Source organism: Bifidobacterium sp. ESL0790 (genome assembly GCF_029395435.1).
In the GTDB taxonomy this organism is placed as follows: domain Bacteria; phylum Actinomycetota; class Actinomycetes; order Actinomycetales; family Bifidobacteriaceae; genus Bifidobacterium.
The window spans coordinates 1897501-1955171 of record NZ_CP113915.1 but is presented as its reverse complement, the minus strand read 5'-3'; the positions used below and the strand labels follow the sequence as shown (position 1 = coordinate 1955171).

The window sequence follows — 57671 nt, the reverse complement described above, 5'->3', positions numbered from 1 at the left end:
GGCTGAGCACGGATTATATTGTCCGGGATCTGCCGTTTTCCTCGACAGTAGGAGACGGATGAATTTCGTCGGATTACTGTTCGACTTCTACCGTAGGAACTGAATCGCGGCATGGATATAGCCGACGGCAAGCGACGAGTGTGGACGTGGCGGCTGGCGAGCGGCGTTCGTTCGATACCATGGAGGCATGAGTCTGACTATGAAGCAAGGGGCCTCGCGCAAGGCCGCGCTGGAGGGATTGTTCGGGGGGTTGATGGAGGTGCGTTCCGTCAGCGACGAGGAGACGGCGCTCGCCGACCAGGTCGAGGCGTTCCTGCGTGGTTTCGCACACCTCACCGTCCATCGGCTGGGCGATACCATCGTCGCCTCCACGAACCTCGGCCGTTCCAAGCGCGTCGTGCTCGCCGGCCATCTCGACACCGTGCCGATCATCGACAACTTCCCGCCGGTCTGGCTCGAGCCTGGCGATCCGCGTATTCGAGAGGACGTGGCCAGCAAACACCCTGGCGAACGCGTGATGTTCGGCCGCGGAGCCACCGATATGAAGGCCAGCGACGCGGTGATGCTCTATCTCGCCGCCACGCTCACGGATCCGCAATACGACCTCACCTACGTTTTCTACGATCATGAGGAGGTCGTCGCCGAGAAGAACGGCCTGGGCAAGGTCGCCGCCGCGCACCCCGAGTGGATCCAGGGCGATTTCGCCATCATCGGCGAGCCCACGGATTGCGGCATTGAGGGTGGCTGCAACGGCACCATGCGCTTCGACGTCATCACCCACGGCGTCGCCGCGCACTCGGCCCGCGCCTGGATGGGCGTCAATGCCATCCACAAGGCCGCCGGCATCCTCGACCGCCTGGCCGCCTACGAGCCCAAGGACGTCACCGTTGATGGCCTGGTCTACCGCGAAGGCGTCAACGCCACCTTGATTTCCGGAGGCAAGGGCACCAACGTCATCCCCGACGAGTGCCGCGTGCACGTCAACTACCGCTTCGCCCCCGACAAGAACCTGCCCGAAGCCAAGGCGCTCATGATTGGCGCGGACGCTGGAGCCGAGCTTGGAAACGGCGAGCACAAGGCGACTGGCGGCATGTTCGAGGGCTTCGACATCGAGATGAAGGACGAATCGCCCTCTGCGAGGCCCGGCATGGATGCGCCGCTCGCGGTGTCGTTGGCTCGGCTTGTGGAGCGCAAGACCGGACGCAAGCCGCTGGCGAAGCTCGGATGGACCGACGTGGCGCGCTTCTCCGCGATCGGTGTTCCGGCCGTCAACCTCGGCGCCGGCTCGCCGCTGCTGGCGCACAAAGCCGACGAGCAGCTGCCGGAAAGCGACCTGACGCTGATGGCCGGCATCCTCGAGGAGTGGCTGCGCGCCTAAGTGATGGGAGTGGTGAGAACGACGAGCCGGTTGCGCAGCGTCATTATCGCTCATCGCTTCAATCGTGCGTCGTTTGCATTTGTTAGATGCGTTGGTATTTTTTTCGATACTTGAATGTTTCGGTTTCCGGTGCGTTCGGATATGGAATGATTCGGTCCTTAAATATTAGGCATCCGTCCGGCTTCCGTCGCCTAGAAGGTGGCCACCCACCCTCGCTCATCATTCATCGGTGATGATTTTGCGCCGATGCCGTCCGTTTTCCGCGCCCCAGATTCGCTGGGTTGTTGGTGGGGTATAATGAATTCAGGTAATTCTGCAAGTTACTGAGATCTGATGGCGTTGATCCCCTCACACGTCGATTCGTGAGCGCCGGTGTCCGCCGTCAGCAAGAATGACTTTTAGGATGCTGTCTACGGGCGCAATTGTTGCGTGGCTGCGGTGAGAGCGCGGCGTGAGCCACCGTGGGCGGCCGGAAACGACGACGCGATTGCAGCGTGTCGCAAGGAGCATCGTGCCCAGAGCAAAGCATGATGGGGTCGAGGACATCGATTCCATGGCATCAGCCAACGATAATAACAATTCATCATCCGAATCATCCGCAGAGGGCTCAACCACCCGCCGCCGTCGTGGTGGCAGGCGCGTGGTCCGTGGCGCAGGTGCCGCCGGCGCGGCCCTCGCGTTGAAGGTGGAGGAGCGCGAGGCCAAGGCCAGCGCCGCTTCCCAGCGGGCTTTGGATTCCGAAGACGACAAAGCCACAACGCGAAGCGCGGGAAGCCGCAAGACCGGTTCCGCCGCTTCGTCTCGCAGCCGCAAATCCACTGGTGCCGGCGCCGGCACCAGTTCCTCCCGTACCCGCGCGCGTTCGCGTTCGTATGAGGGTGACGATGAGGAACGTGACGAAGAACGCAACGAGGATGAGGAGCGTTCCGGTTCCTCGGCATCCTCCAGCCGTACCCGTCGCAGCACGGGCTCGCGTGGCGGCACCGCCACGCGTGGCACTCGGTCCCGTTCCGTCGCAAGCCGCGACGATGCTGAAGACGATTCGCCCCGCAGGCGTACTCATGCCGCGGCCGATGAATCGAGCGAAAACGGCCATTCAAGGGGCCATGGCGCGCGTCCGATGACGTCGCTGCTGTTCCAGGAGCCGGTGCTGCCGGCCTCAGGTTCGGGCGACGGTGACGACGGCGATGATGAGGACGACGAGCGTTCGTCCCGTCGCGGCTCGGCTCATTCGTCCCGCAGGGCCCGTTCGCGTCGTGGCCGTTCCGGTGAGGAACGTGAGGGCCGTGAGGAACGCGATAATCGCGACAGCCGTGATGATCGTTACGACGACGATGAGCGTGAGACCCGTTCGCGCCGTCGTGGCCGTGGCCATCGCCGCGATGATGAGCGTTCCGACGACTATGAGTTCGAGGATATCGAAGACTTCGAGCAGGAACCGCACCGCCGCCGTTCCCGCCGGCTCAACGCCGAGGAGCGCCACGCCGCCGACGAGGTGGAGCAGATCGAGGAGGACCTCGAGGATGACGACATCACCTATCGTCCGATAACCGATTTCGAGGATGACGAGCAGTCGTCCACCCGTTCGCGCCGTCGCCGCAGGGGCGGGGAGAAGGACTCTCGTCGCGAGCGTGGGCGTGAGGGCCGCGAAAGCCGTGACGAGCGCAACGATCGTGATGACGATGAGCGTGAGGGCAAGTCGTCGAAGCGTCGTCGTTCGCGCCAGGACCGCGAGGATCGCCAGGAGCGCGACGAACGCGATAGCCAGGAAAAGGATTCACGCTCCGAAACCCGTCGCCGTCGTCGCCGCGACCGCGAGGACGAGAGCGAAGAGCAGCCGATGACCCGTCGCCGCCACCGTCGCCGCGGAGGTAAGGACGACGAGGGCGAATCGCGTGAATCCCGCTCGCAGGGCCGTTCGCGCAAGCAGCAGTACATCGACGAGATCACCGATATCGCCGGCTCCACACGTCTTGAGGCCAAGAAGCAGCGCCGCCGCGACAATCGCCGTGAGCGCGGGCGTCAGAACCAGCTCATGGAGCAGAGTTTCCTCGCCCGTCGCGAGAACGTCGAGCGTCTGATGGTCGTGCGCGAGCGTGGCCAGCACACCCAGATCTCCGTGATTGAGGACAACGTGCTCGTGGAGCATTACGTCTCCGACATCCAGGAGGTCGCCACCGTCGGCAACATCTATCTGGGCCGCGTGCAAAATGTGCTGCCCAGCATGGAGGCCGCGTTCGTCGACATCGGCCAGCCCCGCAACGGCGTGCTCTACGCCGGCGAGGTCAACTGGGACGCCACCCGTCTCGAAGGCCGTCCGCGCCGCATCGAGCTGGCGTTCAAGTCTGGCGACCCGGTTCTGGTGCAGGTCACCAAGGACCCGATTGGCCACAAGGGCGCGCGCCTTACCTCGCAGGTCACCTTGGCCGGCCGCTTCCTCGTGTTGGTGCCTTCGGGCGGCATGACCGGCGTGAGCCGCAAGCTGCCGGAGCGCGAGCGTGGGCGTCTGAAGTCCATCGTCTCCAAGATCGCGCCGAAGGATATGGGCGTCATCATCCGCACCGCCGCCGAGGGCGCGAGCGAGGAGGCCCTGAAGAAGGACCTCGAGAACCTCAAGGGCCAGTGGGCCAAGATCGAGGACAAGCGCAAGCTTTACCGCAACGGCAAGCGCGCCAAGCTGCTGCAGGGCGAGCCGGACGTCGCCATCCGCGTGGTGCGCGACATCTTCAACGATGACTTCTCCAAGCTGATCGTCGAGGGCGACAAGGTCTACGAGCGCATCGAGGAATACCTCGACACCATGGCCCCCGACTTGAAGGACCGCCTTGAAAAGTGGGACCCCGAGGAGCACCAGGGCAAGGACGTGTTCGACAAGTGGCAGATCGACTCCCAGCTGCGCAAGGGCATGGAGCGTCAGGTCTACCTCCCGAGCGGCGGCTCGATCGTCATCGACCGCACGGAGGCCATGACCACCATCGACGTCAACACCGGCCGGTTCATCGGCAAGGGCAAGTCTCTTGAGGAGACGGTCACCCGTTGCAATCTCGAGGCGTCGGAAGAGATCGCCCGCCAGCTGCGTCTGCGCGACATCGGCGGCATGATCATGATCGATTACGTCGACATGGTGATGCCCGCCAACCGCGACCTCGTGCTGCGCCGCTTGGTCGAGTGCCTCGCGCGCGACCGCACCAAGCACCAGGTGGCCGAGGTCACCTCGCTCGGCCTCGTGCAGATGACCCGCAAGCGTATCGGCCAGGGCCTGGTCGAGGCGTTCTCCGAGGAGTGCCCGACCTGCAAGGGTCGCGGTTTCATCCTCCACGACGAGCCCACGATCTCGTCCGATTACTCCGATCCCTACGCCATGAAGGGCGGCGATCCGTTCGTGCACACCAACAAGCACGGCCACGGCACCGCTCCCGAGGTGCAGGCGCCCAAGGGCTCGAGCCCGGCGGTGAAGGCCAAGCTCGCGCAGATCGCGGCGGCGGCCGTCGCGGCCAACGACGAGGAGAACGCGGAGAATCAGGACGAGGAGTCGTCCGCGGGCAAGTCCGATAAGGGCGATACCCAATCCAGCGCGACCAACGAATCCAATGATTCGAAGGACGCGAAGGACTGAGGCGGCACACTTCAGCGACGTTCGGCGGCGTCATCGCGGACCTGACGGTTTGCGATGACGCCGTTTCGGTTTTGTTGCGGTTTTGCGGGGTATGGCTCGATATTATTCCGAGTGTGTCGCGTTGCTCCGAGCGCCATTCGCGCCGTCTGCAAGGCCGGTTGCGGCATGTGGATATCGTAATTGCATAAGTACGAGGGTCGGTGTACTCTAAAAAACTGGTGTCTGGCCATGAGACTCGCTGTGAGACTCGCAAACGTGCTGGGCAGGTTAGCTTTCAAACAGCAAGGAACGGAATATGTACGCGATTGTGAAGGCCAGTGGCCATCAGGAAAAGGTCGAGGTCGGTGACGTCATCCTGGTCAACCGGCTCAATGCGAAGAAGGGCGATACCGTGGAGTTCCCGGTCGCGCTCGTGGTCGACGGCGCCAAGGTGACGCTCGCCGCCAAGGATCTTGCCAAGCACTCCGTCAAGGCCGAGGTCGTTGACGATGAGGCCAAGGGCCCGAAGATCAACATTCAGAAGTTCAAGAACAAGACCGGTGTCGCCCGTCGCAAGGGCCATCGTCAGCCGCTCTCCGTCATCAAGATCACGGACATCGCCTGATTTCGGCAACGGCAATCAAGGACTGAAAGGAAAAGACAATGGCACATAAGAAGGGCGCATCCGCTTCCCGCAACGGTCGCGATTCGAGCGCGCAATACCTCGGCGTCAAGAAGTTCGGTGGCGAGCCTGTCGTCGCCGGCAACATCATCGTGCGTCAGCGTGGCACCAAGTTCCACGCCGGCGAGAATGTCGGCACCGGCAAGGATCACACCCTGTTCGCGCTGTCCGACGGCAACGTGAAGTTCGGCGTCCGCCGCGATCGCAAGGTCGTCGACGTCGTCTCCGAGTGAGACAGCCGAGCCAGTAGCTTTTAAGAAAAGGTCGTGCCCTTTGGGGTGCGGCCTTTTTGCGTTTTGTTTTGCCACGTAGGTAGTGGGTTATAGGGAATGTTGACCAGGGTTTTATAAGCCAAAGTATTCGGTCTATGACCCTAAATGGTTGATTTCTGATGGCATGTTTGTGGATGGCTTCTCATCTGTCTGTCTGATTTGTGGATAACTTCTTTCCTGTCTGTATGATTTGTGGATAACCTGTTCGGCGCACCGTTATTTCCGGTGGATAACTTTTCGCCTGACCCCGCGACACGCCTCAAATGTGGATAACCCCAACCGTTCGACCACATAACCCGATTTTCCTTCGGTTTTCGTCCGATTTCCTTTTCAATGGAATCATGAACGAAGAGCCGATCATCCACCCGCGCATCCACCAGCGCCACCCTGACATCACCGATGCCGACGTGCGTGCCGCGTGGCATCGGATGATTCATATGAGTCAAAGGGATGGGAATTCCAACCGTTGGGTTGCTATAGGAGTTGACCGATATGGGCGATCGTTGGAATTAGTTGCAACTTTTGATGATTATGGCAAGTGGCTTATTTTCCATGCTTATACGCCCCCGACAAAAGGTATACTAAAAGAACTTGGAATGTTATAGAGAGGTAATAATGAACGAAAAAGAAATATGCAGGCGGTTCCACATTACGGAAGAGGAAATGGATAAGTTGGCTGAAGAAGTTGAAAACGATACTTTTCCAGTGGACCATGATTCGCTCATTAAGCTGAGGCCGATTACTCCTGAAGTACGGGCGTCGATTAATAGGGCGGTGGCGTACTGGGACGCTAAGGATGCTGAGAAGGCGAAGAAACAGGTTGCTGCTGCGACTGCTTAGACGTTAGAACGTATGGAAAGGCACAATGTGGTGACGTTAAGCGAAGCAGAGATTTACGAGCAATTTGACATCACGGAACAGGAAATTGAAGAGTCTGTTGAGGCGCTAAAAAATGGGACTTTCCACGTGGATCTGGATTCTGTTGCCCATGTAAGGCCAATGACGCCTGAGATGCAGGAATCCATTAATCGGGCGTGGGATTACTGGGACGCTCAAGACGCCAAGAATGCGAAGAAACAAGTCGCTGCTGCAACTGCTTAGATAGAGCGTACGGAAAGGCACAATGAGGTGACGTTAAACGAAGAAGAGATTTGCGAAATGCTCGGTATGACGCGAGAAGAAATGGATGAGTGCATTGAGGCGGCGGAAAATGGGACTTTTCATGTAGACCCCGATTCCATTGTCCAAGTAAGGCCAATGACGTCCGAGATGCAGGAATCCATCAATCGAGCGTGGGATTACTGGGACGCTAAGGATGCCGAGGAAGCTAAGAAGCGGGTTGCTACTGCAACTGCTTAGGTAGAGCGTATGGAAAGGCACAATGAGGTGATGTTAACCGAAGAAGAGATTTACGAGAGATTCCATATTACTGAGCAGGAAATGGATAAGTTGGCTGAGGAAGCCGAAAACGATGCTTTTCCGCTTGCGCCAGGTGCTGCTATCCAGTTAAGACCTCTTACTGCGAAGGAGCGGGATAGTCTTAACCGCTTGTGCGATATGTATAGGTGCGAAGAAACGGTGAAGGCGTTATAGCCCGTTCATGGTTCCTCACCAGACTTGTTTGCGAATCGTCGTTCGGCCTACTGTGCCATTTTGCCCAAAACGATAATTTGTGGGTTCGTCGGCGGGGATGTGGCAAGATGAACACCCACCGGTATGGTAAGGAATCATGACAGACTTTGTAGATAGAGTGACCGTCCACGTCAAGGGCGGAGACGGCGGCAACGGGTCCGCGGGCATCAAGCGCGAGAAGTACAAGCCCCTCGCCGGGCCGAACGGCGGCAATGGCGGAGACGGCGGTTCGGTCATCTTCATGGCCGACAGCAACGCCAACAGCCTGCTGGATTACCGCTTCGTGCCCCACCGCAGCGCGGCGAGCGGCACCATGGGTCTCGGCGACACCAAGGACGGCTCCAAGGGCGCCGACGTGGTGCTGCCGGTGCCGCCGGGAACGGTGATTTTCGAGGCGAAAGGCCCACAGGGGCAGTCGAAGCACCCCGGCCGTGAGCTGGCCGACCTGCGCCATGCGGGCGACCGTTTCGTCGCCGCGGCGGGTGGCATGGGTGGCCTAGGCAACGCGGCGCTGGCCAACAAGACCCGCCGCGCGCCAGGCTTCGCGCTGCTGGGTGAGCCGGGTGAGGAACGCGACGTGATCCTCGAGCTCAAGTCCATCGCCGACGTGGCGCTGGTCGGCTTCCCATCGGCCGGCAAGTCCAGCCTGATCGCCGCGATGAGTTCCGCCAAGCCGAAGATCGCGGACTATCCCTTCACCACCCTGGTGCCGAACCTCGGCGTGGTGAAGATGGACGAATATCGCTACACCATCGCCGACGTGCCGGGGCTGATTCCGGGCGCCTCGGAGGGCAAGGGCCTCGGCCTCGAGTTCCTGCGCCACATCGAGCGCACCGAGATCATCGCCCACGTCATCGATTGCGCCACCTTGGAGCCGGGCCGTGACCCGATCTCCGACTACAACGCGCTGGAGAACGAGCTTGCCCAATACGCTAGCAAGCTGAAGCTTCCGATTGGCGTCATCCCGATTCCCGAGCGCCCGCGTGTGGTCATCCTCAACAAGGCCGACGTGCCTGAGGCCAAGGAATTGGCGGAATTTGTGCGCCCTGAGTTCGAGAAGATGGGGCTCAAGACCTTCATCGTCTCCACCGCCTCGCACGAGGGCCTGAAGGAGCTTGGCTTCGCTTTGGGCAAGATGGTCGTCGAGCTGCGCGCGAAATTAGCCGAGGAGGAGCAGGAGCGCGACGAGGCCCGCGTGGTCATCAAGCCGTTGGAGCAGAACGCCCACAGGCGTCGCCGCCGTGCGGACGACGAGCGTGGCACCTCCCAGGACTTCCATGTCGAGCGCGAAAGCGACAAGAACGGCAACGTGTGGTTCACCGTCACCGGCGCGAAGCCGGAGCGTTGGGTGCGCCAGACGAACTTCGACAACGACGAGGCCGTGGGCTATCTCGCCGACCGCCTGGCCAAGCTGGGCGTCGAGGACGACCTGCGTCGCCATGGCGCCAAGCCGGGCAACGAGGTGCGCATCGGCACGGGCCGCAACGAGGTCGCCTTCGACTGGGATCCGACCATCGCCGCCGGAGCCGAGATGCTTGACGGCGCTCAGTTGGGCGCCCGTGGCAAAGATCTGCGTCTTGACGACGGTGCTGATGGCGACAGAGTTCGCCGCCGCACCAACGTCGAGCGCCGCCGCGAATACCACGCGATGATGGACGCCAAAACCGCCGTGCGCGAGGCCATGCGCGAGGAGCGCTCCATCGGTCACTGGGCCGATCCGAGCGTCGACGACGATCGACATGACGAGCAGGGGATTCTCGCCGGCCACTCCGATGATGACGCCAATGCCGTGGTCAGGCAGCGCGACGACGAGGAATCGGCGCAGGCGGGTTCCAAGAGCGTCAAAAGCGCAAAGGCCGGCAAGCGTTCCAAAGCCAATAAAGCCAACAAAAGCAAGGGCAAGGCGTAAGTTCACGATATGAAGCAGCAGAAGACCGAGCAGGGCGAGCAGGAGGTCCGCGATGCGGTGCGCCAGGCGCGCACGGTGGTGGTGAAGGTCGGTTCCAGCTCGTTGACCAAGCCGTCCGGCCATTTGGATGTCGAACGCCTCAACTCGCTGGTTGAGGTTTTGGCGAAAGCCAAGCAACGTGGCACGTCTGTGGTTTTGGTCTCCTCGGGCGCCATCGCGGCGGGTTTCGGCCCGCTGGGTTTTGATTCCCGACCGCAGGATGTCTCCACCCAGCAGGCCGCCGCCTCCGTGGGCCAAGGCCTGCTGATGCAGCATTACGAGACCTCGTTCGCCCGTTTCGGCGTGCGTGTCGGCCAGATTCTCCTGACCGCCGACGATACGATGCACGCTTCGCGCTATCGCAACGCCCAACGCACCTTGCAGCGCCTCGTGAACCTTGGTGTGGTGCCAATCGTCAACGAAAACGACGCGCTGGCCACCAACGAGATTCGTTTTGGCGATAACGACAGGCTTTCTACCTTGGTCGCCAACCTCGTGCGTGCTGACGCGCTGGTTCTGCTCACCGACGTCGACGGTCTCTATACTGCGCCTCCCAGCCAGCCGGACGCGCGCCACATCGATTTCGTCCCTGACGTGGATCAGGCGCTCGCCGAGGTGTCGGTGGGTGGCAGCACCTCGGGTGTCGGTTCGGGCGGCATGGTCACCAAACTTGAGGCCGCGCGCGTGGCCGTGTCGTCGGGCATCCCCGTGGTACTCACCAGCGCCACGCATGCCGGTGACACGTTGGAGGGCAACCAGACAGGCACCGCTTTCGCGCCTGCGGCCCACCGTGATTCCTCGCGCCGCCTGTGGATCGGGTTCGCCGCGAATCCCCGTGGTTCGCTGGTCGCCGATCAGGGTGCGGTGGAAGCCGTGCTCGGCGGCAAAGCAAGCCTCTTGTCCGCTGGTGTCGTGGAGGTGCATGGCGAGTTCTCCGCCGGCGATCCGGTGTGGATCGATGACGAGAGCGGCAACCATATCGCCAAAGGGCTTTCGGGATTCGATTCCGAGGAGATACCGCGCACCTTGGGCCGCGATACCAGCCAGCTCAAACGCCTGCTCGGCGAGGAATACGCCCATCCGCTTGTCCATCGCGACGATCTGGTCCTCCTGTAAATTTATAGAAAATTGCGCCATATTTAGGCCGCTGAGGCGATGTCAGTGGCCTAAATATGGCGCAATTGTAGGGTTGCGCCAGAAATGAGCCACTGGGAGTGCGTCAGTGGCCTGAATATGGCACAAACGTATGAGTGCACTTTGGTCGGGGATGGGATTTGCCGGCGATACCCTGTATCCCGATATGTGCACGTTCGTCTGGCCAATTCGCTACGGCGGTCTAGTCTTGAGGTGGTAATTACCACCGAAACGCGGGAGATGCGAAATGGCAGACTGGCAAACGTTGAGTGACCGTGTCGATAACGTGGCACCGAGCGCCACACTGGCCGTGGACGCGAAGGCCAAGGCGATGAAGGCCGCCGGCGTCGACGTCATCGGCTTCGGCGCGGGCGAGCCGAACTTCCCTACTCCCGACTACATCGTCGAGGCCGCCGCCAACGCCTGCCGCGACCCGAAGAACCACCGCTATACGCCGACGCCGGGCCTGCCCCCGCTGCGCAAGGCCGTCGCCGCCAAAACCCTGCGCGATTCCGGCTACGAGGTATCGCCCGACCAGGTCGTCATCACCAACGGTGGCAAGCAGGCCGTCTACGAGGCCTTGCAGGTCATCGTCAACCCCGGCGACGAGGTCATCATCCCCACACCATATTGGACCACATATCCCGAGGCCGTGAAACTGGCCGGCGGCAAGCCCGTCGAGGTCTTCAGCGACGCCGAGCACGGATTCGAGCCGAGCGTCGAGGCGCTTGAGGCCGCGCGAACTCCGCGCACCAAGGCGATCATGGTCAACTCCCCGTCGAACCCCACGGGTGCGGTGTGGAGCGAGGAGACCATGCGCGCGGTGGGCGAGTGGGCCGTCGAGCACCACGTCTGGGTGCTGAGCGACGAGATTTACGAACACTTGACCTATGACGGCGTGAAAACCGCGTATATCGGCGCGGTGGTGCCCGAGGTGCGCGACCAGCTCATCGTGCTCAACGGCGTGGCCAAGACCTACGCCATGACCGGCTGGCGCGTCGGCTGGCTCATCGGCCCCGAGCCGGTCGCCAAGGCCGCCGCCAAACTGCAGGGCCATATGACCTCCAACGTCGCCGACGTCTCGCAGCAGGCCGCGTTGACCGCGGTGGCCGGTCCGCTCGACGCCGTCTCACAGATGCGCGCCGCGTTCGACAAGCGCCGCAAGACTATCGTCGCCGCGTTGAACGATATCCCCGGCGTTACCTGCCGCACGCCCAAGGGCGCGTTCTACGCTTTCGCCGACGTGCGTGAGCTGCTCGGCCGTCCGGTCGGTCCCAAGGGCTCCGTCGCCAAGACGTCCGCCGATCTCGCGGCCCTGCTGCTCGACGAAGGCCACGTCGCCGCCGTGCCGGGCGAGGCGTTCGGAGCCCCCGGCTTCCTGCGCTTCTCGTACGCGCTCGCCGACGACGATCTGGCGGAGGGCATGCGCCGGTTCAAGGTGTGGGTCGGCTGAACAGGTTCCGTATCCTGCTGGCTGGGGCGGTGATTCGAATCGAGTGAATCGCGCTGCGTGAATCGCATTGAACAGATCGCGCTGCGTGAATCGCGCCAACCCGATTCGGTATCGTCGCCCGAATCACCGCTTCGATGACACGACGCACGGAGTGGACGAAACGACGAAAACTCGCTAAGCTATTACCTCGGCGGTTTATGTCGCATGGTCTCGTGCTTCGAGTATCGTGGACAGAGTTCACCTAGGGAAGTGGCGCAATTGGTAGCGCAACGGTCTCCAAAACCGTAGGTTGTGGGTTCGAGTCCCGCCTTCCCTGCCAAGTATTGAAAAGCCAAACGAAGGACGGATATGGCGAAGGCACACGATTCTGAAGAGAGCGTCAAACCGAACGTATTCATGCGTATCGGCTTGTTCATCAAGCAGATTATCGATGAGCTGCGCAAGGTCGTCACGCCGACCACCAAAGAGCTGGCCGGTTGGTCCGTCGCCGTGTTCATTTTCGTGGTGCTGCTCATGGCCGCCGTCACGGGCATGGATTTGGGTCTTGGCAAGCTGACCCTTTGGATCTTCGGCTGATATAGAAAACTTTAAGGTGACAAACAGTATGGATAATGAAGTGAATCTCGAAAACCTCGACGCGCTGCCCGACCAGCCGCAGGATGACGCCGCGACGGCCGAGGCCGCGCAGCCCGCAGCCGCCTCCGAGGACACCACGACCGCCGAGAACCAGCCGGCCGAGTCCGTTGACGAGGGCGCGAACGCTGATGCCGACAGCGCCGAGGCGGCCGAAGCCAAGCCCGCTGAGGGTGCTGAGGGTGATACCGATGCCGCCGCTGCTGGCACCGACGCTGACGCTGACGCCGATACCGAAAACGTTGAGGACGCCGGTACCAAGGCCGTCGAGGAATTCTCCAAGAGCCTGCGTGGCCTGGACGGCAAGTGGTATGTGCTCCACACCTATTCCGGCTATGAGAAGCGCGTGAAGGCCAACGTCGAGTCGCGTATCCAGAGCTACGGCCTCGAAGACCAGATTTTCCAGATTGAGGTGCCGCTCGAAGAGGTCGAGAAGCACACCGACAAGGGCAAGAAGGTCGTCACCCGCGTGCGCGTCCCCGGCTATGTGCTCATCCGCATGTGGCCCGACGAGAATGCCCGCCGTATCGTGCGCGAGACCGAAGGCGTCACCGGTTTTGTCGGCCCCACCAAGGAGCCGGCGCCGCTGAGCCGCAAGGAGGTCGTCAAGATGATGGCCCCGATGATCTCGTCCCAGGCGCTCAAGGAGGCTGGCGACAAGCCCGCCGCCGCCAAGAAGCGCACCGTCGAGGTCTCCTACAAGGCCGGCGACCAGGTCACCGTCATCGACGGGCCTTTCGCCACCATGGCTGGCGCGGTCTCCGACGTGGAGCCCGCCACCCAGAAGCTCACCGTCCTGGTCTCCATCTTCGGGCGCGACACCCCTGTCGAGCTCGGTTTCAGCCAGGTCGAGAAGATCGTCTGAGTTCCGTTTCGTTTAGGTTTTAGTGAGGTGCCGCAGGTCGCAAGGTCTGCGGCATTGTTCGTTTCAGGTGCGTTGTTGTCGATTTGATCAATAATTATTGCTGAATCAACATTGTCGTTGTCGCGATGGACTGGAATAATAGAAAGGCTTGTGTCTGGAGGGGAGACCCGCTAGCACAGCACAGCAATATCAGTTGCGGGAGGAGACCCGTGACGCTTGATATACCAAGGTTTTTACTCGATATATCGCAAGGCGTTACAGGCGACCGATTGCACCGCACGGACAAGAAAAGGAGCCATTTCCATGGCTAAAAAGAAGGTCACTGCGCTGATCAAGCTGCAGATCGAGGCCGGCAAGGCCAACCCGGCCCCGCCGCTCGGCCCGGCGCTCGGCTCGCACGGCGTCAACATCATGGACTTCTGCAAGTCCTACAACGAGGCGACGAAAGACAAGATGGGGCAGGTCGTTCCTGTCGAGATCACCGTCTACGAGGATCGCTCGTTCGATTACGTTCTTAAGACCCCGCCGGCCGCAGCCCTGCTGCTCAAGGCCGCCGGCATCAAGAAGGGCACCGACAACCCGCTGACCCACAAGGTCGGTTCCGTCACCTCGGCTCAGGTCCGTGAGATCGCCGAGACCAAGATGGCCGATCTTTCCGCTCGCGACGTCGAGGCCGGAATGAAGATCATCGCGGGCACCGCCCGTTCGATGGGCATCACGGTCGAAGGCTGAGAGGGGACACAGAGATGACTAAGCATTCCAAGAAGTATCGCGAAGCGGCCGAGAAGGTCGACAACAGCAACCTCTACACCGCCGCCGAGGCCATCGCTCTGCTGAAGAGCATGCCGGAGCGCGGTTTCGACGAGACTATCGAGGCCACCTACAGCCTCGGCGTCGACCCCCGCAAGGCCGACCAGCTCGTCCGTGGCGTGGTCAACCTGCCCAACGGCACCGGCAAGACCGCGACCGTCCTCGTCTTCGCGCGTGGCCCCAAGGCCACCGAGGCCACCGAGGCCGGCGCCGACCTGGTCGGTGACGACGACATGGTCGCCAAGGTTCAGGGCGGTTTCCTCGACTTCGACGCCGTTGTGGCGACGCCCGACATGATGGGCAAGGTCGGCCGTCTGGGCCGCGTGCTCGGCCCCCGTGGCCTCATGCCGAACCCGAAGACCGGCACCGTGACCATGGATGTGGCCAAGGCCGTCAAGGACATCAAGGGTGGCAAGATCGAGTTCCGCGTCGACAAGGACGGCAACCTCTCCTTCATCATCGGCAAGAAGTCGTTCGATGACAAGGCTCTGGTCGAGAACTTCCAGGCCGTGGCCGACGAGATCAAGCGTCTGCGCCCCGCGACCGTGAAGGGCCGTTACATCTCCAAGGCGACGCTCACCTCCACGATGGGCCCCGGTGTCCCGCTCGACATCGCGACTCTCGCCTGAGCTGTGGCTTAGATAGGGCTGATTCGCCGGTTCGTTGACTCACTGAGAACGGCGGATAGGCGAATAGCTAAAAGGGCTCCGAATCTCCTGATGAGGTTCGGAGCCCTTTGCTATGCCCAGGATTCGCCGGGGCAGTTCCGGGATAGTATGAGAATGATTTCCCCTGTGTAGGTCCACTCGTTGCAAATGTGACGCAAACAGGCGGTTTTGCGTCACAATCGCAAGGTTGGGAGTGGGTCCAGTTGCAAATGTGATGCTGATGGTCAGGTTTGCGTCGTGATCGTAAGGTTGGGAGTGAGTCTGGTTGCAAATGTGACGGGGATGGGTGGTTTTGCGTCGCATTTGCAAGGTGGGGTTGGATGGTTTTAGTCGTGATGTCGGTGGACAGTTGCGGATGTGACGCGGACAGGCAGTTTTGCGTCGCAATCGCAAGGTTGGGAGTGGGTCCGGTTGCAAATGTGACGGGGATGGGTGGTTTTGCGTCGCATTTGCAAGGTGGGGTTGGATGGTTTTGGCGCGATGTCGATGGACAGTTGCGGATGTGACGCTGATGGTCAGGTTTGCGTCGCGATCGCAAGGTTGGGAGTGGGTCCGGTTGCAAATGTGACGCGGATGGGCAGATAAGCGTCACGATTGCAAGGTGGGCGACCTGCCTGTTGCGGATGTGACGCTAATAGGCGGTTTTGCGTCACAATTGCAATAGTCGGCTAAAGATTTTGTTGTAAATGTGACGCTAATAGGCGGATAAGCGTCACGATTGCAACGGGTTGGCGTGTGGCGGCGATTGATGACTGGGGCCGGTTGATTAGTGATGAACGGATGCGCGATGATGGTCGCGGATGCGGCCGATGACGATGGCGGCGCGCAGCACGAAGGCGTCTCGTGGGTCGCTGGCGTCCCAGCCGGTGGATTCGGCCGCGCGTTTGATGCGGTATCGCACGGTGTTCGGATGCACGTTGAGTTCCTTGGCGGTGACATCCAACGAGCCGCCGTTGTCGAGGAAGGTGGAGACGGTCTGCAACGTCGGGTCGTTGTCATTGTCGGTCAACAGGCTGCGATAGACGTGCTCGTAAAGCTCGTCGGCCGCGTCCTCGTCGCCGATCAGCGCGCGCTCGGGGAGCATGTCGTCCGCTCGCATCGGCCTTGAAAGCGCGCCGATCGCGGGCAGCGCCTCAAACGAGGCCAGCGTGGCCGCCAACGAATGCGCCGCTCCGGCGAGATTGCGCCGGGTGGGGCCGAGGCACACCGGCTGGTCGTCGGCGAACGCCTCCATCACGGCGGTGCAGGTCACCTCGGGGGTCACGGCCCCTTGGGTGACGATCAGCGCGAGCGTTAGCTCGTTGGCGCGTCCGACCAGGCAGTATTGCCCGCCTAGGTCGTGCACCTTACGCTCGATGAGCGTTCGCGAAGTGGCGAAATCTATGGCCTGCGTGCCGCCGATGGCGAAGCAGGAGAATTCGTCTGGCCAGTCCAACACATGCAGCAGCGAGTACACTCGGCCGTCGCACAGGCCGTCGGCGAGACATTCGAAGGCGATGGATTCCAAGGTCGCCTTGTCGGTGATATCGAGATGCGGGGCGTGCGAGGGATTGTCCTGGATGTCCGCGAGGACCTTGATGCGAGTGTCGGCGCCGGTGCCATTATTATTGGCGTGTTCGCCAGTGTGGGTGGCGGTCTGATGGGGATCAGTGGCGGTTATATTGTCGTTTTGGCCACCGTTGTTATCGTCATTGCCGCAGCTGCCGCCTCCGGCATTGGAGCCGTCCGGGCCGCTCATGCCAACGACCAGGTCTAGGAAATCGGGGACGTTGCGCATGCTCATGCCTTCATTCTAGCTTGTTGCGCCCCGGTATGAAGAGAATCGCCTGATTCGGCCTGATTGGAGGGTGCTTCGACGAGGACCGTCTGGTCTCGATGCGTCGCCTTGCCCTTATGCGCCGCAATCTCCTGCGCCTTGGCCTGCCGCGTCGCGTAGCTATCCTGCCAGAAGGTAATCAATATGAACCCGAAGAGGAAGACCAACGGCAGCATGTGGCGCTCGAAATTGTTGGCCGGCGAGGTGATCATGACCCCCATGAGCAGCAGCAGCGGGATATGCGTGGCGAGCGTGCGCCAACGGCGTTGGATGACCTCGGCCGCGCCGATGAGCAGCGTGGCGATGACGTAGAAGTTGCCGTGGATGATCCACCCGAGCACCGGCAGCCCGCTCCACTGCTTGGCCACCTGTGTGACCCATTGCCGCCAGCCGGAGCACCAGGTGCCGATCCATGAGGTCGAGTTGCGCACGTAGTCGTTGGAGACGTAATAGGTCATGTCGATGTAGGGCTTGTCGGCGATGTCGAAATAACCGTAGCTCTTGGCCATCAGGGCGTCGAGCGAGACGCGCGGGTTGGCCTTCACGATCTCAAGCCAGGCCTTGTCGAGGTTGGCCATGTCGGCCTTGGTCACCGTGCGCCAGCGGTAGCTCACCTTCTTCGACTGGATGCCGGAGGATTTCACGGGGTCGGCGTCCTGCTGCTTGTAGGCCTCGGCCATCTGGTCCAGGTTGAAGATCGGGGCGAGCTCGTCGCGTGCGGACTGCGGGATGCTCTTCGGGTTGAGTTTGGCCACGCGGGCGATCTGCTGGAGCTGCACGCCGTGGCTTTCGATGGGGTCTCCGCCGATCACGTGGCCGCTGGCGACCACCATCGCCAGGCCTCCGTGCACGATGATGAGCGGTGCCAGCATGCCGACAACGAAGACCTTCCAGCGCTTGCGGTCGGCGAGCAGCAGAATCACGATTTCGATGATGAGGATGTACCAGGCGTATTTGGCGGAGATCAGCATCACACAGGTCGAGACGATGAGCGCGACGAGGCTGTGGCCGCGTATCTGGCGGCGTAGCGAGGTGGCGGATTTGCCGTCTTTGTTGTTATTGTCCTTGCCGTTGCGCGTCATGAGCAGCTCATAGCCGACGGCGAACCACCAGATGAACGCGAAGGCGTAGAGCGGCGATTTGGTCAGGCTGATGGTCGAGAAGAGAACCAGAGGACAGACGATGAAGAAGGCCAGAATGATAAAACGGGGGAGCGGACCTATCTTGGGCAGAGGGTCGATGGCGGTTTGGTCCGTGGCGCTGGTTGCCGATGCGGGTGAGCCCGTGTCTTCCCCGGATTGCTTGGTCGCGTAATCCAGCCAAGGCCTGTTAAAGAACCGGTCGGCCGTCACCGCCACGCAGAAGACCGCGAAGAGGAACTGCCCGGAGGAGAGCGCCACGATGCCCCAGTCGTTCGAGCCGGTGAAGAAGCGTGAGAGCGCCGCCACCGCGCCGTAGACCATGGTCAGCACGATGTTGTGCTGGTCGGTCAGGTAGGTGGGGTCGGAGGGCCACAGGTAATGCGCGGTGGGGTAGATGTCCATCGGGACGAACGAGAAGAAGCCGATATAGGGCTCCTTCATGCCGGTCCATTGGTTCCAGGCCCAGCTGAACTCGCGGAATTGGCTGCGCAGGTCGGCGCCGAACGCAGTGACGAGCGTGGTGGGCACCCACAGCCAGAAGACCAGCAGGATCAGCGCGATCTTCCACCAGCGGTCGGTGCCGCGCATGAGAACGTGCTTGAACCACACCAGGGCCTTGCGCGCGAACTTGCGCAGGCGGTGGCGTTTGGAATTTTTGGAGCCAGTGGATTTGTCTGTTTCGTTTTCGGAATCGGACGAAGTGGCGTCTTTAGCGGCAGTAGCGTCGATTGGTACGGCGTTTTTGGAATTATCCGCATTCCTATGTATTGCAGTGTCTATCGCGTCGCCGTCGGTTATCGAAGTATCGGCCGTGGCCGTTGCCGTCGTTCCAGCTATTACCGTTTTGTTGACCTTCTCGACTTCGCTGGCCGACGTTACGGAAGAAGTATCGACGACGATGGCGGCTGGCTGCGCTGGGCCGTTGTTATGATGCAGCCTGATGACCGTGCGTCGGAACCACCAGCTGACGCGCCGTGGCACGAGCCGCAATCCGCGCGCGAACCGCACCAGCTCGACCACGACAATAAGGTAGGCGCAAAACGTGAGCACAAAGATCAGGCCGTTGACCCACGAGAAGGCGTTGAGCGTGGCCGCGCCCGGGTTCAGGTCGAACTGTCGGTAAAGCGGACCGATGGCGGTGCACCATGCCAGCCACAGGCATGCCAAAACCGTCAATCCCCAGCGAGCCGTCGCGCTGACTTTGCCGGGCCGTTTCGTTGCCGTCGCGTTCGTGCCGGAGTTACTGGGGCCATTGGAATCTGTGGCTTCGCTTGCCGTTTCCTTTTCCGCTTGCGTGTCGCGCGACATTGATGGGGAATCGTTTTCGGGCGATGCCTCGGGTTGCGTGACGCCTGACATGTGGCCGTTCTCGCCCTCGGCGTCCGGCCGCAGTCCTGCGGAATCGTTGGCATTGCTCATGCCTTGGATTCTACCGTGCCTCGCCAACCATGCGCCCGGCGGCAAAGTCGTGGTCTCCCCATTCTGTTCATGACCTTATATGTATGTCCACAATATAGAGGTGTGAAACCACATCCTCGTCATCCGGTTCGATTGGTTACCATCGTAGGGTCTTGGCGAAGGCACGAATACGGAATTATGGTCGGCCGGTTGGGGAATTCCGCGTAGAGTGGTTGCTATGACTCAGAATCCAGACATCAACGCTCTCGACCGCCGCATCGATGCGGTTCGGCGGGAATACGGCACATTCGCCGAACAAGCCAAGGCCATGATTCCTGAAATGCCTCGCACCGAGCGGGCGGCGGACGAGGTCATCGCGCTCGCGGGCGTGGATTCCACGAATATCCTGGGCCGGGAGTTGCTGGCCAATGGTTCGCTGAAGGTCGTAGCAGAAGGCAAGCCCCGCATGGCCGCGATATGCGCCGACGCGCAGACGGCGGGCCACGGCCGGTTGGGCCGCAAGTGGAGCGACAAGGCGGGCTCGTCGTTCTTGGTTACGTATATCACGGCCCTGCCCAAGTGCCTGGTCGCCGACCCTGAACTCAACGGATGGTTCACCATGGCGGCGGGCCTCGCCGCGCTCGACGCCCTGAACGGTGCGCTCGCGGAATGTGGAGCCGAACCTATTGATCCGGCTCAAAGCCTGATGCTCAAGTGGCCGAACGACATCTTCCACGACGGCCACAAGCTGGGCGGCATCCTCGCCGAGCTGGTGGAATTGCCGGAGGGCATGAATCGTTTGGTCAAACCAAAGGACGCCGCAACGACAGCTGAAGCTTCCAACGCCGAGCAGGCAGGAGCCACAAACGGTATCGCCGAATCTGCCCAGCCCTCAAAATCCTCAGACGCGACTACCGAGCCAGCCGTAGGCGTCATGTTCGGCATCGGCATCAACCTCGACCTGCCAGCCGACGCGCTGCCCACCCCAATCTCGACCTCGCTCCAGCTGCTCTACCGCAACCTCCCTGACTCCCGGACCATGCGCGATACGGTCGCCGCCCGCTTGGCCACCTCGTTGCGTCGCCGCTTGGCCGCGTTGTCCGTCGATCCGCAAACCGAACTGCCGAACCTGCTCGAGGAGACCCGCGCCAACTGCTGGACGCTTGGCCGCGAGGTCGAGGCGAAATTCACTGACGGCACGCGCCTCAAGGGTCGGGCGGTCTCGCTCAACCCCGACGCCTCGCTGACCATCGAAGACGAATCCGGCACCCTCCAAGTGGTGAAAACCGCCGACGTCGGCGTCCTCGCCTGAAGCAAAGGGTTTCCGGCTTCTCGGCGTGGTGCTGTAAGCCGGTTTTGGGGCTTTTCTATGTTTTTCTAAGTTTGTTTATTCTTTTCTATCTTTGTATATCTTTTCGCTGTGAGACGAATATTGGTGGCAAAGCTAGACAGAATGACGGTTTGATACTGATGACAGGGCAAATATCAATACTTTGTATGGATAATTCCGGCGAGTGAACGCATTTGTGCGAACCTACAAAAGCGGCTCGGCGATTTTGTGGATTTAATGCTCGACCGGGGTTCGGCCCAAGGGATACGTTTAATACCATGGTCAAAAATGTCAACAAACTGCTGGTGGCGAACCGTGGCGAGATCGCGTTGCGCGTGATCCGCACGGCCCATGAGATGGGGATTCCGACGGTCGCCATCTACGCCGAGCAAGACAGAGATGCGCAATATGTAGAGATGGCCGACGAAGCCTATCTGCTGCATGGGGATTCCTACCGTTCCTATATGGACGAGGATTTGATTATCGACGTGCTGCACCGCAGCGGCGCCGACGCCGTCCACCCCGGCTACGGCTATCTTTCCGAGATCGCCTCGTTCGCCGACAAGGTCATCAAGGCCGGCGCGACGTGGATCGGCCCGAGCCCGACGGCCCTGACCGACCTCGGCGACAAGATCACCGCCCGCCGTGTGGCCAAGCGCGCCCACGTGCCTCCGGTGCCCGGACTTTCCGAGCCGGTCAGCAACATGCGTGAGCTCCTGACGTTCGCTCAGATCAACGGCTACCCGGTGATGATGAAGCGCACCGACGGTGGCGGCGGTAAGGGCATCACCCTCGTGCACAACGACGATGAGCTGCGCAGCTTCTATATGAACCACGACGCGCTCGAAGGCGGCGACCTGGATGAGTACTTCGTCGAGCTCTTCATCGACAAGGCCCGCCACGTCGAGACCCAGTCCGGCCGCGACAGCCACGGCAACTTCACCGTCTACTCGACCCGCGACTGCACCGTGCAGCGCCGCAACCAGAAGCTCATCGAGGAGGCCCCGGCCCCCTTCCTCACCGACGGCGAGAAGGAGCAGCTCGAGCGCTACTCCCGCAGCCTGTTCAGCGCCGTCGATTATGTCGGCCTTGGCACTTGCGAATTCATGGTCACCGAGCAGCACAAGGTCTACTTCCTCGAGGTCAACCCGAGGCTTCAGGTGGAGCACACCGTCTCCGAGCAGGTCTCCGGGCTCGACCTGGTGCGCGAGCAGATCAACATCGCCAATGGCGAGGAGCTCACGCAGGCCCCCGAAAGTCACGGCCACGCCTTCGAGCTGCGCATCACCAGCGAGAATCCCGACAAGAACCTCACTCCGAGCGGCGGTACCCTGACCCGCCTGGATTGGCCCAGCGGCCCCGGCATCCGCATCGATTCCGGCGTGAAGGTGGGCGACGTGGTCTCCCCGAAGTTCGATTCGATGATGGGCAAGCTCGTCGTCACCGCGCAGGACCGGCCCACCGCCGTCGCCCGCGTGCGTCGCGCGTTGAAGGAGTTCAACCTCGAGGGCGTGCCCACGCCGAAGTCTCTTTTCGAGACAGTCTTCAACGACCCTGAATTCACCGCCGAGGACCATCCGTTCTCTGTGTATACCAAGTGGCTCGAGCGCAAGTACCTCAACCGCAAGCCCAAGAGCGCCGGAAGCGGCCAGCCCGCTTCGATGAGCGGCGGCGAGGAGCAGCAGCCCAAGAAGCAGGAGACCGACTCCTTCGTCATCGAGGTGGACAACAAGCGCGTCAAGCTCACCGTGCCGCGCGACATCGTCGACAACCTCATGGGTTCCGCCCGCGCCCGCGGTTCCAAGCGTCCGACCCAGCCGCTGCGTGGCTCCTCCCAAGGTGCCGTGGAGCAGAAGGTCAAGGCCAATGACGGCAAGTCAGGCGTCATCGATTCCCCGATGCAGGCCATCGTCACGCGCGTCAACGTGGCGGAGGGCCAGACGGTCAACAAGGGCGACCTGCTGGCCGTGCTCGAGAGCATGAAGATGGAGAACTACGTCTACGCGCCCGTCAACGGTACTGTGCAGAAGATTTTCGTCGGTCCGTCCGATTCCGTGGACGCCGGCACCACGCTGATGAAGCTCGACGTGGACGGCGCGGAACATCGCGAGAAGTCCGGGGCTGTTGAGGATAAGGCGGATAAGGATAAGGCCGAAGCCTCGGATGCCCCGAACACTCCGCAAACCCCGGAAGCCGAGCCGAAGGAGGGTGATCGCTGATGACGGACATCCTCACCACCTCGTCGGTCGAGAAGGCCATGGCCAGCAGCCAGCCGCTGAACCAGCAGCCGATTCGCGCCGCCGTGGCCCGCGCCGCCGAGCTCGCCCAGGCCGCCGAAAGCCATGCGCACGAGCGTCAGAGCGCCAAGGGCAAGTTCACCGCGCGTGAGCGCCTCGACCTGCTCTTTGACACCGGCACTTTCCAGGAGATCGGCCGCTTCTCCGGCGGCAACATCAACAAGGGCGTCGCGGGCTCCGCGGTCATCACCGGTTTCGGCGACGTCTATGGCCGTAAGGTCGCCGTCTACGCGCAGGACTTCTCCGTGCGTGGCGGCACGCTCGGCCATGCCGAAGGCGAGAAGATCTGCCATCTGATGGACATGGCCCTCGACCTGAAGATTCCGGTCGTCGCGCTGATCGACTCCGGCGGCGCCCGCATACAGGAGGGTGTGGAGGCGCTGACGCAATATGGCCACATCTTCCAGAAGACCTGCGAGGCCAGTGGCTTCATCCCGCAGCTTTCTCTGATTCTCGGCCCCTGCGCGGGTGGCGCGGTCTATTGCCCGGCGCTCACCGACTTCATCATCATGACCCGTCAGAACTCCAACATGTTCGTCACCGGCCCCGATGTGGTCAAGTCGGTCACCGGCGAGACGATTTCGATGGAGGATCTCGGCGGCGGCAAGGTGCACAACACCGTCTCCGGTGTGGCCCACTATCTCGGCGAGGACGAGGCCGACGCGATCGATTACGCGCGCACGGTGCTCGCCTATCTGCCCTCAAGCTCGGACGCCAAGCCTCCGGTCTACGCCTACGCGGACACCCGCGCCGACCGTGAGACCGCCGAGCGCCTGGCCACCATCGTCCCCGACAACGATCGCCAGCCCTACGACATCAACGAGGTCATCCGTTGCATCGTCGACTACGGCGAGTTCGTGCCGGTGCAGGCACTTTACGCCAAGTGCGCGGTGGTCGGCTTCGCCTGCATCGAGGGCCATCCGGTCGGTGTCGTCGCGAACCAGCCCAACGAGCAGGCCGGCATTCTGGACGTCGATTCAAGCGAGAAGATCGCCCGTTTCGTCCGCCTGTGCGATGCGTTCAACCTTCCGGTGGTCACGTTGGTGGATACCCCCGGCTACAAGCCCGGCAGCGACCAGGAGCATGCAGGCATCATCCGCCGTGGCGCCAAGGTCATCTACGCCTATGCCAACGCGCAGGTGCCGATGGTCTCGGTCGTGCTGCGCAAGGCCTTCGGCGGCGCCTATATCGTCATGGGGTCCAAGGCAATCGGCGCGGATGTCAACTATGCCTGGCCTTCCAGCCAGATTGCCGTTCTGGGCGCGGCTGGCGCGGTCAATATCATCCACCGCAAGGACCTGCACAAGGCCAAGGAGCGCAAGCAGGACGTCGAGGCGCTTCGCCAGAAATACATCTCCGAATACGAAAGCGAGACGTTGAACGCCAACCTTTCGCTGGAGACCGGCCAGATCGACGCGATGATCGACCCCGAGCAGACGCGCGAGGCCATCGCCGAATCCCTGCGGCTGCTACGCGGCAAGAAGCGCACGCGCCGCACCACCAAGCATCACGGCAACCAGCCCATGTGACGTTTGACTTGTGGGCACGGCCCGAGGCGCGGAAGGCGAAGACGATACAGTTGAAACCAGTCGCGCGTTGGGTGCGTCCCGCCCCGGCGGTCATATGGTCAGGCAGCCGCACAGTAATACTGATGTCTAGTTTTTGTTTTAGATAACCGCACACGAGAATTTCAACCAAATATAAGGAAGATAATGACTGAAAACACCTTCTTCTTGAATCGCCTGAGCATCGAGCCGCACGCGCTCGTCTTCGGCGGTCAGTCCACGCCTTGGGTCAGCTCCCTGGCCGACGAATGCACCGACCCCACCCTCGAGGAAAAGCTCAAGGCCCACGCCGACGCCTCCTCGCGCCTGCTTTCGGCCGTGACCCCCGACCTGCTGGCCACGATGGGCGGCATGGTCGACCTCTTCGGCTTCAAGGCCAATCCGGCCAAGCTCGGCCACGCCGCCGACGCCGCCGCCAGCGTGCCGGGCATCGCCCTGGCCCAGCTGGGTGCGCTGATTGACGCGGAAGGCCTCGGCTATAGCGTCGCGCAGGCCAAGCCGCTCGCCGCCCTCGGCCATTCCCAGGGCATCATCGCCGAGCACATGGTCGACGCCATCAAGGAGGCCGGCTCCATCGACGCGGCCAGCGACGCCATCGACGAGATCCTCGCCATCGCCCGCCTGATCGGTGCCGCAGGCACCCGCCAGTCCCGTCTGCTGCCCGTCTCCACCAAGTTCGGTGAGGCCACCCCGATGCTCTCCGTGCGCGGCGCGACCAAGCGCCAGATCGAGGTGCTGGTCGACCGCGTGGTCAAGCCTCGCGGCCCCATCGCCTTCGCCGTGACCAACGCCACCGATAATTACGTGCTTTCCGGCCATCCTGAGGACCTCGCGTCCTTCGCCGTCGAGGTCGGCAAGGAGCACCGTCGCCAGGACAAGCTGCGCGCCGACAAGGTGCGTGGCGGCGAGGTCTTCGACCCGATTCTCGAATACCTCGAGGTCACCGTTCCCTTCCACTCCCCGTTGATGGCCGAGGCCGTCGAGTCCACCGTCAAGTGGGCCGAGGCTTGCGGCCTGGACGCCGAACGCGCCCGTACGCTGGCCAGCGAGGTGCTGGTCAACCATGTTGATTGGGCCGAGCGCACCGACGCCCTGCTCAAGAGCACCGATCCCACCAAGCTGTGGATCGTCGATATGGGCCCGGGCAACACCGTCGGCAAGCTCGTGGGCGCATTGGTGCAGGGCACCGGCGTCGGCGTGGTCGAGGCCGACAGCGAAGAGGCCCGCGCCGCGCTCTCCACCATGGAGGACGAGCCCGTCCGCACGCAGGATTGGCGCAAGTTCGCCCCTAAGGTCATCTCCACGCCGGCGGGCGACAAGATCCGCACCAAGTTCAGCGACCTGACCGGCAAGCCGCCGGTGCTCCTGGCCGGCATGACCCCGACCACCGTCAATGCGGACATCGTCGCCGCTGCGGCCAACGCCGGCTACTGGACCGAGATGGCCGGTGGCGGCCAGGTGACCCCCGCCGTTTTCGACCGCAACGTCGCCGCACTTGACAAGCAGCTCGAAGAAGGCCGCACCATCGAGTTCAACGCCATGTTCATGGACCGCTACCTGTGGAACATGCAGTTCGGCCCCGCCGGCATCGTCGCCAAGAAGCGCGCTTCCGGCACCCCGATCGACGGCGTCGTGATCTCCGCGGGTATCCCCGAACTCGACGAAGCCAAGCAGCTGGTCGCCTCGCTCAACGAGCAGGGCTTCCCGTACGTCGCCTTCAAGCCCGGCACCGTCGACCAGATCCGCCAGGTCGTGCGCATCGCCAAGGCCGTCGCCCCCGTCTCCGTGATCATGGAGGTCGAAGGCGGAGCCGCCGGTGGTCACCATTCCTGGGAATCCCTCGATGTGCTCCTGATGGACACCTACGCCGACGTGCGCGCCTGCAGCAACCTGGTGCTCGTCGCCGGTGGCGGCATCGGCACCCCCGACCGCGCCGCCGACTATATCTCCGGCCAGTGGTCCCGCGCTTATGGCAAGCCCGACATGCCCGTCGACGGTGTGCTTATCGGCACCGCCGCGATGACGGCCAAGGAGGCCCACACCAACCCCGACGTCAAGCGTATGCTCGTCGAGACCCCCGGCATCTCTCCGAAGCCCGACGATTCCGATCCGTTCGCCCCGCTCGGTGAGAACTGGGTTCCGGCCGGCCAGGTCACCAAGGGCGGCGTCGCCAGCGGCCTGAGCCACCTGCACGCCGACATCTATGAGCTCGAGAACGCCTCCGCCCGCTGCGGCCGTCTGCTCGTGCGCGTCATGAAGCACCCGGAGGAGCTCGAGAGCCGCCGTGACGAGATCATCGAGGCCCTCAACAAGACCTCTCGCCCCTACTTCGGCGACCTCGACAAGATGACCTACGTGCAGTGGGCCCAGCGCTTCGCCGAACTCTCTTACCCTTGGGCCGACCCGACCTACGCCGACCGATTCCTGCACCTCCTGCAGCGCGCCGAAGCCCGTGTGTGCGACCAGGAGTCCGGTGAGTTCGCCTCGCTCTTCACCTCCCGCGCCGACGTCGAGAACGACCCGCAGGGCGCCATCGACAGGCTGCAGCGCGCCTATCCGCGTGCCGCCGAGGTCACCGTGACCCCGACCGACGTGGCTTGGTTCCCCACGCTCATCCACGAGTACCACAAGCCGATGCCCTTCGTGCCGCAGATCGACAACGACCTGCTGCGTTGGTGGGGCCAGGACCAGCTTTGGCAGTCCGAGGATCCGCGCTATTCCGCCGATTCCGTGCGTGCCATCCCCGGACCGATTTCCGTGGCCGGCATCACCACCATCGACGAGCCAGTAGGTTCCATCCTCGGTCGCTTCGAGGCCGCCGCGCTCGAGCGTACCCGTGAGATCAATGGGGGAGAGGAGCCTCAGCAGGCCTTCGCCGAGCTCGACGCCGCGCAAAGCGCAGAGGACTTCATCCGCAAGTCCCCGAACATCTCCTGGGTCGGCCACCTCATGGCCAACCCCGCCTTCGGCACCCCCAACGGCGACAAATACTATGAGATTCGCCCGGTGGGCGACGAGGACGGCACCCAGATGTACGACCTCGACATCCACCTCGACACCTTCTGGGACAACGATCCCGACGGCGGCCTCTCGAAGCACGCCGTGCGCGACATCGTCATCCCGCTGAACGTCAAGCCCAGCGAATCCGGACTCTTCCCGGTCGTCGACCGCGAGCGCCTGCCGCAGCACGTCTACGCGATGCTCGCCGACACCGCCGGCATCGGCAACACCGCCATCACCGGCGACAAGCTCACCGAGATGCCGCAGATCGAGGAGATGAGCGACAAGGAGGCCTTCCCTTACGGCCAGGCCCACACCAGCTACACCCTCTCCGCCAACCTCGGCTACGACCACGAGGCCGCCACCGCCGGCAACATGCCCGGTTCCCTGAACGCCTCGCGCATCGCCCCCGACGCCTTGGTGGGCCCGGCCTGGCCCGCGATCTACACGGCGCTCGGCTCGGTCTACGTCCACGGCTATCCGGTTATCGAAGGTCTGTTGAACGCGGTGCACCTCGACCACCAGATGGAGCTCGAGGTCACCGAGGATGAGCTGCTGGCCCACACCGGCGAGAAGATCGAGCTGACCAGCTGGGCCGATGCCTACGCCGAGTCCGCCTCCGGCCGTATCGTCACCATCCACGTCACCCACACCGCCCTCGACGGCACCGTCTTGGCCCACGAGGTCGAGCGCTTCGCGGTTCGTGGCCGTTCCTATTCCGACAATCTGCCGGTGGATGTGCCCGATTACGGCGATTACCTGACCTATCGCAAGAGCCATACCGGCGCCGGCACCCCGTTCGACGAGAACGAGGAGCGTGAGCTCGACCAGGTCGTGGCCACCCCGCGCCGTATGCTTCGTCGCGTCACGCTGACCGCCCCGAGCGAGATGACCGCCTTCGCGCGCACCTCCGGCGACTTCAACCCGATTCACACCTCGCATCGTGGCGCCGCGGTCTCCGGTCTGAAGGCCCCGCTGGTGCATGGCATGTGGCTCTCTGCCGCCGCCCAGCACGTGGTGCAGGCGCGCGACGACAAGGGCGCGCACTACGAGATCGTCGGCTGGACCTACAACATGTACGGCATGGTGCAGCTCAACGACAAGGTCGAGATTTCGGTCGAGCGCATCGGCAAGCTGCGTCACGGCGGCATGACCCTCGAGGTCACCTGCCGCATCGATGGCAACATCGTCTCCCGTGGCACCGCGGCCGTCCGCGCCCCGCGTTCCGCCTACGTCTATCCGGGCCAGGGCATCCAGCAGCAGGGCATGGTCCTTGACGAGCGCGCCAAGTCGGCCGCCGCCCGTGAGACCTGGGAGCGCGCCGACAAGGTGACCCGTGAAAAGCTCGGCTTCTCAATCCTCGCCATCGTGCGTGACAACCCGAAGACACTGACCGCCAACGGCGTGACCTACCATCACCCCGACGGCCTGCTCGACCTCACCCAGTTCACTCAGGTCGCGCTCGCCACCGTCGCCTACGCCCAGACCGCCCGCTTGCGCGAGACCGGCAGCGACATCTGGCCCGCCTACTTCGCCGGTCACTCGCTGGGCGAGTACAACGCGCTGAGCTCCTTCGCCGGCATCATCCCCTTCGAGACGGTGCTTGAGCTGGTCTTCCAGCGTGGAAGCGCGATGAACAGCCTCATCGAGCGTGACGAGCAGGGCCGTTCCAACTACCGCATGGCCGCTTTGCGTCCGAACCAGTTCGGCGTGGGCGACGACGGTGTGGATGACTACGTGAAATCCGTGAGCGAGGCGAGTGGCGAGTTCCTGCAGATCGTCAACTACAACCTTTCGGGTGCTCAGTATGTCATCGCCGGAACGATCAAGGGCCTCGAGGCCCTGAAGGCGGATTCCGCACGCCGCGTCAAGGAATATGGCGGCAAGCCCGCGCTCATGTATGTGCCCGGCATCGACGTGCCGTTCCACTCCATGCTGCTGCGCAAGGGCGTGCCCGACTTCCGCAACAAGCTCGACACCCTACTTCCGGCGCATATCGACTACTCGCGCCTGGTCGGCCGTTACATCCCGAACCTGGTGGCGACGCCGTTCGAGATGACCCGCGAATTCGCGCAGAAGATCGTCGACGTCGTGCCGTCCACCCGCATTCAGGAAGCGCTCGACAACCCCGAGGTCTGGGATTCCTATGCCGCCGACGAGCAGAAGCTCGGCCGTCTGCTCTTCACCGAGCTCCTGGCCTGGCAGTTCGCCTCCCCGGTGCGCTGGATCGAGACGCAGGCCATCATGTTCGGCGATCCGGCCCAGGGCGGCCTCGGCGTTGAGAATTACGTCGAAGTCGGCCTTGGCAATCAGCCGACGCTGGCGAACCTCGCCACCAAGACCCTGCGTCTGCCTGATTTCTCGGGCAGCGAGGTCGCGGTCTACAACCTGGGTCGTGATGAGCAGCGTGTCTATATGACCGATTCGGATTCGCTCGTCCCCGAAGCGGACGATGACGTTGAGGATACTTCGGCATCGGCCCAGCCCGCCGCCTCGGCTCCGGCTCCGGTAGCGCAGGCCGCAGCTTCGGCTCCGGTGGCTCAGGCCGCCGCTCCCGCCGCAACTTCGGCACCTGCAGCAGCAGCGCCCGCAGCCCCTGCAACTCCGGCTGCTCCTGCCGCTGCTTCCGGCGAACGTCCCGCGGACCTGCCCTTCAAGGCATCCGACGGCATCGAGATGCTTCTGGCCTATGCGGCCAAGGTGCGCCCCGACCAGATCGGCGAAAGCGACACCACCGACACCCTGACCAACGGCGTCTCCTCGCGTCGTAACCAGCTGTTGATGGACATCAGCTCCGAGCTGGGCGTGGCATCGGTCGACGGTGCCGCCGAGGCGTCAATCACCGACCTCTACGCGCTGGTCAACAAGGTGGCTCCGAACTACAAGCCCTTCGGCCCGGTGCTCTCCGACATCGTGCGCGACCGCATCCGTGGCCTCTTCGGCGCCGCCGGCGTCAAGCAGGCGCAGGTCGTCAAGCGTGTCACCGACACCTGGCAGCTTGGCCAGGGCTGGGCCGACTATGTGCTCGGCACGCTGGTCCTCGAAACCCGCGAAGGCAGCTCCTCCCGTGGTGAGGACCTCGCCAGCCTGAGCACCGCTCAGGTCTCCAACGCCAACGACGCCAACGCGTTGATTGACGCGGCTGTGCAGAAGGTCGCCGCCGATCACGGTGTCTCTGTGGCGCTTCCGAGCGCGGGTGGCGCCGGCGGCTCGGTGGTCGATTCCGCCGCGCTCGACGCCTTCGCCGAGAAGGTCACCGGTGCTGACGGTGTGCTGGCGAAGACCGCTCGCTTCGTGCTCGATGAGCTCGACGTCAAGGCGCCGACGCCCGAAGACGACGAGGATGATGACGCCGCCGTGGTCGAGGCCGTCGAGGCCGAGCTCGGCAGCGACTGGGTCGACCAGGTTGCCCCGCGCTTCGACGAGCGCAAGGCCCTGCTGCTCGATGACCGTTGGGCCACCGCGCGTGAGGATCTCGCCCGTCTCTACTACAACCACGACCGGAAGGTCGCCTCGCTGAGCTTCATCGGCGCGGGCCCCGAGGTCGCCGAGCAGGCCCAGTGGTTCGGCGCGAAGGCCGAGGCCGATGGCAACACCGCCCTCGCCGCCACCTACAACCGCATCGCGGTCGAGGCCAAGGCCAGCGCCAAGAACGACCCGAAGGCGTCCCGCTTCGCCGGCGACGTCGCCGTGGTCACCGGCGTGGCCCCGAACTCCATCGCGGGCCAGGTGGTCGAAGGCCTGCTGGCCGGGGGAGCGACGGTTATCGCCACCTCCCACAGCTTCAAGCAGTCGGTGAAGGCATGGGCCGAGCAGGTCTACCGCGAGCATGCGGTCGGTGACGCCAAGCTCTGGTTGGTTCCCGCCAATCTCTCTAGCTATCGCGATGTTGACGCGCTGGTCAAGTGGGTCGGCGGCGTGAGCAAGAAGACCACCGGCGCGACCACCACGATCCTGAAACCGGCCTATGAGCCGAGCCTCTTCTTCCCGTTCGCGGCGCCTCCGGTGCACGGCACCATGGCCGACTCCGGTCAGCTCTTCGAGTCGCAGGCACGTCTGATGCTCTGGGGTGTTGAGCGCGCCATCACCGGCTTCGCGGCCATCGGCGGCGACACCGACGTGCAGCACAAGCTCCACGTCATCCTGCCTGGTTCCCCGAACCGCGGCGTCTTCGGCGGCGACGGCGCGTACGGCGAGGTCAAGTCCTCGTTCGACGCCATCGTCACCCGCGCCCACGCGGAGAAGGATTGGTCCGGCAGGGTCACCTTCGCCCACCCGTTGATCGGTTGGGTGCGTGGCACCGGCCTCATGGGCGGCAACGACCCGCTGGTCGATGTGGTCGAACGCCATGGCATCCGCACCTACTCCACCGAGGAGATCTCCAAGCAGCTGCTTGACCTCGCCGACGCGAACGCTCGCAAACAGGCCGAGCAGGCCCCGTTGCACGCCGACCTGACCGGCGGTCTGGGCAACGAGCCCATCGACATCTCCGCGTTGCGCGCCGAGGCCGAGGCCGACAAGGCCAACTCCGCGCTGGCCAGTGCCGACGAGAACGCCGATACTGCCGGCTCCAAGAACAAGGACGGCAAGGCGACGCTCATCAAGGCGCTGCCCACCCCGAATCCTCCGCGCCAGGCCGCGGTCAACCTTGCCGATTGGCGCAATGTGACCGCCAAGCCCGAGGATCAGATCGTCATCGTCTCCATCGGCGAGCTGGGCCCGTGGGGCTCCGGCCGCACCCGTGCCGAGGCCGAGCTGGGCATCCATTCGGATGGCCACGTCGACCTCTCCGCGGGAGCCGTGCTCGAGTTGGCCTGGAACATGGGTCTGTTGACCTGGCAAGACAGCCCGAAGGCCGGCTGGTACGACGCCGACGGCAACCTGGTGCCCGAAGCGGACATCGCCGAGCGCTACCACGACGAGGTCGTGGCCCGCTCCGGTCTGCGTCCCTTCGACAACGGCATGGGCAGTGGCGACTACAAGGACGACACCGCCAGTGGTGAGGTGGAGATCTACCTCGATCACGAGGTCACTTTCAACGTCCCGAGCGAGGAAGTCGCCCAGCAGTATGTGGTGATGGACGCCGAGCACACGCAGATCGCGCAGGACGCCGAGTCCGGCGAGTGGAGCGTCACCCGCGAGCCCGGCTCGATGATCCGCGTGCCCAAGCGCTTCGCCATGAGCCGCACGGTCGGTGGCCAGTTCCCGAAGGGCTTCGACCCGGTCAAGTGGGGCATTCCCGCCTCCATGATCGGCGAGGTCGACGAGATCGCGCTGTGGAACATCGTCACCACCGTCGACGCCTACCTCTCCGCCGGCTTCACCCCGGCCGAGGTGCTGCAGACGATTCATCCTTCGATGGTCGCCTCCACGCAGGGCACCGGTTTCGGCGGCATGGCCAGCATGCGCAAGCTCTATCTCGACCGCTTCCTCGGCCATGAGATTCCGACCGACATCCTGCAAGAGGCCCTGCCGAACGTCGTCGCCGCGCACGTCATGCAGTCCTATATCGGCGGCTACGGCAATATGGTCCAGCCGGTTTCGGCCTGCGCCACCGCCGCGGTCTCGCTGGAAGAGGGCGTCGACAAGATCGCCCTCGGCAAGGCAGACTTCGTGGTCACCGGCGCAATCGATGACATCGGCGTGGATTCGGTGATCGGCTTCGGCAACATGGGTGCCACCGCCGACGCGAACGTGATGTACGGCAAGGGCATCTCCGACCGCTTCTTCTCTCGTTCCAACGACCGTCGCCGCGACGGCTTCGTCGAGAGCGAGGGCGGCGGCACGATGCTCGTCACCCGTGGTGACATCGCGCTGAAGATGGGCCTGCCGGTCGCGGCCGTGGTCGGTTACGTCCATAGCTTCGCCGACGGTGCGCACACCTCGATCCCGGCTCCGGGCCTTGGCGCTCTGGCCGCCGCCCAGGGTGGCGCGAACTCCCAGCTGGTCCGCCAGCTTGCGAAGCTTGGCGTCGCCCCGGACGATATCGCCGTGGTTTCCAAGCATGACACGTCCACCAACGCCAACGATTCCAACGAGTCCGAGCTGCACAACTCCATCCAGCATGCCATCGGCCGTAACGATGGAAACCCGCTGTTCGTCATTTCGCAGAAGTCGCTGACCGGTCACGCGATGGGCGGCGCCGCGATCTTCCAGATCGACGGCTTGACGCAGCTCTTCAAGTCTGGCGTCATCCCGGCTAACGCGGCCCTTGACTGCGTCGACCCGAAGATGCGCAAGGACGACCACATGGTCTGGCTGCGCCAGCCGCTGCAGATCGGCTCCATCAAGGCCGGCCTGGTCACCTCGCTCGGTTTCGGCCACGTCTCCGGCTTCGTCGCCCTCGTGCACCCCGGTGCCTTCGAGGCCGCCGTCGCCAACGAGTACGGCCAGGATGCGCTCGACAAGTGGCGTGAGCGCGCCAACGAGCGTCTGGCCCGTGGTGAGCGCCGCCGCCTGATGGGCATGATGGGCGTCGCCCCGCTCTACGAGGAGATCGACAACCGTCGCTTCCATGAGGACACGAAGACCTACGACTCCCACGAGGCCGAGAAGTCCATGCTTCTCAACCCGGACGCCCGCCTGGGTTCCGACGGCTACTTCGAGTAAAAGCCGGCCGGCAAAGGGTAATCGCTGATTGCCCCAAATAAAGCAGGGAATCCACCACCGCCACCCGACGGTTGGTGGATTCCCTGTTTTTGGTCTAGAACCCTAAGGGTTGCGTTTGTGACGCTGATCTGGCCGTTTGCGTCGCATTTGCAACGATGGTGTTGTGTTTGTGACGCTAATCCGGTTGTTTGCGTCACGTTCGCGACGGTGGGGTGGTGGACGGTCGCGTTTGTGACGCTAAACCAGCCGTTTGCGTCGCGTTTGCAACGGGGCTTGGTTGCGTTTGTGACGCAGATTCGGCTGTTTGCGTCGCGTTTGCAGAGGGTTGCGTTTGTGACGCTGGACTGGTTGTTGGCGTCACGTTTGCAACGATGGTGTTGCGTTTGCGATGCTAAACCGGCCGTTTGCGTCACGTTTGCAATAAGTGGGTGGTGGTGGAGTGTTGCGTTTGTGACGCTGAACCGGTTGTTTGCGTCGCGTTTGCGATGTTGGGGTGGTGGAGGGTTGCGTTTGTGACGCTAAATCGGTTGTTTGCGTCACATCTGCAAAGGGTGGGTGCCTGAGTTTTCGTGGGTTACATGCGGTGTCGTTCCTCCAGGAAATTGCAGAATTTGGTGATTCTTCCTTCAGATTTTTTTGCATAAATTTGCGTTTCTTCGTTCAGGTTTTTGCATAATTTTGGATTTCGTCGTTCAGAAAAGTGTACATGGTGGGGAAGCGGCACTGATTAGAACCGCGATTTGAGGCATCGTTATTTGATTCAATTATCTCCTCAAGCCTTCATTGGTGGAGGGTGGTTGAGTGGGATTCGGTGCTAGCAAGAAACCCGCCACCAGGAAGAGAAATCCCGGTGGCGGGTTTTTGGTGTGGGTGGGCAGTGGGGGAGCGGTCACTGGTGACTGCGGTGTCGAAACGGATGTTTTTGAAGACTTGAATACGTGTTGACGTTTCGATTGAATATGTTGGACGTATTGCATTTTTGACTTTATTTGATTATCGCTTTGTAGCATCAGTGAATTACTAATATATCAATGTTTCTTTTGTGATAAGTCAGGTGGGTTTGGTTCCAGTTGGGGTATTGTCAAACGATTTGCGAAAAGAAAAATTACATAAAACCGTCTCCCGTTTGCAAAATAGCGGTTTTTGACGGCTGCGTCATAGGTTATTTTTTAAAAGTGTCTAATTTCGTACGCTGATTTCTACCGCTTACGTGGCAATTCGAACCGTTGAGAAATATATCACGAATGGATTATCGGATTTTGTTTAAACTGATAGACAAGTACTGAAAGTTATAAGAAATAGTTCTTGGTAAAAATGTTGATTTGACATCGCGTCAAGCGTGTGTGGGGAGTTGTGCGACGCGGTGTAAAAAGAGAAAGGGAATGGTCATGAAATCGTGGAGTAAACCGGCCATCGGCTTGTTGATCGCGTCGGCGATGGTGATAGGGACCGGTGTGGTGGCGAACGCCGCTGGTTCTGCCGACGACTCGGCCCAGTCGCAGACAAGCAGCTCGCAGACTGCCGCCGATCCGGCGGCTCACGCGGTCTCGAGCGATCAGGATAAGGCGAAGCAGAAGGATCCAAACCTGCCGCAGCTCCCGAAGCCCGAGGAGGATGAGACGAAGGGGGCCCAACCCGCCCCGAGCGCTCAGTCTGAATCGCAGCAGCCCCAGACGCAGGATGATGCCGCGGTCTCGGACTGCCGTGGCTCCGACACCTGGAAAAACGGCACCGCCACGTACTCGTTGGAGCAGACCAGTGAGGGTTGCGTGTTTCATTTGCATGCAGGCACCATCAAAAACGGGTTTCGAACCGATTACATGGGGAACTACCGCGCTGATGCCCCTTGGTATACCAGCTACGGCTATATTTTTACGGACAAGATTGACGTGATTTCCATCGATGGCCCCGTCACCGTTTCCGATCATACGCTGAAGTATCTGTTCGGAGGGTTGGACGGACTCAAGAAGATTACCGGCCTGGAGCACATCGACATGACCGATGTCACCGACATTAGTGAGCTGTTCTCGGGTGATACAGGCTTGGAGACGCTTGATGTCAGCGGGTTGAACACCTCCGATGTGACCACCGCCGATAAGATTTTCTGGGGCTGCACATCGCTGACTTCGATCACCGGTCTGGGGACTTGGAACGTCCATAATGTGACGACGATGAGTCGGCCATTTTATAACGACGAGAAGCTCGCGCATATTGATGGCATCGGTTCTTGGCATCCGGATGCGTTGACGAGCGCCGCCGAGATGTTTTACGGTCTTGATTCACTGACCAGCCTCGACCTCTCCGGTTGGAAGGGGCATGTTTCAAGTCTGACGAGTATGAGAGAAATGTTCCGTGGCTCATACAAAATAACTTCCTTGACTGGTCTTGCAGGATGGGATGTCCATAAGGTAAAGGACCTTTCCAACGCGTTTTATCATCTCCCCTCATTGACCACGCTTGATCTAACTGGCTGGAAACCAAGTCTGGAGGGCGATGGCGCGAGTGGCGTGTTCGATCACTGCACGGAGTTAACTGAAATCAAGGGCTTGGAAAATTGGGATGTCTCAAAAGCCACCACCATTGGTTTCATGTTCTCCGACGATGAAGCCCTGACGTCGCTAGATTTGACTGGCTGGAGCCCCGGGAATGCGACTAATTTGAGCTATATGTTCTACGATAATTACAACTTGAAGACCATCAAGGGCCTTGGCGATTGGGATGTTCACAGCGCGAAGGATGTTAAGTGGATGTTCGGCGAGTGCAAAAGATTGACCGATATCGGTGACCTTTCCCGTTGGAACACCTCGAGCTTCGAGAACATGGAGCGTATGTTTCAGGAGACCGAGTGCTTGACTGATTTTGGGAACATCTCGCAATGGGATGTCTCGAATGTCACGAATATGAATTATGCCTTCTGCTTCAGTGGTATGACCTCTGTCGACCTGTCCGGCTGGGATACGAGGAGTCTTACTGAGGCCAAAGACGCAATCTACTGCATGGACCTCGTCAAGATTGTTCTTGGACCGAAGACCAAGTTGCTCGACGAGTTCATTGTGGGTCCTTCGATTCAAGATGGCCACAGCGGTTTTTGGGTGGAGAGTCCTGACGACCCTTCGCCAAGGCCCGGTGAGATAGACTACCTAGAACCGCTGACCCGTGAGCCCGATTTTGCGGGTGGCACGTTCCTTGATCCGTATACAACGGCCGTGACCTTCAATCCGTTCGAAGAAGACGCTCAGGGAGAAACCGATGATGTCGTGAAGTATACGCTTGACGATGTTACCGCTGAGAACCCTGTCTATCTTACATTGCCTGAGAACGGCTACACTTATCCAGGCTACAAGTTTATTGGTTGGTCGATGGACGATCCCACGGGCACGGGTATCGGTGACATTTTACGTCAGCCGGGATATCAGTACAAAGCAACTAAGCCAGGTTACCAGCTGTTTTACGCGAATTGGGCGAAGGTCGGGGATCTCGAGCCGACTCCGACTCCGAATCCGATTCCTAACCCGAATCCCAATCTCAACCCGAATCCGGGTGCGGGTCAAGGTCCGATCAACCCTAACCCTGGAGCAGGCTCCCCGGTCAACATCTACAACACCCGTAACGTGTTCGTCACGGGTCCGGTGATTGGCGTGGCGCCCAACGCGGCGACGCCCACCCCGCAGCATGACGGCTTGCAGAAGGATCTCAAGGGATCTCGCTCGCGTCCGAAGTGCATGCCGGCCGATGTGGCCAAGCGCTTGACCAAGAAGCATTCGGCGAGTGCCGCGGCCTACACCGAAAGCAATGCCACGGGCGCGGCTTGGAAGGATTCGGACTATCTGGGTCTGCCGCGTTGCGCGGTGGCGCAGCCCGAGGCGACGGCCAAGAGCCCGACCCATTCCTTCAACTGGCTGTGGCTGTTGCTCCTGCTCCTCGTGGCCATCGTGGTCGCCACGTATGTTTATGAGAAGAACAAGAACCGCAGCGACCAGGACGCGCGCCATTCCAATGGCGCAGATTCCGGTGAGATCGCGTTCTGATGGATAGCTGGCCGCGGGTAGGCTCATTCCCGCGGTGACCGAGATGGCGGACGATACTGAAAGGTGTCGTCCGCCATTTTCGTATGTCACCGCCGTCACGCTTGTGCAACGGGGCGTTCGCGTGCGTGGCGAGGCGTTGCGTTTGTGACGCTAATCGGGTTGTTTGCGTCGCGTTCGCAAAGGCGGAGTGGTGGAGGCGTTGCGTTTGTGACGCTAATCGGGTTGTTTGCGTCGCGTTCGCAACGTGGGCTGGAGGGTATGTTGCATCCGTGACGCTAATCGGGTTGGTTGCGTCGCAATTGCAATAGGGCGGTGGTGCGGCGTTGCAAATGTGACGCAGATTCGGCGGTTTGCGTCACGTTTGCGATGGAGAGGCGGCTGGGTGTTGCGTTTGTGACGCTAATCGGGTTGGTTGCGTCGCGTTCGCAACGTGGGCTGGCGGGTATGTTGCATCCGTGACGCTAATCCGTCTGTTTGTGTCGCAATCGCAATGGGGCGGTGGTGGGGTGTTGCAAATGTGACGCTAATCGGGTTGGTTGCGTCGCGTTTGCAACGTGGAGTGCGGAGGGCCGTGGGATCACGAACGTGGCAGTCGTCGCGGCGGTGCTGCTGCTGGCCGGCTCGGGCCTTGCGCTCGCGAACGTGGTGGTCGCCGGAGTGCTCGTCGCGGTGGTGCTGATGGCCGGTGTGGGCCTCGTGCTCACGCGCTCGAAGTCGCGTGCGCGTCATTGCGCAGGCTCCGCTTCCGGTACGATTTTGGCCTGATGTATAGGTAAGCGGGGCAAATCTGACCGGTTCGAAAATAAGGTGGCGAACGATATTCCTTAAAAAGTATCGTTCGCCGCTTTTGTATTTCACTGAGAGCAAATTATTTGTATTGCCGATTCATGGGCTTTCATTCGCGTCAGGAGCGGAGATTCATGGCGTTTGTGGCGACGAAATCTATTTTATTGGTCAATATATCAGTGATTTGTGATATATATTTGTATGACAAGTTTTATGAGAGAAATGAACTCCCGGCGCGCTGAGCGAACGGTGGGCGGGCATAGAATGCCTCCCGAATTTTGCGAACGCGCGCGAGGTCCAAAGAGGAGTGTGGGTGTAATGAGATCGTGGAACAGAGCAGCGGTCGGCGTGGTGGTCGCCGCGGCGATGACCGTCGCCACCGGTGTCGCGGCGTTCGCCGATGGTTCCGATGACGCTTCGGTCCAGCAGTCGGAGAGTGTTTCGCAGCAGGCCGCGCAAGGTGCTTCTTCGTCCGAGGCGGCCCCGGCCGCTCCCGGTGAGACAACGCCAAGTGATGATGCCTCCCAAGGTCAGACGCCCGAGCCGGGCAGCGGCTCCTCGTTGGCCGCTCAAGGCTCGTCGTCGCAGGGCGGCAATGACCAGTCCAAGCAGTCCAAGCAGTCTCAGCAGACGCCGGGCCCGCAGTCCGGCGATCAGACCGGCCAGCAGCCGCAGGCGCAAGGCAGTGGCGATTGTGATAAGTCCGGCATATGGAAGAATGGCACCGCTCCTTATCGCTACGAACAGGTCGGCGACGGGTGTGTGGTCCATGTTGGCGCCGGCACTATCGCTGGCGATCAGTACAGGGCCAATGCCAACGAAAAGGCGACAGCTCCCTGGATTGACCGTGGCGCGATGGCGGTCAGTGATGTGTCAAGTGTGAAGATCGTCGGCATCTCCTTTGAAGGGCCGGTGACCATCTACGCTCAGCCAGACAGCCAGGGTGTTCATAAGAGCATGGAACGTCTTTTCACTGGTCTTCCCTACCTTAAGACAGTCACTGGCCTTAACAACATCGACACGACCGGTGTGGTCTCATTGGGCTACCTGTTCCAATACGACAAGAGCTTGGAGAGTGTCGATGTCAGTGGCTGGGACACCAGCCAGGTCAAGAGCATGTCGATGGTCTTTGCCGGCAACAAGTCCCTTACCGAGATTAAGGGCCTCGCCAACTGGGACGTCTCCCAGGTGCAATACATGGTCAGCATGTTTGCTGGCACTCAAGAAATCACGAATCTCGATGGCGTCCAAGGATGGCATCCCGATTCGTTGAAATGGTCAAATCGAATGTTCGAAAATATGCCTTTGCTGGCAAACCTTGACCTTTCCGCCTGGGCCGGCCACACCCCAAATCTGGAGGACATCACGGAGATGTTCGACAACGATCTCTCGACTCCTTCGCAGCTGCATCTGACGGGACTTGGTGGCTGGAGCACTCCGAAGCTGACCAACATGAGGTTCGCTTTCTTTGGGTGCTATCAGCTGACGTCCCTGGATCTGTCCGGTTGGGACATGACGCATATCACTGATCCAAATAACGATGTTGACGCTTTCCCGTATTCCCTCCAGTCCATCACGTTAGGGCCGAAGGCGAGGCTTTATTACTCCTATTCCGGTGGTTATGTATACAGCGCTTTCTACGGTTCCCCGATTAATGGTGGAGCCTTGCCGCAATATAACTTCACGGGCAAGTGGGCCGAAAGCCTCGACGACGCGATTCCATATTCCGGCTCCTACGACAGCGCCACGCTCGGGGATCTGACCCAGACCCACGGGTTCCGTGGCGGCACGTTCGTCTGGGAGCGCTCGGCCAAGCTTACCTTCGACAAGAACGCCGAGGACGCGACCGGCGAGGTCAATGACATCACCAAGACCGCGGCGGAGTTCTCGGCCGCACATCCCGGTGACGTGGTGGTGCCCAACGCCAGCTATTCCCGCACCGGTTTTGAGTTCGCGGGTTGGAAGATCGATGGCAGCGACACCGTCTATCACGCCGCCGATCACGTCTCGTTGACGGCTCCGGGCACTGTTACGCTCCACGCGCAGTGGACGAAGAAGTCGACGGGCCAGACGTCGCTGCAGGGCTACCATGCCAAGTACGAAGTGCTCTACCACGCGACCACCGCGGGAGTGGGCACGCACCATACCGTGACGATCAAGCATGGTTATCAGGGCGCCTGCGCAGGCCAGCCCAACATGCCGCCGCAATGCGACGTGTTCACCGTGGATGGCAACAGCGCCAACGACGTGATGCACCAGAACCGCACGGTGCTCGATGGCATGGGCGTCTACGAACTCCAGATCAAGAGGACCCCGTATCTCTTCAAGACCTGGAACACCAAGCCTGATGGCACCGGCACCACCTACAGGGCCGGCGACACCATCGCCCTGCACCCCGGTGTCACCAACCTCTACACGCAGTGGGAGCCCGGCGCCAAGTACAAGGTGACCTACGACTCCAACAAGCCGCAGGACGCCACGACCGTCACCGGCTCGATGGGCCCGGTGCGCATGACGATTCGCGGAGTCGACCATCCCCATGTGAATTACTTCAACTACAAGTACACCCTGCTCGACAACGTCTATGCGATCGACCCGGGGACGCCCGCCAACATGGGCTCCTGGAAGTTCATCGGCTGGAGCACCGAGCGGCATGGCATTTCGTCCACGACCTACGCCCCGGGCCAGCGGATCGGCCTCAAGCCAGGCTCCACGAAGCTCTACGCCCAGTGGGTCAGGCTTCCCGGTCATATGGACGGCGTGGTCGCGGCCACCTACATGGTTCGTTATCTCCCCAACACGCCTGACGACGCGACGAGTTCGGGCGTGATGGCCGACGACATCTTCCATGTCAACAAGCATGACGACCCCACGGCCGACTTCAACGACCAGTCGCGCACGGTGCTCGACAATGAATACACCGTCGATGGCTATCGTTTCACCGGCTGGACCACGGAGGCTCGTGGCGGCACGCATTATGCTCCCGGAGACCGAATCGAGCACATGAGCCCTGGCATGGTCACACTCTATGCCCATTGGCAGAAGGTTTCGACGCCTCGGCGGCAAGGCGGCCAGACCCCGTTGCCGGGCGGCGGCAACAACCCGCTCATACGTGTGGTGCCCACGCCGGTCATCGTCCCCGCCGCCAACACGGCCGCGAATGGCAACGGCCAGGGCAGCGATGACATGGTCAAGGGCAAGCACGGCGCCCGACCGAAGTGTATGCCCAGCAGCGTGGAGAACCGTCTGAGGAACAAGGCGAGGAGCCACGCCAAGACGGCCGACTGGATCGTCACCGACGAATCCCAGGTGGACGCCAACGCCGCCGCTTGGAGCGACGCCGAATATGAGGGCCTGCCTCGTTGCGCGGCGGTCGCGCCTTCGAACGTGACCAGCGGCGCCAATACCCAGATGAATTGGTGGTGGCTGCTGTTCCTGATCGCCCTCACGGCGTTGGTGCTGTGGTTCGTCTTCTTCAAGAGGAGGAGGCAAGATATCTGGCCGGTGCGTCATTTCAGTGGCGAGAGGAACCGGGCGGCGTGAGCCGACAATGCTTCCTCGCTCGCGCGGGCTGTGAGCGCAGGTCGCTGACGTCGATTGTGGCGTGGAGTTCTGGTGACACTCCTCACTCGCGCGGGCTGTGATCACGGATCGAGGGCCTGAGAGGCTAAGGTCCTGAGCCGGCAAGGTCCTGAACCAACAATGTGGCGGACGGTATCGAAAGGTACCGTCCGTCACTTGCGTATCCCGGTAGTCCCAACTGTGCGTGAGGTTGCGTTTGTGACGCTAATCTGCCCGTTTGCGTCACATTTGCAACGAGGGGTTGTGAGGGAGTGGTGTGGAATGTTGCGTTTGTGACGGTGAGTCCGCTGTTTGCGTCACAAACGCAATGAGTTGGGTGTGGAGGTTGCGTTTGTGGCGGTGAACCTGCCGTTTGCGTCACGTTTGCAACGAGGGGCTGTGGGTGTGTGGGTTGCGTTTGTGACGCTGATCTGCCGGCTTGCGTCGCATTTGCAACCTACGGATGTGCGGGGGGCGGGGTTGCGTTTGTGACGCTGGGCTGCCTGTTTGCGTCGCATTTGCAACCTATGGGTGTCTGAGGGTTGCGTTTGTGACGCTGATCTGCCGGTTTGCGTCACAAATGCAATGGGTGGGCGTGGATTGTTGCGTTTGTGACGCTAATCCGGCTGTTTGCGTCACGTTTGCAACGAGGGGCTGTGGGTGTGTGATGTGGGGGAGGTGCGTTTGTGACGCTGGGCTGCCCGTTTGCGTCACGTTTGCAACCTACGGATGTGTGTGGGTTGCGTTTGTGACGGTAAAACCGCCGTTTGCGTCACGTTTACAACTTGTGGGTGTCTGGGGGTTGCGTTTGTGACGGTAAAAACGTTGTTTGCGTCACAAATGCAATGGGTGGTTGGTTAGCAGCTAGCGGCTCGGCATGGTGGCATGGTGGCATGGTGGCTTCAGTTCCGGTGTGATTTCGACCTGAAATATAGGCAAACAAAGCAGGTCTGACTGGTTATAAAATATGGCGGCAGGCGTTCTCCCATAAGGGTTTCGTCTGCTGTTTCTCATTTTTGCTGATAGCTAATTATTCCCATTTTTGATCTATTAATTTTCATTCGCGCCCAAGTCAGTGTTTGCAACGTTTCGTCCCCTCAAGAAAACATGTATTTCCTAATATCTAAGGGAAATAGTAAAACGTGATACATTTCTGTATTACGATAATTGGTGTGAGAGAAATGTACTCCCGGCGCGCCGAACGTACGGTGAATGAGCATCTAATGCCCGCCGAACATCTACGGACGTGCGTGAAAACTACAGAGGAGTGTGAGACAAATGAGAATGTGGAATAAAGCAGTAGTAGGTGCGTTGGTCGCCGCGGCGATGACCATCGCCACCGGTGTCGCGGCGTCGGCGGATGGTTCCGATGGCGCTTCGGTGCAGCAGCCGACGAGCGCTTCGCAGCCGTCTGGGCAAAGCACGTCGACGTCCGTGCCCGTTTCTGGTGCGACGACACCCAGCGGCGGCACCTCTCAGGGCCAGACGCCCGAGGCGAGCGGTGGCTCAAGCCAGCCTGAGAGCGCATCGGCGCAAAGTGGCAATGACCAATCCAAGCAGTCTCGGCAAGCGCCGAGCGCGCAATCCGAAGAGGAGAGCGGTCAGCAGCCCGAGGCGCAAGGCAGCGGGGATTGCGACCAGACCGGCATATGGCCGGGTGGCACCGCGCCCTATCGCTTCGAAAAGGTCGGCACCGGATGCGTGGTGCACATTGGCGCCGGCTCGATTTCGGGCGACGAATATAAGGCCAATGCCAACCAAACGGCAACCGCTCCTTGGGTCGACCCCCATTCCGACATCGACAATGCCTCGACCATGAATATCACTGGAATCACCATTGAAGGGCCAGTGACCATTTACGCCAAGAGCGGCCATGCGGGCGTCCACAAGAGCATGGAATATCTTTTCGCCGGGCTTCCCCATCTCAAGACTATCACGGGCCTGACCAACATCGACACGACTGGTGTGGAGTCCATGGGAGGCCTGTTCGACTATGACAAAAGCCTGGAGACTGTCGACGTCACTGGTTGGGACACGAGCCTGGTCGATGACATGTCGTTGATGTTCAATGACAACGAGTCGCTTACCGAGATCAAGGGTCTTGCCGGCTGGAAAGTCAACAAAGTGCAGTACATGGTCAGCATGTTCGACTACACCAAGAAAATCACGAATCTTGACGGCGTCCAAGGGTGGCAGCCTGACGCGTTGAAGTGGTCGGATCGAATGTTCAGGGACATGCCATCGCTGACCCATCTTGACCTTTCCGCTTGGGCGGGCCATACCTCGAATTTGGAGAACATCGAGGAAATGTTCTCGAACGATGGCGTCTCCGCTGGTCCCTCCCAGCTGCATCTGACGGGCCTTGGCGGCTGGAGCACTCCGAAGCTGACCAGGATGAGGTTCGCCTTCTTCGGTTGCTATCAGGTGACATCCTTGGATCTGTCCGGTTGGGACACGACGCATGTCACTCATCCAGACGACCAGAACGTCGCCCTCCCGTATTCTCTCCAGACCCTCAAGTTGGGGCCGAAGACGAAGCTCTATTACTATTATGACGGCGGTAATCTCTATAGCGTTTTCTACGGCTCGCCGATCAATGGCGGGGCCTATCCGCAATACAACTACACGGGTTACTGGGCCGAGAGCCTTGACGACGCGACTCCGTATCCGGGTGCCTACAACATCAACACGCTCGCTGATCTGACCCAGACCCCCGGGTTCCGTGGCGGCACGTTCGTCTGGGAGCGCTCGGCCACGCTGGCCTTCGATAAGAACGCGCCCGACGCGACCGGCGAGATCGCCAACGTCGTCAAGGGTTCGGCGGAGTACTCGACCACCCATCCCGGCAGCGTCACGGTGCCAAGCGCCGAATATTCCCGCAGCGGCTTCACGTTCGCGGGTTGGAAGATCGATGGCAGCAACACCATTTATCACGCCGGCGACCACGTCACGTTCACCGAGCCCGGAACTGTCACGCTCCGCGCGCAGTGGACCAGGATTCCGGCGCACATCGGCGGCATAGTCGAGGCCACCTACATGGTCCGTTACATGGTCAACACGCCTGACGGCGCGACCAGTTCGGGCGTGATGGCCGACGACATCTTCCACGTCAACAATAGCGGCAATCCCTCGGTCGACTTCGGCAACCAGTCTCGCACGGTGCTCGCCAATGGCTATAGCGTCAACGGCTATCACTTCACCGGCTGGACTACGGGAATCAATGGCGGCACGCACTACGCTCCGGGCGAGCGAATCGAGCATATGGGCCCGGGCATGGTTCTCCTTTACGCCCAGTGGGCCGTGGACACGCCGTCGAGCCAGCAGTCCAACACGACTCCGACGATTCCGGGGCCTGGCGGCAACACGATTATCCGTACCGTGATCACGCCGGTCACCGCTCCCGCTGGTGGCTTGGCTCCGAATGGCAACGGCGCGAGCCGCGACGCCACGGTCAACGGCGCTGGCAAGTCCGGCGCTCGCCCGAAGTGCATGCCCAGCAGCGTTGAGAAGCGCCTGAAGAGCAGGACCAAGGCCGCTGATTGGATCGTCACCGACGAATCCCAGGTGGCCGCCAACGACGCCGCCTGGAGCGACTCCGAGTACGTTGGCCTGCCTCGTTGCGCGGCGGTCGCGCCCTCGGGCGTGAGCAGCGGCGTCAACACCCCGATGAATTGGGGCTGGATGCTGTCTCTGCTCGCTCTCACGGCGTTGCTGCTCTGGATCATCTTCCTGATGAAGAGGAGGCAGGAGCTCGGGCCGGTGCGTCACTTCAGTGGCGAGAGCACCGGAATGCACCTGAGGGGTGTGAATCGCTGAGTCCTCTCCCGCGCGGTCTGTGAGCGCGGTATGAGGGCCTGAGGCGGCAAGGTTCTCACGACAAAGTGGCGGACGACATCGAAAGGTGCCGTCCGCCACTTCGCGTCTCCAAGTAGTCCCGCTGTACGCGTGCGGTGCCTGCTATCTGCCTGGCTCCCGCGCGTCCGCCTGCAAGCTTGCGTTTGTGACGCTAATCAGCCGGTTTGCGTCACATTTGCAACTGATGGTTGTGTGAGGGTTGCGTTTGTGACGGTAAACCTGCTGTTTGCGTCGCGTTCGCAATGGTTAAGCGTGGAGTGTTGCGTTTGTGACGGTAATCCTACCGTTGGCGTCACAAATGCAATGGATGGTTGGGTGGTTGTGTGGATGTTGCATTTGTGACGCTAATCTGCTGGTTTGCGTCACGTTTGCAACCTGTGGGTGTGTGAGGGTTGCGTTTGTGACGGTAATCCTGCCGTTTGCGTCGCGAATGCAACTGATGGTTGTGTGGTTGTGTGGATGTTGCGTTTGTGACGGTGAGCCGGTTGTTGGCGTCGCGAATGCAGCTGATGGTTGTGTGAGTGTGTGGTTTGTGGATGTTGCGTTTGTGACGGTAATCAGCTGGTTTGCGTCACGAATGCAACGGGTGGCTGTGTGGATGTTGCATTTGTGACGGGAATCCTGTCACTGGCGTCGCAAACGCAACGGGTAACCGGCCATCGGCCATCGGTCATTGGTCATTGGCCATCGCAGGCGTTTACCTTAGAGGTTAATGTCGGTGTCGGCGGCGTCGCCGGTAGTGTCGTCCATATCCGTGGCCTCGTTCTTGTTGAATTTGTTGAGTTTCTTGTTCATGGTCGCCGTGATGCACATCGAATACAGCAGCAGCCCCAGCCATACGCACACATAGCCGGCCACGTAAATGGCGATGAAGAGCCACAGGTCCTTGTGGAAGACCTGCGCCTGCCAGTTGTTGACGAAAATCCATCCAATCGAGATGATCAGTGTGAGCACGCAGTGGGCCGGGACGATGACAATCCATGGCAAATCAGAGCGGAAGAAGCCCAAGGTGATCTCGCCGAGCAGTATGTCGACGATGAGCATCGTGGCCATGCTCCAGTGGGTGATCGGCAGCCAGTTGGGCACGATCAGTTCCGCGAGTGCGAAGGCGAACGAGCCAAAGACCATGCCTTTGACGGCGTATTCGACGATGGTGTGTAGCAGCGAGTTGTGGTGGGCCGACTTGATGAGGTCGCCGATGCCGCTGGTGAATTCGTTGGTGTTGTCCTTTTCGCCTTTCATGATGCCGCTCCGATGATCTCACGCAGTTTCGCCACGTAGCGTCGTCCCACGGTCTCCTCCACGCCGCCGCTCAGCTTGGCGTCCATGTTGCCGGAGTAGCTCAGCGTCAGGGAGCGCAGGTGGTGGATGTTGATGATCGTCTGGCGCGATATGCGCACGAAGCCCGATGGCAGGCGTGTCAGGAAGTGGTTGAGGGTGTCTCGGGTGGTCAGGGTGCGGGTCACCGGGCCCGGCTTCTGGGTGGTCGTGGCCGTGCCGGTGGTTGTGGCGGCGGCGAGCACGCGGATGATGAGCAGCTTGTCTTTCACGTCCACGGAGACGATGGAGGAGAACGGCACGATCTCGAGGCTGTCGTTCGTGTCGATGACGATGGTGGAGGTGGAGTTCTGCTGAAGCGTCTTGATGGCCTGCATCAGCTGCATCGCGTCCTCGGTCGGCTTCTCCGCCTCGACGATGACGTTCATCTTGCCGTCGGATAATTGGGGATTCGAGCGAAACGTAATAGACATTTGTCTCCATCCTCTCTCTTGTGCAGTGCCAATGTAACCCATCAAAGTGTATTACATTTGTCTAATGCGCATTCTGACAAACCATTATAGCGGGACATATTGGCAAAGCTAATTAAAAGGAACGCTATGTGAGCATTGTTATAATTAGACGTTTTTCGTTCTACTGTATAGTAAATTTGAAAATAGTGTCCAACGTTTTTAGTGATGAATTTCATACCGCTTGGGGTTGATTTTCTACCGTTCAGTGCTTTATAGCGCCCAATGTGATACCTTCCGTGTTAACTTCGACTGTGTGGGATTAAACGTTTTGAGTCATTTTTGGCTCTTGCGTGATTAATTCGAAATAAGTTGTGGAGAAAAGCACTAGAGGAGAAACGAGGAAAGATGAAATCATGGAGAACAGTGGCGATCGGCCTCTTGGTCGCTTCCGCCATGGTAGCCGCGCCCGCGATGGCGTCGGCCAGCGAGACGGCGCAGGATACGTCGGCCTCGCAGTCAACCCAGGCTCAAAGCTCGGCCGCCCCGAGCTCAACCCCGGCCACGGCGACTCCGGCCCCGGCAGGCGCAGCCGCCGGAACCTCGGCCAAGCCCGATAAGGCCGGGCAGCCAACCGAAAACGAGACGAAGATCGCGCAACAGGCTCCGGCCCCGAAGACCGATCAGGCTCCTTCGACTCAGTCCCAGCAGCCGCAGGCGCAGGGTGACCCTGCGACGCCGAAGTGCGACACCGAGGGTGATTGGGGCGGCGATTCCGCAGGCAACAACAAGGTCCATTGGAAGTTTGGGATGGAAGGCGGCGACTGTGTCCTGCACGTCGGTTCCGGCATTATGGGCCAAGATGACGCTCCGTGGGATAGTTACCAGGTTGAGGGTGCGTCGAGCCTCTATTCCGGTGATGCCTCGATTATGGATGGGCTCGTCTTCGATGATGGCGCCCACACGTTCTTTGCTGATGTCCCGGAGACTGAGACCAACGTGGCCATGAATTTCATGCCCCAAGTTCGCTACATCAAAGGCATCGCGCATCTCAATGGGGGGAAGCTTGCTCCACGCACGAGAATGTATCAGTATTTCGAAGATAATCCAAAGCTTGAATCCATTGATCTCAGTGGATGGAATATGTCTCAGGTGACCAGAATGGACGACATGTTCATGGATGACACGTCGCTCACTCATATCGATGGCCTTGAGAATTGGGATACTTCGAATGTTGTGTCCATGGAGCAAATGTTCCAGGACGACTCTGCGTTGGAGAATCTGGATGGCATTTCAAACTGGAACGTGCCGAAACTGGAAAGAATCACTCAGATGTTCCTTGAGGCAAAGTCCATCGATCACTTGGATCTATCTGCATGGCGCTCGAATGTGCTCGCCGGGATAAGGTATGCCTTCTATGACATGGCGGCATTGAAGAGTCTTGATGTTTCCAATTGGAACGTTGCTGGTGTAGATGATATGTATGGTACATTCCAGGGTGATTCTCTGCTCAGCGAGCTCAAGGGTCTTGACACATGGAATGCCAGTTCGGCGCTCAATAATATGGCTGAGATGTTTACAAACGATTCGGCGTTGACCTCAGTCGACCTTTCTGGTTGGGATCTTTCCGGTGTCACCCATATGAACGAACTGTTCTTTGGTGATGGATCATTGAAGACGATCAAGGGCCTGAACAAGAAGACCGGTCAGCTCGCTGATGCAGGTCAAGCGTTCTTCGGCTGTGAATCCTTGGAGTCCCTTGACCTTACTGGTTGGGATACCTCTGCGCTCACGGATATGAACAGGATGTTCTTCGATACGTACGCCCTGACTGAGCTCAAGGGTGTTGGCGCTTGGGATGTGAGCAATGTCACCAACATGGATACGATGTTCTATGACGCCAAGAGCTTGAAGTCCATTGACCTCTCCCATTGGGACACTAAGAATGTGACGATCATGAGGAACATGTTCGCCGAAGACATCGCTCTCTCCGAAATCAAGGGAGTGGAAAACTTCAATACCGGAAATGTCACGAATATGGCTTCGATGTTCGGCATGTACAATGGCGATACGGGGTCCTTCACCAAGTTGGATCTGAATAGTTGGAACACCTCCAATGTGACCAATATGGACAACATGTTCGCTGGTAACCCGGACCTTTCCGAGGTTGACCTTGGCAACTGGAACACCGAAAAGGTAACCGACATTGGGTATATGTTCGGTAACTGCGCGAGTCTCTCCAAGCTGAATCTTGAGAATTGGGATACCCGGGCCGTCACCGATGGCGATGCTTCGCTTCCTTACTATCTCACCGACATCAAGCTCGGCCCGAACACGAAGCTGCAGGGTTCGTACTTCCCGGTTGAGCCCACTGACGGCATTGGCACAGAGGATAACGGTTTCACCGGTCGCTGGACCAAGAGCGACGACAGCTGGACCAGCACGGAGAGTGATGGCGACGATGAGTCCTTTGCCGCGTTCACTCAGGCTCCTGGATTCGCCGGTGGCAAGTTCGGTCTGCAGGAGTTCATCAAGATGACCTTCGACAACAACGCGCCCGCTGGAGTGAACGTGACTGGCGATACCACCACGCTCTACAAGGCTGGTTTCGACCCCTACACGTTCACCCTCGACATCCCGAAGCCCCAGGCCAACAAGATGGGTTACACCTTCACTACCTGGAACACGGAGCGGGACGGCAGCGGCCTATGGATGGCTGCTGGCACGCAGACCTACTTCAGGAAGGGCACGTATAACTTCTACGCCCAGTGGAACACGCCGACACCCATCGGTGGTGGCACGATTGCGATTCAGCCCGCTCCGCCTGTGATCCCCAACCCGCTCCCGACGCCCGGCGTCAATCCGGCCCCGGTTCCCGGCCCTGGCCCGAACCCCGGTAACGGCGGCGGCAACGGCAACAACAATAACAACAATGGTGGTGGTAACGGCGGTGGCTACAGCCCCGTGAGCTACTACAACGTCTACCGCACGTTCACCTACGGAGCGACGATCGGCGCGGCGCCCAACGCTACGACGCCGACCCCGGCCCCGAACTCCGACAACAACTCGAAGTCGACCAACAAGAAGGCTCGCCCGAAGTGCATGCCCGCCGATGTGAGCAAGCGCCTGAAGGCCAAGAAGGCGAACACCGCCAGCGCGACCAGCACCGGCAGCGTCAACTCCGCCGCCTTCGTCACCCCTCGTGACGGCACCCAGAACGGTGTGCAGCTGACCGCCAACGGCTGGTCCGACTCCGACTACATCGGCCTGCCCCGTTGCGCGGCCCCGAGCCCGGCTCCCGAGACCGCCACGGCCACGCCCGCCGCGACGCACCACTTCAATTGGTGGTGGCTGTTGCTGCTGGTCCTCTTGGTCATCGCGATCGCGGTCTGCATCTACGTCTACGAGAAGAACAAGGACAAGGATGGCGATTCGCAGCATCCCGATGATGGCACCCAGCGCATCATGGTGTGATCGGGTTCCATCGCATGACCGCTATGGGCTGATTTAGCGATCTCCCTGCCGGTCACAGGTGGTAACAGGTGTTGGCTGACGCTTACGGGCGTTGGCCAACACCTGTTTTATGTGGGGTGGCGTTAGGCGGGCGACAGACTATTTCGGGTTATAGGCCATTTCGTGGTGTTGAATGCCGTGAGAGCAGCCTGATTGCCGCTCAAATCCGTTAAGTGGGTGCTTTGACGGTTAAGTGGGTGCCTGTTTTGTCGGAGTACCCAAGAAAACGCCTCGTTCCAGGGGATTTCAGCTCAGACGGGCACCCGCTTAACGCTTCAAGCACCCACTTAAGGTGTAATTCGCGCCAATCGGCCGTTCAGCTTGTGGTGTGGCTTGTGTCTTTCGCGAGTGGTTTTTGGTTTCGTGGCTGCCACCATCTCGCGCCTTCTGGATACGATGAAGGAGTTATTGCGGGAGCGGTCTGGAAGTGATTGGGGGAGTGATGGAGGCTGAAAACGTTGATGGTTTCGCCCATGCCGAGACCCATTCCGAACGTGCTTTCCGCGTCGTGAGCGCCGCCGCTCGTGCTGCCCTCAACACTGGACCAGCCGGGCGCGTGCTCGGTCTCGGCCACGACGTGGTGGGCATTGATGAGTTCGCCAGCCAACTGAGCCAGCCCGGTTCGCGTATGCGCCAGCTCTTCTCACCCCGCGAGCTGCGGCAGGCGGCCTCGCGCGCCAAGGTCAAGCATGACGGCGAGGCGGCGCATCTGGCCGTGCGCTGGGCCGGCAAGGAGGCCGTGCTCAAGGCGTGGTGCGAGGCGCTGGGGGAGCGCCCCAACCCCTACACGCTCGACGATTTCCCCTGGTCCGCCGTCGAGATTCTGGACGATTCGCGCTCGCGTCCCCACGTCGTCCTCGCCCCCGCCTGCGAGACAAGGCTTCGCGAGTCGCTGGGCGTCGCGGATGATGATAATGCCAGCAGCTCCATAAACGACGACGGCGCGATGACCAACGCAACGGAGGCTTCGGATGGCACGGATGGCACGGATGGCAGGGGTGGCACGACGGTCGGCGCCGCATCTGTTGCCCGGCCTGCCCTTTCCTTGCAGTGGCACGTCTCCCTGACCCACGACGCTGGCATCGCCTCCGCCGTGGTGCTCCTGGCATCCGTCGAGCGCTGATCGTGACGTGTGTATCCTGTTTCAGTCATCCGTGTTCTGATATGCCTAAAATAGGCCATTTGGTTTGCGTTATCGTCCCGTTTCCTGCATCTGCGCTTGCTTACGCCCGAAACGGGCTGGTGGTGAATAACCTGGCTTCACATTTAAGATACTTACGAGTATGATACTCATGAGTATCTTATTTTTGCAACGAGGAGGGTTTGATGTTTGTAGGGCGTGAACGAGAACTTGAATCACTCAATCGTATGTGGAAGCGTGACAGTTTCCAACTCATGGTGCTCTATGGCCGTCGCCGCGTCGGCAAGACGGCGCTGTTGGACGAATTCTCAAGCGATAAGCAGGCGCTCTACTTCACCGCCCGCCAGCAAACGTCGGCGAACAACCTCCAGGACTTCTCACGCGCCATCAACAAATTCTTTGGCCAGCCAAGTTCCACTCCACCGTTCGGCTCATGGCAGGATGCTTTTCAATACGTCATCGACAAGGCCCGCGAAAAACCGGAGCGGCGTTTGCTCTTCATTTTCGACGAGTTTCCCTACGCGGCCAATAGCCAGCCGGCATTGCCTTCGACCTTGCAGATCGCGATAGACCATGGTTTTAAAGACGCCAACGTGATGATGATTCTTTGCGGCAGCAACGAGGGGTTCATGGAGAGCGAGGTGCTCGGCCGAAAAAGCCCGCTTTACGGCCGGCGCACAGGCCAGCTGCGTCTGCAACCTTTCGATATCTTCGACACGGCGAAGATGCTGCCCGGCACCGGTGCCATCGATGTGATCAAGTACTACGCCACGTTCGGCGGAACCCCGTATTATCTTCAGCAAATCGATGAAAACATGACTTACGAGCAAAATGTCACGGAGCTGTTGTTCAGCATCAGCGGCTTGCTTTACGAGGAACCGCTTGTGCTCCTTCGCGAGGAACTGCGCGACCCCACCACCTACAACTCGGTGATGGCCGCGATTGGTGGCGGTAAGACGCGACAGAAGAACATCGCCGAAACCGCCGGATTGGAATCGTCCAGCGTTCCAAAATACCTTCGCACACTCAGCGACCTCGGGCTCATCGAGCGGCAGGTTCCTTTCGGTGAGAATCCGGCGAGATCGCGTAAAGGGCTGTGGAAAATCAAGGACCCGTTCTTTGCTTATTGGTTCCGGTTCGTGAGTCCCAATATCAACGAAATCGAGGCCGGTGACGGTGATCTCATCGCGCGGAGCACCGCGTTCGGCCCACTGCTCGACACCTATGTGGGGCAGGTCTTCGAAACGGTAAGCCTGCAATGGCTCGCACGCGCCAACCGCACGGGCGGACTTCCTTGGCTCGCGACTTCGTTTGGACAGTGGTGGGGCAACAACCCGCGCACCCGAGAACAGACCGACATAGACGTCATCGCGGCCAATCCCATGGACAAGAGAATCCTGATCGGCGAATGCAAATGGCGTTCCTCGTTGGACGTCTCGCAGACGCTGGAGACGCTGCGTGGACGGGCCGGACTGGTACGTGGCTACGACAGCACGTCGTTCGGGTTGTTCGTCAAGACCGACGAGCTCGCGCGGAGGGCGCGGGAACGCCACGAAGTTGACGTGCTCGTGGTTTCGGCCACGGAAATGTTGAAGTAGCGGGTCATGGGCCATTTCGTGATGTTTTAGGATTGGTTTTCTGGTTGGTGGCGTCGGGGTATCTGGTAGCGGTGTGGAACTCGTTGCCGGTCATTGCCGGTGCTGCCGGGCTTATCGCCGGTCTTTGCTTGTTTCCCCGGCTGTTTGTACACCGGCTTGGTGGCTTTTCGGCGCTTTTGGCCATGTCGATTCGTGAGGATGGGGAGCGGAGCGGAAGTTTCGAGTGCCTTGCATACATATGATGTGTGCGAGTGGCGCAAGAGTTTGTGAATTATTTGTAATGCGTTATTTGGTGTTGTTTGATTATCGGCTTATTTACTGCTGAAAAGCTTTGAATAGCTGGAATCTGTGGGATTTTGATTGGATTTCACGTTGATGTTCGGGGCATGGGCGTTTATATGAAATGTTGACTTTCGTATGATTTTTGTGGCGGTTCAGGTGTTTTTATTCCTCTGTAATGCTAAGCTTGTGGACAGTTAATGTCGATTTGTATATCTGATCGGGCATGGAAGGGTTTGGTTTTCGTATGTCGGGGAGCAACAAGGCGTTGCGTGTGGCCGCGGTGTTGGTGACCGCGTTGTCACTTGGTCTTGCGATGCCCGCCGCGAGCGCTGGTGAGGGTACCGGAGCCGCGGGGGGGGGTGGACTCCAGGCTTATTAGAATCAGATAATGATTCGTCTGGTTTACAAACCGGCGACGCGCCAGTTGGCACGCCGCCTTCGGCGGTAACATCAAAATCTCAAAATTTTTCCGCGCCGCAAGCGGCGCCTGACCCCTCACCCCGTTCCCAACCCACCGTCGGTCCGCAGGATGTCACCTGCAGCCAGCCGGGCGAACACACGTGGGGCACGACAGACGAGCTGCATTGGAACGAGCATGTCGATGGGAACGACTGCGTGCTGGAATTAGAGTCTGGTACCATTCCTGTCACGGGCAGCAGCTATTCGTCGATTCCCTGGCGCACGGACATTAGCTACACCAGGCTGGCCGTCACCGGGCACGTGACCACAACCAACAACCAGGCCCTGTTCAACCCTTCTTCCCCCTACGGCGACGGCAAGCTCAAGAGCGCCGACGTGACCAACCTCGACGTGTCCGGGGCCACCACCCTGAAGTATTTTTTCGCAGGCCAACCCCAACTCACCGAAATCACAGGAATCGGCCAATGGGACACCGGCAACGTCACTGACACGGGCTACATGTTCAACAACGACCCGAATCTCACCAAAGTCGACCTGAGTGAAAATGGTAGCCACTGGGACACCAGCAACGTCACGAACATGGACTACATGTTCAACGGCGACGCGGAGCTCTACAGCATCGGTGTTCCCGGCCTTAAAATCCCAAGCGGCGTCAACAGCCTCACCAACCACATGTTCGACGGGTGCGTCAAGCTCGTGCACTGCCAGCAGCCCGGCGAACACGTCTGGACGTACGGCGGCAAGACACTCAACTGGAACGAGCACCTCGTCGATAACCAGGATGGCACCTACGACTGCGTCCTCGAATTGGAGAGCGGAGACGTCCCTGTCACGGGCAGCAGCTATTCGTCGATTCCCTGGCGCACGGACATTAGCTACACCAGGCTGGCCGTCACCGGGCACGTGACCACAACCAACAACCAGGCCCTGTTCAACCCTTCTTCCCCCTACGGCGACGGCAAGCTCAAGAGCGCCGACGTGGCCAACCTCGACGTGTCCGGGGCCACCACCCTGAAGTATTTTTTCGCAGGCCAACCCCAACTCACCGAAATCACAGGAATCGGCCAATGGGACACCGGCAACGTCACTGACACGGGCTACATGTTCAACAACGACCCGAATCTCACCAAAGTCGACCTGAGTGAAAATGGTAGCCACTGGGACACCAGCAACGTCACGAACATGGACTACATGTTCAACGGCGACGCGGAGCTCTACAGCGTCGGCTCGCCGGGGTTGGAGGTGCCCGGGGGCATCAACTGCTGGACCAATCATATGTTCGACGGGTGCGTGAAGCTCATCCGGTGCGGGCAGCCGGGCCCGCACACCTGGACTGAGGGCGGGAGCACTTTGCACTGGAAGGAGACCATGAGCGGCACCTTCGAGAACCCGGAGTGCGAGCTGGAGCTGCAGTACGGCACCATCCCCGACACCGGCACCACCGGCGACAGCTCCAGCAGCCACGTCCAGTGGAAGGACCCGGGCATCAGCAAGCTGGTCGTGGACGCGCCCGGGGCGAACGGGCCGGTCAGGCTCAGCAGCGGGTACGGGATCTTCGACACCTACTTCATGCCCAACCTCAAGACGGCCGACGTGACGCACCTGGACACGAGCGCCTCCACGAATATGGCCTACATGTTCCACGACCAGGCCAACCTGACCGAGATTACCGGACTCGACCAGTGGGACACGGGCCTGGTCACGGACATGAGCCACATGTTCCAGAATTGCCCCAAACTCACCGGTGTGGGTGACCTGTCCGGCTGGCATACCGGCAACGTCACCAGCATGGCGAACATGTTCACCGGAGGGGCGAAGCTCGCGTCAGTGGGTGACCTGTCGGGTTGGCACACCGGAAAGGTGACCTCGATGGACAGCATGTTCAAGGGGTGCGCGGAGCTCACCTCAGTGGGCGACCTGCACGCGTGGGACACGGGCCTGGTGACGAGCCTGAACGCCATGTTCCAGGGTGACGCGAAGCTCTCGGGCGGCCTGGACTCCGAGGGGCTGCGGACCTTCGACGTGTCCGGCTGGCACACGGGTCGGGTCACGGACTTCCGCAACGTGTTCGACGGGTGCGCCCGTCTGGAATCGTTGGACATCAGCGGCTTCGACATGGGCGCTGTGGGCACCATGCGCCCCCAGGACCTCTACAACAACGAAGACTGGATGGGCGACCGGCTCACGTTGAATTTCGGGATGATCTCGGCGCCCAACCTCGTCAAGATTCGCGTGGGTTCAGGATTAAACATGGTCGGCTCCACCGCACACTGGTTCTGGAGCTATGATCGCAGGGAACACAAGACCTCCCCGCTGCTCGGCGACCGCGACATCAACTACCCGGCCAGTTCTGTGGACTGCTCCATTAACGCCAACTGCCGCGTGGGCACCCCGGTCTACCTGAGCCAGGACCGCGCCACGGTAATGCGTGGCGACCAGCAGGGCGTCTACGCGAACCCGGCCTCGTCCACCTGGCTGTACCGGGCGACCAGCTACGAGGGCGACGGGGGCAATGTGACGACGTGCCCGGAGG

Annotated in this window: 31 protein-coding genes, 1 tRNA gene and 1 pseudogene (1 of these 33 running past the window's edge); 29 read left to right on the top strand and 4 right to left on the bottom strand. The window is 60.8% G+C overall.

Features of this window, described 5'->3' with window-relative positions; genetic code table 11:
• The first annotated feature begins 199 nt into the window (after positions 1-199).
• The 17 genes and pseudogenes from dapE to rplA all read left to right on the top strand — a co-directional run bounded on the left by dapE (position 200) and on the right by rplA (position 15031).
• Positions 200-1378, top strand: coding sequence for a succinyl-diaminopimelate desuccinylase (dapE, locus tag OZY47_RS07460; RefSeq protein ID WP_277179223.1), 1179 nt, complete (start codon positions 200-202; stop codon positions 1376-1378).
• A 553-nt stretch (positions 1379-1931) separates the two neighbouring features.
• Positions 1932-4994, top strand: coding sequence for an Rne/Rng family ribonuclease (locus tag OZY47_RS07455; protein ID WP_277179221.1), 3063 nt, complete (start codon positions 1932-1934; stop codon positions 4992-4994).
• 295 nt (positions 4995-5289) lie between these two features.
• Positions 5290-5598, top strand: a complete 309-nt coding sequence (rplU, locus tag OZY47_RS07450) for a 50S ribosomal protein L21 (RefSeq protein WP_277177707.1) — start codon at positions 5290-5292, stop codon at positions 5596-5598.
• A gap of 38 nt (positions 5599-5636) precedes the next feature.
• Positions 5637-5888, top strand: coding sequence for a 50S ribosomal protein L27 (gene rpmA, locus OZY47_RS07445; protein ID WP_277158715.1), 252 nt, complete (start codon positions 5637-5639; stop codon positions 5886-5888).
• Between the two features lie 380 nt (positions 5889-6268).
• The gene (locus OZY47_RS07440; RefSeq protein ID WP_277177706.1) at positions 6269-6532 is read left to right on the top strand and encodes a hypothetical protein; all 264 of its coding nucleotides are present in this window, start codon (positions 6269-6271) and stop codon (positions 6530-6532) included.
• A gap of 10 nt (positions 6533-6542) precedes the next feature.
• Positions 6543-6767, top strand: coding sequence for a hypothetical protein (locus OZY47_RS07435; RefSeq protein ID WP_277177705.1), 225 nt, complete (start codon positions 6543-6545; stop codon positions 6765-6767).
• A gap of 12 nt (positions 6768-6779) precedes the next feature.
• Entirely contained in the window at positions 6780-7028 is a 249-nt protein-coding gene (locus OZY47_RS07430) for a hypothetical protein (RefSeq protein ID WP_277177704.1), read from the top strand.
• A 27-nt stretch (positions 7029-7055) separates the two neighbouring features.
• Positions 7056-7286: a hypothetical protein gene (locus tag OZY47_RS07425; protein ID WP_277177703.1), complete on the top strand. Its 231-nt coding sequence runs from the start codon at positions 7056-7058 to the stop codon at positions 7284-7286.
• 30 nt (positions 7287-7316) lie between these two features.
• Entirely contained in the window at positions 7317-7520 is a 204-nt protein-coding gene (locus OZY47_RS07420) for a hypothetical protein (RefSeq protein ID WP_277177702.1), read from the top strand.
• 136 nt (positions 7521-7656) lie between these two features.
• Positions 7657-9306 (top strand): annotated as a pseudogene (obgE, locus tag OZY47_RS07415) (GTPase ObgE); the annotation flags it as partial.
• A 171-nt stretch (positions 9307-9477) separates the two neighbouring features.
• On the top strand, positions 9478-10623 hold the full coding sequence (gene proB, locus OZY47_RS07410; protein WP_277177701.1) for a glutamate 5-kinase: 1146 nt from the start codon (positions 9478-9480) through the stop codon (positions 10621-10623).
• 265 nt (positions 10624-10888) lie between these two features.
• Positions 10889-12094, top strand: a complete 1206-nt coding sequence (locus OZY47_RS07405; RefSeq protein ID WP_277177700.1) for a pyridoxal phosphate-dependent aminotransferase — start codon at positions 10889-10891, stop codon at positions 12092-12094.
• Between the two features lie 243 nt (positions 12095-12337).
• Positions 12338-12413 (top strand) — tRNA-Trp (locus OZY47_RS07400).
• A 29-nt stretch (positions 12414-12442) separates the two neighbouring features.
• The gene (gene secE / locus OZY47_RS07395; RefSeq protein WP_277177699.1) at positions 12443-12670 is read left to right on the top strand and encodes a preprotein translocase subunit SecE; all 228 of its coding nucleotides are present in this window, start codon (positions 12443-12445) and stop codon (positions 12668-12670) included.
• Positions 12671-12698: 28 nt separating this feature from the next.
• The gene (gene nusG, locus OZY47_RS07390) at positions 12699-13592 is read left to right on the top strand and encodes a transcription termination/antitermination protein NusG (protein WP_277177698.1); all 894 of its coding nucleotides are present in this window, start codon (positions 12699-12701) and stop codon (positions 13590-13592) included.
• Positions 13593-13895: 303 nt separating this feature from the next.
• Positions 13896-14324, top strand: coding sequence for a 50S ribosomal protein L11 (gene rplK, locus OZY47_RS07385; RefSeq protein WP_277153139.1), 429 nt, complete (start codon positions 13896-13898; stop codon positions 14322-14324).
• A 14-nt stretch (positions 14325-14338) separates the two neighbouring features.
• Positions 14339-15031, top strand: a complete 693-nt coding sequence (gene rplA / locus OZY47_RS07380) for a 50S ribosomal protein L1 (protein ID WP_277177696.1) — start codon at positions 14339-14341, stop codon at positions 15029-15031.
• An 805-nt stretch (positions 15032-15836) separates the two neighbouring features.
• On the opposite strand, the gene OZY47_RS07375 is transcribed toward rplA, so the two are convergent.
• Both OZY47_RS07375 and OZY47_RS07370 read right to left on the bottom strand, forming a co-directional pair.
• The gene (locus tag OZY47_RS07375) at positions 15837-16631 is read right to left on the bottom strand and encodes a PucR family transcriptional regulator (RefSeq protein ID WP_277179219.1); all 795 of its coding nucleotides are present in this window, start codon (positions 16629-16631) and stop codon (positions 15837-15839) included.
• 218 nt (positions 16632-16849) lie between these two features.
• Complete coding sequence (locus OZY47_RS07370) at positions 16850-19447, bottom strand: DUF6020 family protein (RefSeq protein ID WP_277177695.1); 2598 nt, start codon at positions 19445-19447, stop codon at positions 16850-16852.
• A gap of 217 nt (positions 19448-19664) precedes the next feature.
• Here OZY47_RS07370 and OZY47_RS07365 point away from each other — a divergent pair, with 217 nt between their 5' ends.
• From OZY47_RS07365 to OZY47_RS07330, 8 genes are all read left to right on the top strand, one after another.
• On the top strand, positions 19665-20738 hold the full coding sequence (locus OZY47_RS07365; protein WP_277177693.1) for a biotin--acetyl-CoA-carboxylase ligase: 1074 nt from the start codon (positions 19665-19667) through the stop codon (positions 20736-20738).
• A 296-nt stretch (positions 20739-21034) separates the two neighbouring features.
• On the top strand, positions 21035-22975 hold the full coding sequence (locus tag OZY47_RS07360; protein ID WP_277177692.1) for a biotin carboxylase N-terminal domain-containing protein: 1941 nt from the start codon (positions 21035-21037) through the stop codon (positions 22973-22975).
• On the top strand, positions 22975-24582 hold the full coding sequence (locus OZY47_RS07355) for an acyl-CoA carboxylase subunit beta (RefSeq protein ID WP_277177691.1): 1608 nt from the start codon (positions 22975-22977) through the stop codon (positions 24580-24582). Before OZY47_RS07360 ends, OZY47_RS07355 begins: the two co-directional genes overlap by 1 nt.
• Positions 24583-24765: 183 nt before the next feature.
• Positions 24766-34227 carry a type I polyketide synthase gene (locus OZY47_RS07350; protein ID WP_277177689.1) on the top strand — a complete coding sequence of 3154 codons (9462 nt, stop codon included), beginning with the start codon at positions 24766-24768 and terminating at the stop codon, positions 34225-34227.
• A gap of 1382 nt (positions 34228-35609) precedes the next feature.
• The gene (locus OZY47_RS07345) at positions 35610-38255 is read left to right on the top strand and encodes a BspA family leucine-rich repeat surface protein (RefSeq protein WP_277177688.1); all 2646 of its coding nucleotides are present in this window, start codon (positions 35610-35612) and stop codon (positions 38253-38255) included.
• Positions 38256-38840: 585 nt separating this feature from the next.
• Complete coding sequence (locus tag OZY47_RS07340) at positions 38841-39020, top strand: hypothetical protein (protein ID WP_277177687.1); 180 nt, start codon at positions 38841-38843, stop codon at positions 39018-39020.
• Positions 39021-39359: 339 nt separating this feature from the next.
• Positions 39360-42584, top strand: coding sequence for a BspA family leucine-rich repeat surface protein (locus OZY47_RS07335; protein ID WP_277177686.1), 3225 nt, complete (start codon positions 39360-39362; stop codon positions 42582-42584).
• A 1296-nt stretch (positions 42585-43880) separates the two neighbouring features.
• A complete protein-coding gene (locus OZY47_RS07330) occupies positions 43881-46418 on the top strand; it encodes a BspA family leucine-rich repeat surface protein (RefSeq protein ID WP_277177685.1) in 2538 nt (845 codons plus the stop codon).
• Between the two features lie 741 nt (positions 46419-47159).
• Here OZY47_RS07330 and OZY47_RS07325 read toward each other — a convergent pair.
• The gene (locus tag OZY47_RS07325; protein ID WP_277177684.1) at positions 47160-47699 is read right to left on the bottom strand and encodes a hypothetical protein; all 540 of its coding nucleotides are present in this window, start codon (positions 47697-47699) and stop codon (positions 47160-47162) included.
• A complete protein-coding gene (locus tag OZY47_RS07320) occupies positions 47696-48208 on the bottom strand; it encodes a LytTR family DNA-binding domain-containing protein (protein WP_277177683.1) in 513 nt (170 codons plus the stop codon). The genes OZY47_RS07325 and OZY47_RS07320 overlap by 4 nt, the downstream gene beginning before the upstream one ends.
• Positions 48209-48592: 384 nt before the next feature.
• Here OZY47_RS07320 and OZY47_RS07315 point away from each other — a divergent pair, with 384 nt between their 5' ends.
• From OZY47_RS07315 to OZY47_RS07300, 4 genes are all read left to right on the top strand, one after another.
• A complete protein-coding gene (locus OZY47_RS07315) occupies positions 48593-51658 on the top strand; it encodes a BspA family leucine-rich repeat surface protein (protein ID WP_277177682.1) in 3066 nt (1021 codons plus the stop codon).
• A gap of 481 nt (positions 51659-52139) precedes the next feature.
• Entirely contained in the window at positions 52140-52820 is a 681-nt protein-coding gene (locus OZY47_RS07310; protein ID WP_277177681.1) for a 4'-phosphopantetheinyl transferase superfamily protein, read from the top strand.
• 245 nt (positions 52821-53065) lie between these two features.
• Complete coding sequence (locus OZY47_RS07305) at positions 53066-54436, top strand: ATP-binding protein (protein WP_277177679.1); 1371 nt, start codon at positions 53066-53068, stop codon at positions 54434-54436.
• Positions 54437-55333: 897 nt separating this feature from the next.
• On the top strand, positions 55334-57671 hold the 5' portion of the coding sequence (locus tag OZY47_RS07300) for a BspA family leucine-rich repeat surface protein (RefSeq protein WP_277177678.1). It continues 1034 nt past the right edge of the window; the window shows 2338 of its 3372 coding nt (coding positions 1-2338); the start codon lies at positions 55334-55336; its stop codon lies beyond the right edge, outside the window.

What these genes read in the sequence shown, in the direction of transcription:
- dapE (WP_277179223.1), top strand. Translation starts at nt 200, where the DNA reads ATGAAGCAAGGGGCCTCGCGCAAGGCCGCGCTGGAGGGATTGTTCGGG.
- OZY47_RS07455 (WP_277179221.1), top strand. Translation starts at nt 1,932, where the DNA reads ATGGCATCAGCCAACGATAATAACAATTCATCATCCGAATCATCCGCA.
- rplU (WP_277177707.1), top strand. Translation starts at nt 5,290, where the DNA reads ATGTACGCGATTGTGAAGGCCAGTGGCCATCAGGAAAAGGTCGAGGTC.
- rpmA (WP_277158715.1), top strand. Translation starts at nt 5,637, where the DNA reads ATGGCACATAAGAAGGGCGCATCCGCTTCCCGCAACGGTCGCGATTCG.
- OZY47_RS07440 (WP_277177706.1), top strand. Translation starts at nt 6,269, where the DNA reads ATGAACGAAGAGCCGATCATCCACCCGCGCATCCACCAGCGCCACCCT.
- OZY47_RS07435 (WP_277177705.1), top strand. Translation starts at nt 6,543, where the DNA reads ATGAACGAAAAAGAAATATGCAGGCGGTTCCACATTACGGAAGAGGAA.
- OZY47_RS07430 (WP_277177704.1), top strand. Translation starts at nt 6,780, where the DNA reads ATGGAAAGGCACAATGTGGTGACGTTAAGCGAAGCAGAGATTTACGAG.
- OZY47_RS07420 (WP_277177702.1), top strand. Translation starts at nt 7,317, where the DNA reads ATGTTAACCGAAGAAGAGATTTACGAGAGATTCCATATTACTGAGCAG.
- proB (WP_277177701.1), top strand. Translation starts at nt 9,478, where the DNA reads ATGAAGCAGCAGAAGACCGAGCAGGGCGAGCAGGAGGTCCGCGATGCG.
- OZY47_RS07405 (WP_277177700.1), top strand. Translation starts at nt 10,889, where the DNA reads ATGGCAGACTGGCAAACGTTGAGTGACCGTGTCGATAACGTGGCACCG.
- secE (WP_277177699.1), top strand. Translation starts at nt 12,443, where the DNA reads ATGGCGAAGGCACACGATTCTGAAGAGAGCGTCAAACCGAACGTATTC.
- nusG (WP_277177698.1), top strand. Translation starts at nt 12,699, where the DNA reads ATGGATAATGAAGTGAATCTCGAAAACCTCGACGCGCTGCCCGACCAG.
- rplK (WP_277153139.1), top strand. Translation starts at nt 13,896, where the DNA reads ATGGCTAAAAAGAAGGTCACTGCGCTGATCAAGCTGCAGATCGAGGCC.
- rplA (WP_277177696.1), top strand. Translation starts at nt 14,339, where the DNA reads ATGACTAAGCATTCCAAGAAGTATCGCGAAGCGGCCGAGAAGGTCGAC.
- OZY47_RS07370 (WP_277177695.1), bottom strand. Translation starts at nt 19,447, where the DNA reads ATGAGCAATGCCAACGATTCCGCAGGACTGCGGCCGGACGCCGAGGGC.
- OZY47_RS07365 (WP_277177693.1), top strand. Translation starts at nt 19,665, where the DNA reads ATGACTCAGAATCCAGACATCAACGCTCTCGACCGCCGCATCGATGCG.
- OZY47_RS07360 (WP_277177692.1), top strand. Translation starts at nt 21,035, where the DNA reads ATGGTCAAAAATGTCAACAAACTGCTGGTGGCGAACCGTGGCGAGATC.
- OZY47_RS07355 (WP_277177691.1), top strand. Translation starts at nt 22,975, where the DNA reads ATGACGGACATCCTCACCACCTCGTCGGTCGAGAAGGCCATGGCCAGC.
- OZY47_RS07350 (WP_277177689.1), top strand. Translation starts at nt 24,766, where the DNA reads ATGACTGAAAACACCTTCTTCTTGAATCGCCTGAGCATCGAGCCGCAC.
- OZY47_RS07345 (WP_277177688.1), top strand. Translation starts at nt 35,610, where the DNA reads ATGGTCATGAAATCGTGGAGTAAACCGGCCATCGGCTTGTTGATCGCG.
- OZY47_RS07335 (WP_277177686.1), top strand. Translation starts at nt 39,360, where the DNA reads ATGAGATCGTGGAACAGAGCAGCGGTCGGCGTGGTGGTCGCCGCGGCG.
- OZY47_RS07330 (WP_277177685.1), top strand. Translation starts at nt 43,881, where the DNA reads ATGAGAATGTGGAATAAAGCAGTAGTAGGTGCGTTGGTCGCCGCGGCG.
- OZY47_RS07325 (WP_277177684.1), bottom strand. Translation starts at nt 47,699, where the DNA reads ATGAAAGGCGAAAAGGACAACACCAACGAATTCACCAGCGGCATCGGC.
- OZY47_RS07320 (WP_277177683.1), bottom strand. Translation starts at nt 48,208, where the DNA reads ATGTCTATTACGTTTCGCTCGAATCCCCAATTATCCGACGGCAAGATG.
- OZY47_RS07315 (WP_277177682.1), top strand. Translation starts at nt 48,593, where the DNA reads ATGAAATCATGGAGAACAGTGGCGATCGGCCTCTTGGTCGCTTCCGCC.
- OZY47_RS07310 (WP_277177681.1), top strand. Translation starts at nt 52,140, where the DNA reads ATGGAGGCTGAAAACGTTGATGGTTTCGCCCATGCCGAGACCCATTCC.
- OZY47_RS07305 (WP_277177679.1), top strand. Translation starts at nt 53,066, where the DNA reads ATGTGGAAGCGTGACAGTTTCCAACTCATGGTGCTCTATGGCCGTCGC.